The sequence below is a fragment of the Micromonospora sp. NPDC050686 genome (genome assembly GCF_040654475.1).
In the GTDB taxonomy this organism is placed as follows: Bacteria; Actinomycetota; Actinomycetes; order Mycobacteriales; family Micromonosporaceae; genus Micromonospora.
Genome location: NZ_JBFAID010000002.1, coordinates 1 through 56,493 on the forward strand (window position 1 = coordinate 1; position 56,493 = coordinate 56,493).

Below are 56,493 nucleotides of genomic sequence, written 5' to 3' on the forward strand. Positions count from 1 at the left end.
CCGGTGCCGTTACGGGCGTCGAAGCTGCCGGCCAGCCGGGCGGCCCGGGCGGCCAGCTGGGCGCCGAGCGCCGTCGTCCGGTCAGCCCTCGGGGCGGTTGAGCAGGGCGACGGCCACGTTGTGCACCGCCTCCAGCGCGGCGGGGTCGGCCAGCGGCACCCGGCCGCCGGTCACCACGTACCACTCGTCGGCGTCCTTGTACTGGACGTGAAGGGTGAGCTGGCCATCGGCGTAGTCGGTCCGCAGGGTCAGCTCGCCGGTGACCACACCGGCCTCGTCGGTCATCACCCCGCCCGGGCCGGCCACGATGTCGGTGCTGCGGCTCTGCGGGGTGCTCCTCCCGGCCTTCGCCGCCGGCTCGCCGCCGGGCGGTGCGCCCGGTGCCTCGCCCACCGCCGCCGCCGCGGCGGCGTCACCGCTGCCGGTGGCGGTGGCGTCCGCGCTGCCGGTCGCCGGGGCGGCGGCGTCCCCGCCCGCGTCCGGCGTCTGCTCCGGGGCGGGCGTCGCCCCGGGGTCGGTCACCGCTTGTTCGCCCATGTGCAGTCCTCCAACATGTCGGCCAGGGCGGCCTTCTCGGCGGTGGTCACCGTGAGCCGCCAGTAGTGTTTGACGGTCACCCAGCTCTCGGCGTACGTGCACCAGTAGGAGCGGTTCGGCGGCTTCCACCGGGACGGGTCCTGATCACCCTTTGCCCGGTTGGACGTGCGGGAAACCGCGATGAGCTGCGGCCGGGTCAGGTCGTTGGCGAAGTTGCCGCGCTTGGCGTCGTCCCAGTCGGCGGCGCCGCTGCGCCACGCCGCCGCCAGCGGGACGGTGTGGTCGATGTCCACCTCGATCGGATCGCTGAGGACCTTGCCGTCGTACGCGCTCTCCCAACGGCCGCCCACCACGTTGCAGCCGGAGAGGCGGATGCCCTCGCCGTCACGCTTCAGGACGCTGTCCCGGACGTCGCAATTCTTGCCGGTGTCCCGCCAGTGCGGGAAGCGGCTCCGGCTGTAGCCGCGCATCGGCCCTTCCTTGGCGACCGTCAGCTGGTCGAGCTGCTGGCGGACGTTGCCGTTGACCGTCGGGGTGGCCTCCGGCTGGTCGGGGTCGACCGGGACGCAGCCGGCCCCACCGAACGCGAGCGCCGCGGCCAGTGCCGCCGCCGCGGCCACCCGTGCTGCTGATCTGGTACGCACGAACACTCCTCCAGCTTGCGCCTTCCCGACGAGCCAGCACAGTACCCCGCCGCGCCTTCGGCGATTCGTGGCACAAAGGAGAACCCACACCGGCAGATTGGCAGAGTTCGATCACGACCGTTGGTATCGCGGACGAGTCGAGTGGTCAGCTTGTGCAGGTGGTCGCGTCGCCGGTCGGCGGCCCGGGCGCGGGTCCGGGCGTCGAGCGCCCGGTTGTAGACCAACCGGACGCACCCGACGGTACGGTTCAACTGATCGGCCTGCTCAGACGACGGATAGCAGCGGTACCCGTGAGCCCGCCTCACCACCTCACCCACGTCTCACGTCCTACCAACAGCCCATGTAAGAACATCACCCGAGGGGAGGGAGCGGCGTCACCCCCCCCACCTGAACCGGGGGTGTCCACGCCGCGCACCCGATGACGGAATCCGAACCCGCGCTCCGGATCGGCACTCCCGCGGGGCGGGGCACCCTGCTCGCCGCGATCCTCGCCTCCGGCGCGGTGTTTCTGGACAGTACGGTCATCAACGTGGCCCTGCCCCGGCTCGGCGCCGAACTGGGCGCCACCGTGGCGGATCTGCAGTGGACCGTCAACGGATACCTGCTCATGTTGGCGGCGTTCGTACTGCTCGGCGGGGCGCTCGGCGACCGGTTCGGCCGGCGACGCGTCTTCCTGCTCGGGGTGGTCTGGTTCGCCGTCGCCTCCGTCCTCTGCGGACTGGCCCAGGGCACCGGTGAGCTGATCGCCGCGCGGGTCCTCCAGGGCGCCGGCGGCGCGCTGCTCACCCCCGGCTCGCTCTCCGTGCTCCAGGCCAGCTTCCATCCCGACGACCGGGGGCGGGCCATCGGCGTCTGGGCCGGACTGTCCGGGGTCTCCACCGCGCTCGGCCCGTTCCTGGGCGGCTGGCTGATCGACGCGCTCTCCTGGCGGTGGATCTTCTTCATCAACCTGCCGCTGGCCGTGGCGGTGGTGTTCGCGGCGCTGCGCTGGGTGCCGGAGAGCCGGGACGTCGACGTCGCGCGTACCGGCCGGCGCCGGTTCGACATGACCGGCGCGGCCCTCGGCGCGCTGGGACTGGGCGGCATCACGTACGCCTTGATCGACGCCCCGGCCCGCGGCGTCCGCTCGCTGCCGGTGCTGCTGTCGGTGCTGGTCGGGGTGGTCGCGGCGGCCGGCTTCGTCTGGCTGGAGCGGCGTCGCGGCGAGGCCGCGATGCTGCCCACCGGCCTCTTCTCCAGCCGGCTCTTCTCGGCGCTGAACGTCTTCACCGTGGTGGTGTACGCCGCGCTCGGCGGCTTCACCTTCTTCCTCGCCGTCTACCTGCAGAACGTCGTGGGCTGGTCGGCCCTGCGCACCGGCCTGGCCACGGTGCCGATGACGGTGCTGCTGCTGATCGGATCGTCCCGCGCCGGCGCGCTTTCCGCCCGGATCGGGCCCCGGCTGCCGCTCACCGTCGGGCCGGTGATCGCCGCGGTCGGGTTGCTGCTGCTGCGGGGCGTGCGGCCCGGCGCCTCGTACTGGACGGATGTGCTGCCCGGGGTGGTGCTCTTCGGCATCGGGCTGACCCTGGTGGTGGCGCCGCTGACCGCGTCCGTGCTGGCCGCCGTGTCGGACCGGTTCGCCGGGGTGGCGAGCGGCTTCAACAACGCCGCCTCCCGGGCCGGCGGCCTGCTGGCGGTGGCCGCCCTGCCACTGCTGGTCGGGCTCTCCGGCACCGGGTACGAGCAGAAGGCGGACCTGACCCACGCCTACCGGGGAGCGCTGGCCTGGTGCGCGGGGCTGCTGCTGGGCGGCGCGCTGCTGGCCGCCGTGTTGGTGCGCCGCCCGACCAGGGAGGCTCCCGGCGCGCAACCCTGCCCCTCGCTGCCCGCCGCCACACCCCCGGACAGGTGAAAGGAAGGGGCCCCGCTTAACGCTTTTGTATAGGCGGGGGCCCCTTCTTGCACCTCAGCGGTGGGCGCGGTTGACGGCGCTGGTTACTGCGCGGATGGAGGCGGTGACGATGTTGGCGTCGGTGCCGACGCCCCAGACCGTACGGCCGTTGACCTCGCACTCGACGTAGGCGGCGGCCTGCGCGTCGCCACCGGAGGAGAGCGCGTGCTCGTGGTAGTCGAGCACGCGTACCGCCACGCCGAGGGACTGCAGCGCGTTGACGTACGCGTCGATCGGGCCGTTGCCCACCGCGGCCAGCACCCGCTGCTCGCCGCCGGTGCCGACGCTGGCCTCGATCTCCACCTTGCCGTCGGCGGTGCCGAGGCTGTAGGTGGTCAGCGTGATCGCCGGGTCGACCTGGTGGTCGAGCAGGTAGTTGCGGGCGAAGATCTCCCACATGCTGCCCGGGTCGACCTCGCCGCCGTCGTGGTCGGTGACCTGCTGCACCACGCCGGAGAACTCGATCTGGAGCCGGCGGGGCAGGTCGAGCTGGTGCTCGGTCTTCATGATGTACGCGACGCCGCCCTTGCCGGACTGCGAGTTGACCCGGATGACCGCCTCGTAGGTGCGGCCCAGGTCCTTCGGGTCGATCGGCAGGTAGGGCACCGCCCAGGTGTGCTCGTCGACCGGCACCCCGGCGGCCCGCGCGTCCAGGGCCAGGGCGTCGAAGCCCTTGTTGATCGCGTCCTGGTGCGAGCCGGAGAAGGCGGTGTAGACCAGGTCGCCGGCGTACGGGTGGCGCTCGTGCACCGGCAGTTGGTTGCAGTATTCGACCGCGCGCTTGATCTCGTCGACGTTCGAGAAGTCGATCATCGGGTCGATGCCCTGGGAGAACAGGTTCAGCCCCAGGGTGACCAGGTCGACGTTGCCGGTGCGCTCGCCGTTGCCGAACAGGCAGCCCTCGATCCGGTCGGCGCCGGCCAGCAGGCCCAGCTCGGCGGCGGCCACCCCGGTGCCCCGGTCGTTGTGCGGGTGCAGGCTCAGCACCAGGCTGTCCCGCCGGGGCAGGTGCCGGTGCATCCACTCGATCGAGTCGGCGTACACGTTCGGCATGGCCATCTCGACGGTCGCCGGCAGGTTGACGATCAGCTTGCGGCCCGGGGTCGGGTCGACGACCTCGATGACCGCCGAGCAGACCTCCAGCGCGTACTCCAGCTCGGTGCCGGTGTACGACTCCGGCGAGTACTCGTAGTGGATGTCGGTGTCCGGGGTGTGGATCTCCGCGTACTTCTGGCAGAGCCGGGCGCCGGAGGTGGCGACGTCGGTGATGCCGTCCCGGTCCAGGCCGAAGACCACCCGGCGCTGCAACGTCGAGGTGGAGTTGTAGAAGTGCACGATGGCCCGGCGGGCACCGCGCAGCGACTCGAAGGTCCGGTCGATCAGGTGCTCCCGGCACTGGGTCAGCACCTGGATGGTGACGTCCTCGGGGATCAGGTCCTGCTCGATCAGCTGTCGGACGAAGTCGTAGTCGGTCTGGCTGGCCGAGGGGAAGCCGACCTCGATCTCCTTGTAGCCCAGCTGCACCAGCAGTTGGAACATCCGGCGCTTGCGCTCCGGGGACATCGGGTCGATCAGCGCCTGGTTGCCGTCGCGCAGGTCGACCGCGCACCAGCGCGGGGCGGCCTCGACGCGGCGGGTCGGCCAGGTGCGGTCCGGCAGGTCGAGCCGGAACTGCTGGTGGTACGGCAGGTAGCGGTGGATCGGCATCCGGCTGGGACGCTGCCGGGCGATCGGATCGGTCTCAGCGTCGACGGCGGGTTGAGCCATGGCGGAGTGCTCCCTGGAACATGTGGCGTCAGCAATCGGAAGGTGTCGGCTGGTGCGGAGCGACGATGCTCCGGCGGTGCCGAGGAAGAATTCGGATGTGCTGGACGGCGCGGTTCAACTCCGCGACGAGGTGCCGGCCGTCAGGCCTCGTCGCGGCGGCGAAGGAGAAGCTGCGCCTGCCACATGACAGGGTGACCCTACGTGATCGGGTCGGCCTTGGTAAGGCGCGTCCGAACTATGGGACCGGGGTCACCCTCTCGAACTCCGGGCTCGCCGCGCCCAGGCGGCGGGTCCGCCCGGTCCACGCCACCGCCGGCACGATCGCCAGCCCGACCAACGCGAAGATCGCCGCCATCGGGTACCAGCCCCAGCCGCCGGTCGTCACGCCCAGCGCGGTCAGCCCCGCCGGGGCGATCAGGTACTGCACCTGCTCGCCGAGCCGCAGCGCCCCCACGTACGCGCCGCGCTGGTCGTCCGGCGGAAGGGTGGCGGTGAGCCCCCAGGTGCCCGCAGACTCGATCAGCTCGGCCAGGATCAGCACCGTCGCGGCGGCCACCAGCACCACCACGGTGAGCGGGCCCCGGGTGACTCCGGAGATCGGCAGGACCAGACAGGCCAGGGCGATCAGCAGACCGCCACGGCGGGAGGCCCGCGCTGCGCCCGCGGCAGTGTCGGCGCCTCGGCTGACGCGTACCTGGAGCAGCACGATCAGGACCGTGTTGAGCAGCACCAGGGCGGCGATCACCGTCTTCGGGGCGTCGGTGTGGGTGAGGATCCAGAGCGGCATGACCGTCAGGTAGAGCACCCCGTGCGCGGTGAGCAGCCCGGACAGCAGGGACACCACCATGAACGGCCGGTCCCGCAGGACGGCGAGCCGACCCATCGGCTCCACCGGCCGGGTCACCTGCGGCAGTCGGGGCAGTCGTCGTACGAACAGGGCCGTCACCAGGATCACCGCCGCGATGAACCAGACCATTCCCCGGTACGCCTCGATCGTGTCCACCGTCAGCACCAGGCCGCTGATCACCGCGCCCAGCCCGAAGCCGACGTTCAACGACGATCGCTGGTACGCCATCGCCGTGACCCGTTCGGCCGGGGGGAGCGCGTTGATCGAGTAGACCTGACGGGCCACACCGGTCGACGCGTCCACCGCCGCCAGCGCCACCACCACGGCGAGGAAGCTTGCGAAGCCGCCCACGAACGGGTACGACGCGAAGAGCGCCGCGTCCAGCACCAGCCCGACGATCCAGACCCGCTGCGGCCCGTACCGGTCGGTGAGCCCGCCCAGCGGCACCGTGCCGAGCAGCGATACCCCTGCCGCGATGGACAGGCCCAGCCCGACCTGGGCGGCGCTGAGCCCCAGCGCCCGGGTGAAGAAGACGGCGCTGCCGGCGTGGAACAGGCCGCTGCCGACGGCGTAGACCATGGCCTGCACGGCCAGCGCGCGGGTCAACCCGGCTGGCGGTACAACGTTTCGGACGGCGGTGCGGATGGTGTCTCTGGCCCCCATGGGCGGTGAGTGAATCCTGTCCCCATGGTTCCGGTCGAACCTTTTAGGCTGGACCGAATCCTGGGTTCGGGGGGTCGTGTGTCCGAGTTGCGGTTCAGCCTGGCTGACGTGGCGGGTGTGCGGCTCGCCGTGTCGCCGGTCAACGAGACGGTCATGAGTATGTGGGCGCTCGCCGACCCGGTCCGCTACCCGGTGCACCTGCCCTGGATCGAGCGCGCCCGGGTGATCCTGCGCCGTCCGGAGGTCGCTGCCCGGGTCCGACCGCTGGTGGAGCTGACCTGGCGGGGTTGCCCGCTGCCCGATTTCCTCACCCCGGCGGCCCGTCCGAACGTGGAGTTGGCCGAGCAGCTCGGCCAGATCGCGGCGACGCCGCCGGCCGTGGTGGTCCAGGACCTGCTGGCGACCACCCCGCGCCGGCCGCTGAGTCCGTACGGGCAGGCGCTGCTCACCGACCCCCGTGGGCTGCTGCCGCAGCTCGTCGACGCGGTGCGGGTCTGGTACGACGAGGCGATCGCCCCGGACTGGCCGCGGATACGCGCGCTACTCGACGCCGACGTGGCGTACCGGGCCGCCCAGCTCGCCGAGAACGGGGCCGGTCGGTTCTTCGAGCAGCTCCACCCGGGCCTGCGCTGGCTCGGCGACCGGGTGGTCAGCGACGATCCGTTCGAACGGGACTTTGACCTGCGCGGTCGCGGGTTGGCGCTGAACCCGACGGTGTTCACCGACCGGCGGGTGCTGTGGAACCTGCTGGAGGACTCACCACCGGCCGGGGCGTACCCGGTCCGGGCGGTCGGGACGCTCTGGGAGGTGACCACGCCGCCGCCCGGCGACCCGTTGGCGCGGGTGATCGGCCCCGGGCGGGCCACGCTGCTGCACCTGCTCGACACGGCGACCACCACCACCGACCTGGCCCGACTCGCCGGGATGTCCGCCGGAAACGTCTCGCAGCACCTGGCCGCGTTGCACGCCGCTGGCCTGGTCAGTCGGTCTCGACAGGGTCGGCACGTCCTCTATCGCAACACCGACGCGGCGGGGGTGCTGCTGCGGGCCAGCGGGGTGGCTGACCCGGTCGGGTGATCAGGCGAGCAGGAGGGTGGGCAGGGGACGGCGGCGGCGCAGGGCGGTCTCCCGGGTGAGCAGGTCGGGCGGCAGGGCGTGCGGATCACCGAGCCGGCCGACGGCGGCCACCACCATCGGCCGTACGTCGGCGGGCAGGTCGAGGTCGGCGGCGAGCCCGTGGTGGTCGAAGCGGGTCAGCTGGTGCACGTACAGGCCGAGCGCGGTGGCCTGGACGGTCAGGTGGGCGACGGCCTGCCCCAGGTCGTACGCGCGCCGCTCGGCGTCCCCGCCCGGCCCGTCGGCGTGGCCGCCGACCAGCAGCGCCGAGGCGTGCCGCGCCCAGCGCTGGTCCTCCGCCGGCAGGTTCACCAGGATCCGCTTGCCGGTCTCGTCGTCCCGGTGCCCGAGCAGGAACCGCCAGGGCTGGCGGTTGCCCGCCGACGGTGCCCAGCGGGCGGCCTCCAGCAGGCAGGCCACGTCGGCGTCGGCCAGCCGGGCCGTCGGGTCGAAGGCGTGGGGGCTCCAGCGGAAGGCGAGCAGCGGGTGGAGATCGGACATGGGAGGAGCGTCCCGTATGGGCGTTTCAGTCGGCGGGGTGGGCCCGGCAAATGTGGTCAAGGGCACCCGTAACGCTTCACCGGTCAGGGCGTTGGCGTGGGCTCCGCCGTCCCCGACGGGGCCGTCGTCCCCGGCGCGGCTGGCGGGGCCGCCGTCTCCCACGGCGGGCGGTCCACCACCGGCCCGGCCAGCGTGACGGTGTCCGGCGCCGGCCCGGGGGGCCGGGCGAGCCGCAGCGTGCCCAGCGCCGACCGGAGGGCGGTCAGCGTCCCGTCCGGCTGGTAGCAGTAGACGCCGACGTCCAGCGGGGCGTCCAGCGAGGCCGACGTGGAGTCGACCGAGAAGCAGGCGCCGGCGACCCCCTTCGGCGGCGGGGCGGTGGAGACCGCCAACGGGGCCCGCTGGTCGTTGAGCACCACCGGCCAGTCGGTGAACGGGTGCTGGACCCGGGGGTCGTACGGTCCCGGCACTCGGTCGTCCGGGTCCCCGAGCCGCACGCAGCCGGCCGCCTCCGGGTGGCCGCTGGAGGGCAGGGCGCACTGGAACAGTCCGTCGGCGGTGGCGGCGAGCGAGACGTCGATCGTCCCGCCGCCCGCGCCGCCCGGGACGTCCACCCGCCAGCTGCCGTCGTTCGCGGTGGTCACCTCGATCGTCCGCTCGGCGCGGTCCCCGCCCGTCAGCGTGTAGCGGGCGGTGAGGTGCCGGTCCCGGGCCGCCGTGGCCAGGGCGGTCAACTGGTCCCGAGCGGTGTCGATCGAGGCGGGGACGGGGTCCACGCTCGCCGTCGGGGCGTCCGCCGGGGGGTCCGCGGCGCAGGCGGCGAGCATCGCCGGGAGGAGGAGCGCGAGCGGACCGGCCAACCGGCGCACCGCGCGGTGATGGGCATGCACCCGGCCATTCTGCGGTGCCGGCCACCCGCCGTGGGGAGCCGTCCCGGCCGGCGTGTCGCGGTTCGCCGGCGCTGCCTGCGTACCCCCTCGCGGCCCAGGTGGGGCGGCCTGGTCGGCCGGGCGGAGCCGGCCTGGGCAGGCCGGATGGTGGGATCACCCGACCCGGCGGCGCGCGGCGCCCGATACCCTGAGGTGGTCTGACCCGCGCCGCCGGACCCGATGCCGGCGGCGTCGGCACGCTCAGGGACGCTGGGAGGGAGTGCGCCGTCGTGGCACTCGTGGTGCAGAAGTACGGCGGGTCCTCCGTCGCCAACGCCGAGCGGATCAAGCGGGTGGCCGAGCGCATCGTCGCCGCCCGAAAGGCCGGCGACGACGTGGTGGTGGTGGTCTCCGCGATGGGGGACACCACCGACGAGCTGCTCGACCTGGCCAACCAGGTGAGCCCGCTGCCGCCGGGCCGCGAGCTGGACATGCTGCTCACCGCCGGGGAGCGGATCTCCATGGCGCTGCTCGCCATGGCCATCCACAACCTCGGGTACGAGGCCCGTTCGTTCACCGGCTCGCAGGCCGGGGTGATCACCACCTCGGTGCACGGCCGGGCCCGGATCATCGACGTCACCCCGGGGCGGCTCAAGGGCGCGCTGGACGAGGGCGCGGTGGTCATCGTGGCCGGCTTCCAGGGCGTCTCGCAGGACACCAAGGACGTGACCACGCTCGGCCGGGGCGGCTCGGACACCACCGCCGTGGCGCTCGCCGCCGCGCTGCACGCCGACGTCTGCGAGATCTACACCGACGTGGACGGCATCTTCAGCGCCGACCCGCGGATCGTGCCGAACGCCCGGCACATCAAGAAGATCACCTACGAGGAGACGCTGGAGCTGGCCGCCTGCGGCGCCAAGGTGCTGCACCTGCGCAGCGTGGAGTACGCGCGGCGCGCGGGCTTGCCGATCCACGTCCGTTCGTCATACTCGACCAACACCGGAACCATGGTCAGCGGATCGATGGAGGACCTTCCTGTGGAACAGGCACTGATCACCGGCGTCGCCCACGACCGCAGCGAAGCGAAGATCACCATCGTCGGGGTGCCCGACGAGCCGGGCGCGGCCGCGAAGATCTTCGACACCGTCGCGGCTGCCGAGATCAACATCGACATGATCGTGCAGAACGTCTCCACCGAGGGCACCGGCCGCACCGACATCTCGTTCACCCTGCCCAAGACCGACGGGCCGACCGCGATGGCCGCGCTGAACAAGATCCAGGACGCGGTCAAGTTCAAGGGCCTGCTCTACGACGACCACGTCGGCAAGGTGTCGCTGATCGGCGCCGGCATGCGGTCGCACCCGGGCGTGGCGGCCGGCTTCTTCGCCGCCCTCGGCGCCGCCGGGGTCAACATCGAGATGATCTCCACCTCGGAGATCCGGGTCTCGGTGGTCTGCCGCGACACCGACCTGGACAAGGCGGTCCGCGCCATCCACGACCAGTTCGACCTGGGCGGCGAGACCGAGGCCGTGGTCTACGCGGGCACCGGGCGGTAGCCGGATGACCCGGCTGCCCACCCTCGCCGTGATCGGGGCGACCGGTGCCGTCGGCACCGTGATGTGCCAGCTGCTCTCCTCCCGGCGCAACGTCTGGGGCGAGATCCGGCTGCTCGCCTCGGCGCGGTCGGCCGGCCGCACGGTGCTCTGCCGGGGCGAGGAGCTGACCGTCCGGGAGCTCACCCCCGAGGCGCTCGACGGCGTCGACGTGGCCATGTTCGACGTCCCCGACGAGGTGTCGGCGCGGTGGGCGCCGATCGCGGTGGACCGCGGCGCGATCGTCGTGGACAACTCGGGCGCGTTCCGGATGGACCGCGACGTCCCGCTGGTGGTGCCGGAGATCAACCCGGAGCAGGTGCGCAACCGGCCCAAGGGCATCATCGCCAACGCCAACTGCACCACCCTCGCGATGATCGTCGCGATCGCCCCGCTGCACCGCGAGTACGGCCTGCGCGAGCTGGTGCTCGCCTCGTACCAGGCGGTCTCCGGGGCGGGGCAGGCCGGGGTGGACGCCCTGCACGCCCAGCTCGGCAAGATCGCCGGGGACCGGGTGCTCGGCTCCCGCGCGGGCGACGTCCGGCAGGCGGTCGGCGACGAGCTGGGCCCGTTCCCGGCCCCGCTGGCGCTCAACGTGGTGCCCTGGGCCGGCTCGCTGGCCGACGGTGGGTGGTCGTCCGAGGAGATGAAGATGCGCAACGAGTCGCGCAAGATCCTCGGCCTGCCCGACCTGAAGGTCTCCGCCACCTGCGTACGGGTGCCGGTGGTGACCGGCCACTCGGTCGCCGTGCATGCGGTCTTCGGCACCGAGGTCGACGCCGAGGGCGCCCGGGAGGCGCTGCGCAACGCGCCGGGGGTGATCCTGGTCGACGACCCCGCCGCGGGCGAGTTCCCGATGCCCATCGACGCGGTCGGCACCGACCCGTCCTGGGTCGGCCGCATCCGCCGGGCGATCGACGACCCGCGCGCCCTCGACCTCTTCGTCACCGGCGACAATCTCCGCAAGGGCGCCGCCCTGAACACCGCCCAGATCGCCGAGCTGCTGGCCAGGGAACTCACCCGCCCCTGACCGCCGCCCGCGACGGCCGTCTCGGGCGCTCGTCGGGACTGGGCTCTGCGGATGCCGCGCCTTCCCGTGCCGGCTACAGCGCGACATGCCGCAAGCCGGCGCCCGCACCGTGGCCCGGGGGGCGGGCCGGGCGGGGGTGTCAGGCGGCGGAGAGGTGGACGCCGTCGCGGCCCTGCCGCTTGACCGCGTAGAGCGCCTGGTCGGCGCGGCGCATGGCGAGTTCCGGGCGCTCGCCGGGCTGGGCGACCGCCACGCCCACGCTGATCGTCCGGCCCACGCCACGGGCCGCCTCGGCGAGGCGCTCGGCGATCCGGACCGCCTCGTCCGGGCGGCTCACCTCGAGCACCGCGACGAACTCGTCGCCGCCGATCCGGTACAGCTCGTCGCCGTGGCGCAGCGCCCCCTCCAGGGCCCGGGCCAGCCCCACCAGCAGCCGGTCGCCGGCCTGGTGGCCGTACGTGTCGTTGACGTCCTTGAAACCGTCCACGTCGATGGCGAGCAGGGCGGTACGCCCCGGGGTGGCCGCCGCGATCCGCTGGCCGAACGGCCCGGTGTGCCGCAGCCCGGTGAGCGGGTCCGAACTCGCCTGTTCGCGGAGCCGGGCCAGGGTGCGCAGCCGGTCGAGGCAGGTCCACGCCTGCCCGGCGAGCAGCTCCATCAGGTTGACGGTGGTCGGGTCGGGGCGCAGCAGCCGGTCGTCGGCGACCAGCAGCACCCCACCCGCGTCCGGCGTACCGACCGGGACCGCGATCAGGGTGCGCACGCCGGCCCGGGCGATCGGCTCGTACTCGTCGGTGGGGCGGTGCCCGGCCTCGCCCAGGGTGTAGCCGGAGCCGTACCGGTGGGCCCGGGTGATCATCCGCCGCAGCGCCTCCGGGCCGGCCTCGGCCAGTTCGGCCCGTACCCGGCTCTCCAACTCGCCCGGCGCGTCGGTCGGCCCGCCGAGGCGGGGCCCGTCCCCGCCGGCGAGGACCAGCATCGCGGCGGCGAGGCCGGAGACGTCCCGGGCGGCGCCGATCGCCTCGGTCAGCAGCTCCCACTGGGTGGGGGCGGCGGTCAGCGTGGCGGCGTGCCGGAGCAGTTTCTCGCTGCGGCTCTCGGCGGGCGGCCCGCCCAGCGCGGTGATCCGCGCGCCCAGCCCGCCGGCCAGCCGCTCAGCGGTGGCGCGCCACCGGTCCAGCTCCTCCGGCGCGCTCCACTGCAGGTCGAGCACGCCGACCGGCCGGCCGGTCGAGTCGCACAACGGCACGCAGATCTCGGCGGTCACGTCGGGGCGTACCGGGAGGTAGGCCGGGTCGGCGGCGACGTCCGCCACGGTGACGGCGTGCCCGGTGGCGTAGACCCGGCCGGCGATGCCGCTGCCCGGCGCGACGGTGGAGAAGACCTGCCAGGAGCCGGTCGCCGCGACGCAGCGGAGCCGGCCCTGGACGTGCAGCAGCACGGCGATGGCGGCCGGCGTGTAGCGGGCGAGGGCGGCCACGGTCCACTGGCACGCCTCGACGGCGGTCGACGCCATGGGCAGTCGGACCGTGACGTCTCGGATGACCCGGTTGTGATCCACGCGGCACGTCGTTCCAGGTAAGGGGGCGCGGCGGGCGGCGCCCGGGGGCGGATCAAGGGTAGTCCGCCGCCCGCCGCTCCGCCCAGCAGCAAGATCAGCGCTGGCTTCGTACACATGTTTCATCCACAGGCTGTGGACGGCGCGGGCCCCGGCCGGCGGTGCCGGCCGGTAGCGTGGGAGGCCCGAACCGCTGGGAGGTTCCGGTGCTCATCGCCCAACTCAGCGACCCGCACGTGACCACCGGCCCGCTCGCCGCCGAGCCGGCGACCGGCCTGCACCGGGCGCTCGGCCGGGTGCTGGCGCTGCGCCCCCGGCCGGACTGCGTGGTGATCACCGGTGACCTGGTCGCCAACGGGCGCACCGACGAGTACGTCGCGCTCCGCGAGATCGTCGGGCGGTTCCCGTTGCCGGTCCACCTCGCGACCGGCAACCACGACGACCGCGAGGCGCTGCTGGACACCTTCGGCGGCACGCCGTACGTCGGGGGCGGCTTCTCGGCGCACTACCACCTGGACCATCCGGACGCCACGCTCGTGGTGCTCGACTCGCTGGCACCCGGCGACACCGGCGGCCGGCTCGGCGAGGAGCAACTCGGCTGGCTCGACGGGGTGCTCGCCGGCCGACCCGAGGTGCCCGCCGTGGTGTGCCTGCACCATCCGCCGGTCGCGGTCGGCGTGCCCACCGCCGACGCCGTCCGGCTCGCCGACGCGGACGCGCTGGCCGAGGTGATCGGCCGGCACCCGCACGTCGTTCGCGTCGCCGCCGGGCACCTGCACCGGCCGGTGACCAGTGCCTTCGCCGGCACGGTGTTGACCACCGCACCGAGCACCTGGGTGCAGGCCGCCCTCGCGATGAGCGCCGAGGAGGAGGCCGGGCTGGTCGCCGAGCCGACCGCCTTCCTGCTGCACCGGGTGGTCGGCGGCGGCTGCGTCACGCACACCGTGCAGGTCAGCCACGCCGCCGGGCGGGCCGGTTGGTACTGAGCCGCCGACGGCAGGCTGAGCGCGTGGACCCGCTCTGGTACGTCGCCTACGGCTCGAACATGTCCGCCGCCCGGCTCGGGTGTTACCTGTCGGGCGGGCGTCCGCCGGGCGGGCTGCGGTCGTACCCGGGCTGCCGGGACGGCCGGCCACCGCGCCGCTCCGCGCCGGTGCTGGTGCCCGGCGGCGTGTACTTCGCCGGCGAGTCGCGGGCCTGGACCGGCGGGATGGCCTTCTACGACCCGCGACTGCCCGGGGTGGCGGCGGCCCGCGGCTGGCTGCTGACCGGCGAGCAGTTCGCGGACCTGGCCGCCCAGGAGATGTACCGGCCGCCGGGCGCCGACCTGGCCGGGATCGAGGCGGCGGTGGCCACCGGCCGGGCGACGCTCGGCCCCGGCCGGTACGAGACCCTGATCCGGGTCGGCACCCGGGACGGCCTGCCCATGCTCACCTTCACCGCGCCCTGGCGGGCGGAGGACGTGTCGTGGAACGCACCGGCGCCGGCCTACCTCGGGATGCTGGCCGGTGGGCTGCGGGAGGCGCACCGCTGGCCGGCGGCCCGGATCACCGATCACCTGGCCGGCCTGCGTGGGGTGGCCGGCCGCTGGGAGCGGGCGGCGGTCGAGGAGCTGGTGACCGGCGGACCGCCGCCGGCCGGCTGAGACGGGCGGCGGGGGCGGCCCGTGGGCCGCACCCGCCGTCAGGATGCCCTTACAGGGCGTTCAGGATCCGGTTGAGCAGGGCGACGATGCCGTTGAGCACGCCACCCAGACCACCGCTCGGCTCGCGGCGATCGGCCGTGCGGTCGGCGCCGGGATCGTCCGATCGGGCCTACCCCGGTGTACGCCGAACGCGGGGCGGAATTCACCTGCCCGTCATGTCGGAAACGTCGGGAGGACCGGAGCGGGTTCCCTGGCCCTGCTGTCCTTCCCGTGTCGACCGATCGCGGTACGGATGAGAGGCTGTCCCGGGCAGCGTCGTGACCCCCACCGCTGCCAGCCCGTGATCGACCCCTGTCACCGGCGTCCCCCACCCGGCGCGGCAACCGCCCGGGCACGTGCGCCGAAACTCACGAGGAGTTCCATGTCCATCCCCGGGATGCGTCGGGCCACCATCGGCCTGACCGCGCTCGCCGTGACCGCGCTCGGCGCCGTCACCGCCGCCCCCGACCAGGCGGAGGCCGGCCCGAAGCCGGTCGACGTCAAGCTGCTCGCCATCAACGACCTGCACGGCAACCTGGAGCCCCCGTCGGGTAGCAGCGGCACCATCGCCGGCCAGAACGCCGGTGGCGTCGAGTACCTCGCCACCCAGCTCGCCAAGCTGCGCGGCGACTCCAAGAAGAAGCAGGAGCACACCATCACGGTCGCCGCGGGCGACCTGATCGGCGCCTCGCCGCTGCTCTCCGCCGCCTTCCACGACGAGCCCACCATCGAGGCGCTCAACCTGGCCGGTCTGGACTTCGCCAGCGTCGGCAACCACGAGTTCGACGAGGGCGCGAGCGAGCTGCTCCGGATCCAGAACGGCGGCTGCCACCCGGTCGACGGCTGCGCCGACGGCACCCCGTACAAGGGCGCCGAGTTCCAGTACCTCTCCGCGAACGCCTTCAAGACCGCGACCGGCAAGCCGCTGCTGCCGCCGTACGCGGTCAAGAAGGTCGACGGCGTCAAGGTCGGCTTCATCGGGATGACCCTGGAGGGCACCCCGGAGATCGTCAGCCAGCAGGGCGTCGCCGGCCTCACCTTCGCCGACGAGGCGGACACCGCCAACCGGTACGCCCGCATCCTGCAGGCCCAGGGCGTGCAGAGCATCGTCGTGCTGCTGCACGAGGGTGGCGTGCAGACCACCGGTTCCGACATCAACGGCTGCGCCGGCTTCTCCGGCCCGATCGTGGACATCGTCAACCGGATGGACCCGGCCATCGACGCGGTGGTCAGCGGGCACACCCACCAGGCGTACAACTGCGAGGTCAACGGCAAGCTGGTGACCAGCGCCAGCTCGTTCGGCCGCCTGGTCACCGACATCGACCTGTCCATCGATCGCCAGACCGGCGACGTGCGCACCGCCAAGGCGAACAACGTCGTCGTCACCCGGGACGTGGCCAAGGACCCGGCGCAGACCACGCTGATCAACCACTACAAGACGGCGCTCGGCCCGGTCGCCACGAAGGTGGTCGGCCAGACCAGCGCGGCGATCACCAAGACCCCCGAGGTCCTGATCGGCAGCGCGCCCTGCGACTACAAGGTGATCAAGGGGTCCTGCGGTGAGTCCGCGCTGGGCAACGTGATCGCCGACGCGCAGCTCGCCGCCACCGACGACGAGCAGGGCGCGGTCGCCGCCTTCATGAACCCGGGCGGCGTCCGGGCCGACCTCGACGCCGGCCCGGTCACCTACGAGGAGGCCTTCACCGTCCAGCCGTTCGCCAACAACCTGGTGACGCTGGACCTGACCGGGGCGCAGCTCTACTGCATGCTGGAGCAGCAGTTCGTCGCCGGCCCGGTGCTGCTGCCGTCGTCGACCGTCCGCTACGTGGTGGACCTCAACGGCACCACCGGGACCACCGCCGACCCGTGCTCCGGCACCCGGATCGTCCGCGGCAGCCTCACCATCGGCGGCACCGCGGTGACCGCCGACGCCACCTACCGGATCACGGTGAACAACTTCCTCGCCGGCGGCGGCGACGGCTTCAGCGTCCTCACCGGCGGGAAGAACATGGTCACCGGGCCGATCGACCTGGACGCCTTCGTGGCGTACCTGACCGAGAAGTCCCCGGTCTCGGCGCCGGCCCTCGACCGGATCCGCACCACGGCCGAGGTCCCGGCCGCCTGATCCAGCGCAACGCCCGAACGGGCCCCGGAGCGATTCTGGCTCCGGGGCCCGTTCCGCGTCCGGTCCCTCGCCGGGCGGGGGAGGCCGCGGGCTGCGGCATGTCGGCCTGCTCGGGGCGGGGGTGGCCTCGGTCTGTCCCGGTAACAGGTCAGGCGGGCGCTGGTTCCTCGGCACGGGTGGCGGCGGAACGGCCGTCCTGCGCCGCGGAGAGCATCGGGCGCAGCGACAGGGCCAGCAGCGAGGCGACCAGGCAGCCACCGACCACCACGGCCACCCAGATCTTGCCGTCCGCCGCGCCGATCAGCGGGCCGGCGGTCACCGGGCCGATCACGCCGCTGATGCCGAAGATCATCGAGCTCATCGCGTTGTACCGGCCGCGCAGCTCGTCGGTGGCGAGCGCGTTGGTCAGCGCCGGCATCACCGGCGACAGCATCGTCTCGCCGAAGCCGAAGATCACCGCGCAGGCCACCACCCCGAGGGCCGCGAGCAGCGCATGCCCCGGGCCGACCAGGCCGGCCCCGCCGAGCACCAGCCAGGCGGCGGCGAAGAACCCGCCGACGACGGCCAGCGCCCCGGTGCGGCTGCGCCCCTCGAGGTGCCGGAGCACCAGCAACTGGGCCAGCACGATCATCACGGTGTTGCCGGCCAGCGCCCAGGCCACCACCCGGGGACTGACCTCGGCCACCCGGATCGCGAACGCGGTGAAGCCCACCTCGACCTGCGCGTACCCGCAGGTGGTCAGGACCAGGCCGAAGATCACCAGCCGCCGGAACGGGCGGTCCCGCAGCACGGTCAGGTAGCCGCCGGCGGAACCCTTCCCGTCGGTCGCCCCGCCGACCACCAGCCGGTGACCGACCCCGCGCAGGCTCAGCAGGATCAGCGCCGGCACCAGGTAGGTCACCGCGTCCAGCAGGTAGATCAGCTGGAAGGTGGCCGGCCGGGCGATGTCCACGATCGCCCCGGAGGTCAGCCCGCCGATGCCGATGCCGAGGTTGAGCAGGGCGAAGTTCAACCCGTACACCCGCTGCCGCTCGCCGACGTCGGTGAGCGAGGCGAGGATGGTGTTCTGGCCCGACCAGATCGCCGAGCCGCCCACCGCGATCACCGTCGCCACCGCGAAGGCCGACGCCGTCGAGTCGACCAGCGCCAGCGCGCCGGTGCCCGCCGCCTCGATCAGCAGGCAGGGCAGCACCACCCGGCGGGCGCCGAACCGGTCGATCAGCGTGCCGCCCAGCGGCGACAGGGCCAGGGTGACCGCGCCGTACCAGCCGATGACCAGGCCGGCCCGCGGGTCGGAGAGGCCGCGCACGTCGGTCAGGTAGATGAAGAGGAACGGCAGGGTCAGGCCCCGGCCGATCGCCGAGAGCAGGGTGCCGACCAGGATCCGGCGGGCTTCCGGACGGCGGGGCAGGGCGCGACGCAGCATGGCTGGGATTCTCTTCGTACGGTGTGACAGGCCGCGACCCCATTACCGCCGGGCGCCGCTGCCGCCGCCCCGCGGCGTGACCGAGCACACCCGCCGGGGCCGACGCGCGTCCGGAACGTCGGCGGGGTCTGGAATGCTGGGCCGGTGACCGCGACCTGGCGCCACCTGCCCGCCCCGGCCCGCGAGATCGCGGTGTCCGCCGAGGAGGCCGTGGCCGCCGCGCGAGCCCGGGACTCCGATGCGTACGCACCGGCCACCGCCCGGCTCGCCGCCGCCGACCGGTCCGGGCTGGTCCTCGGCGCGGTGGTACGCCTGCTGCTGGAGGAGACCAACCCCGACGGGCTGGACGGCGACGACGTGCGGCGGGTGCTGGAACGCTGCGTCCGGGGCGCGGCGCAGTGGCGGGCGGACGTCGACCCGCACGTGGTGCTGGTGCTGCTCGCCTCCGCCCTCGGCGTGTACGACCCGGGCGACGATGACACCCCGCCCGACCCGGCCGCGATCGCCCGGCACGCGCCGCTGCTGGTGACCGACCTGCTCGCCGCGTCGGGCCGTCCGCTGGCCGGCTGCCTGGACGCGGCCTTCGCCGAGGTCGCCCGCACCGAACTGCACGACTGAACCCGGCCCGGCCGGCGCCGTCACGGCGTGCCCGGCTCCGCTGCGCCGGCCAGCAGGTTCTCGACCAGGTCGCGCGCAGCTCGGCGGCGAGCGCCGATGGCGGCGAGGGGACCGGCGGTCACGGGCTGGCGGCGAGGAACACGAAGGCGGCCAGCAGTACCAGGTGCACCCCGCCCTGGAGCAGGGTCGCCCGGCCCGGGACCACGGTCAGCACGCCGGCCACCACGGTCAGCGCGAGCAGCGCCATCTGCGTACCGCCCAGGCCGAGCAGCAGCGGCCCCTCCAGCCATATCGACAGCAGCGCGATCGCCGGAATGGTCAGGCCGATGCTGGCCATCGCCGAGCCGAGGGCGAGGTTGAGGCTGATCTGCACCCGGTTGCGGCGGGCCGCGCGGGCGGCGGCCAGCGTCTCCGGCAGCAGCACCAGCAGGGCGATGATCACGCCGACGAAGGACTGGGGCAGGTTGGCCGCCTGGACGCCCGCCTCGATCGCCGGGGAGACCGTCTTCGCGTCACCCACCACTGCCACCAGTGCCACCAGCAGCAGGACCAGGCTGAACAGGGCGGCCCGGTTGGTCGGCGGGTCGGCGTGCCCGTCGCCGTCGGCGTCGACCGGACCGCCGTCGGCGTTGACGGGCAGGAAGTAGTCGCGGTGCCGTCCGGTCTGCACCAGCACGAACAACCCGTACAGCGCCAGCGACGCGACGGCGGCGAAGCCGAGCTGGGCGGGGGAGAACTCCGGGCCGGTCCGGCTGGTGGTGAAGCTCGGCACCACCAGGCTCAGCGTCGCCAGGGTGGCCACTGTGGCCAGCGCCCCACCGGTGCCCTCCGAGTTGAACACCGCGACCCGTTGCCGCAGCGCCCCGAGCAGCAACGACAGGCCGAGAATGCCGTTGCAGGTGATCATCACCGCGGCGAACACGGTGTCCCGCGCCAACGACTGGGTCTTCTCACCGCCGCTGAGCATCAGGGTGACGATCAGGGCCACCTCGATGACCGTCACGGCGACCGCGAGCACCAGCGACCCGAACGGCTCGCCCACCTTGTGCGCGACCACCTCCGCGTGGTGCACGGCCGCGAGCACCGCGCCGGCGAGCAGCGCGGCGACCAGCGGAACCAGATAACCGGGGAGTTCCCGACCCCAGGTGAGGGCGAGGATCAGCACCGCGAGCACGGGCACGACCGTGGTCCAGTCGGCAAGGCGGGGGCGGGTCGGGGCGGGCATGCCGCCAAGCCTGCCAGGAAAAGACGACCAACCGCCCGTGACCTTTCTCCTTCCGACCGCTACGGGGGTGCCCCAGGGCTTGGGAAAGCCCGGCGCGCGGCGGCCGTTTTCCGGGCCGGGCAGGTGCAATTCCCAGCCTCGCCCGGCCGCCCGGAGCCGCTGAAGGTCCGATCGTGCCGACCCGACCCCTACCGCAGGCCCATTGCCGGGCCCGACCGTGCGCCAGCAAACTCGACGGACAGCAATCGACTCACGTCAGCGAGTTCCGGAGGGCGAGCGTGGAAGACTTCGCCGAGCGCGTGCGTCAGAGCAGGGTCGCCGCCGAGGAGGAGGAACGACGCCGGCAGGAGGAATGGGAACGGACCCGGCAACTGGCCGTGCGGCGCCGGGCGGAACTGCTGGAGATATCCCGAAAGGTCGCGTCCGCGCTCGTGGCCGCCGATCGCCGGCACAACCTGCACATCGTGCGGTCGGTGCGGCGGGAACGCCAGCGGCTGCTCCGGACCGAACACGTCTGGGTCGACGAGCCGGTCGTCAGCGGGTGGATGGTCCTGACCCGCAAGCACGTCTTCCGGGACACCGACCGCTGGCCCATCCGGGAGGAACTGAGCCTGGACGGCACCCTGCTGGACCCCGCCGGCGGGCTGCACCGGTTCCGCCTGAGGGACTGCGCCACCCTCACCGACGAGCCACCGACGTACCAGGCCCGGTTCGACGGGGAATGGACGGAGGACGCCCTGTCCGGCCCATTGTCGACGCTCGACTACCTGCGCGACTTCGAGACGCTGGTGGGCGGGCTGGTGGACCTCGCCAACGAACACCGGCTCGACCTGGCGACCCTGCGCTGAGGCGTGCGCCGGTCGGCCGTTGGCACGCCCCTGCTACGCAGGGGGCATGGAGACCGTCGTCCTGCTGCCGTCCCTCTGCGCCACGAGCCGGGTGTGGCACCGCCAGGTCGAGGCGCTCGGCGAGCGGTACGCGGTGCTGACGCCCGACCTGCCGGGGCACGGCGGCAACCCCGGCCCGTTCAGCTTCGACCGGGCCGTCGCCGACCTCGGCGACCTGCTGGACCGTACGCCCGGGCCGGTGCACCTGGTCGGCCTGTCGCTCTCCGCGACGGTGGCGGTGCTCACCTGCCTCGCCCGACCGCAGCGGGTCCGGAGCCTGCTGCTCTCCGGCGGTGTGCCCGGGCCGGTGGCCGCGCTGGCGGTGCAACGGGCGGTCGCCGCGCTCACCCCCGAGCGGGTCATCGTGCGCTCGGCCGTACGCCTGCTCGCCCCGACCATCACCTGGATGCCGCCGCCGCAGCGGCAACGGACCCTCGCCGAGACCGCCGAGGACTTCCGGACCACCGGCCGGCGCACCTACCTGGACGCGCTGCGCGAGCTGGCCGGTACCGACCTGCGGCCCCGACTGCCCGAGGTGGCGGTGCCGACGCTGGTGCTGTGCGGCTCGCGGGACCGGGTGAACCTGCCCGGTGCGCGGGAACTGGCCGCCGGCATCCCACGGGCGCGGCTGGAGGTGGTGCCGGACGTGGGACACCTCTGGCAGCTGGAACGACCGGACCTGTTCTCCCGTACGGTCGCCGGTTTCGTCGACGAGGTCGCCGGCGGCCGGGCCCCCTGACCCCGGGCCTTCCGGCGCCGTCAGCCGTTGTCCGGCAGCCAGAAGACGGAGACGGCGAGGAGCTCGTCGGGTCCGTCGTTCCGGATCTGGTGCGGCACCCCGCTGTCGAACGCCACGATGTCACCGGCGCGCAGCACGGTGGTCCGGTCGGCCCAGGTCAGGGCGCCGACTCCGGCGACCACGATCCACAGTTCACGGGACCGGTGGACGTCCAGGTCGTTGGCGGTTCCCGGGGCCACCGACCAGCGAGCGACCTCGAACGGGGCGGGATCCGCCGGTGGGAACGGCAGCAGCCCTCGGTGCACCGGTCCGCCCTCGGCGAAGGCGTACCAGTGGTCGAAGGTCACCGGGCCGCTGGTGGGCGCGGGGTTCGTGGTCGACATGCCGTCGAGCCTGCCGGGTGCCGGTCGACGAGTCCGGCGGTAATCGGACGCGGCGGTCCGGGACCGGCGCGGAGGCGGCAACCGGGTTGCGGCGACCCGGGGAAATGCCAGCGGGCACATCCAGTGGCTGATGTGCCCTCTACGACGACGTCGACCGTGATAAGTGATTCGGGCATCTTCGGTGTGGCCGGCTGCCACACTCGGTCGTGTGGTGAGTGAGGACGCCGGGGCCTTCGGTGGCAAGTCAGCGCGAGCGCCGCGCGGCATTCGACCGCTACGCGAGGGCGTCGGCGTAACCAGCGTGGAGCTCTTCTTCGATCTGGTGTTCGTCCTTGCGTTCATCCAGGTCGTTGCGTTGATGGACGACGACTTCACCAGTCACGGCGTGTTGAACGGGATGCTTGCGCTAGCCCTTTTGTGGTCGACGTGGTCCATCTATGCCTGGTTGGGCAACAGCCTTCAAGCCCGGGTCGGGCTGATCCGGATTGCGCTGCTCTTCGTGACGGTGGTCACCCTTGTGATGGCGGTGGCGGTCCGGCAGGCATTCACCGACCTCCCGGGCGCGACCATCTCCGGCCCGGTGGTGTTCGTCGCGTGCTTCGTGGTCGTTCGGCTGGTGCATCTGGCGCTGCGCTGGTACGCCATTCCAGACACGGGGCCGCGCATCGTCCTGCTGATCGCCGCTCCACTGTTTGTCGCCTCCGTCCTGCTGTTCTCCGCCGCCGTCGTGCCGCAGCGACTGTTCCACGACCCGTGGCTGGTCAAGGCGAGCCAGAGCGGGCTCTGGATGCTCGCCGTCCTCGTCGACTATGGCCGCGCCCTGCTGCTGCGGTCGTGGGGGTTGCACATCATCTCGGCCCGGCACTGGGCGGAGCGGCACGGCCTCATCGTGCTCGTCGCCCTTGGCGAGTCGCTGATAGCGGTTGGCCTGACCAGCAGCGGCGTGCCGATGACTGGATCGCTCATCGCGGCAATCGCCTTCGCCATCGTCACCGCCGCCGCATTGGGCTGGACCTATTTCGACGTCGTCGCGATCGCCGCCGAGCGGACGCTGAGCCAGAATCCCGTCCAGCGCCGGGTCGCCTACGCCCGCGACGCCTACAGCTATCTCCACCTGCCGATGATCGCCGGCATCATGCTGCTCGCCCTCGGACTGCACAAAGTGGTGACGATCATCAAAGACAACGAACTGCACCATTCGACTGCGCAACTGGAAAGCATGGGCCGCTACGCCCTCTACGGCGGGGCAGCCCTGTTCCTGCTCTCCCACGCCGGCTTCCAACTACGGATCACGCGCCTGCTCGGACGGGTCATCTGGCCGCGATTGATTACCATAGCGCTGCTGGTGGCGCTCATCCCGGCCGCCAGCCAACTTTCGGCGGTGGTAGCGCTCGGCCTGCTGGCGGCTGTCTGTGCCGGCCTGGTCATCACGGAGGTCCTCGTCGGCGGCGGGCGGCGTAAGGAACTGCGCGAGGCCGCGCTAGCCGGGGGTCTTCGACCAGAAGACCCCTGATCGGGCCGGCGCCGCCCTGGCCGGTACGCCTCGTCACCGGACGATCGCCAGCGGCTGCCGACAGCTCTGGAAACGAATCAAGACCCCTCCGTGGAGGGGTCTTGACCTGCTCTTACCTCTGGTCGGGGTGGCCGGATTCGAACCGACGACCTCTTCGTCCCGAACGAAGCGCGCTACCAAGCTGCGCCACACCCCGAGGCGTGCCGACAAATAGTAGCCCACCCGTCCCGACGGTCAAACTCGGTACCCCCTCGCCGGCCGGCGCGCCCGAGCCGCCCCGCCGCCCGGCGCGAGGCGGGATCGAGGGAGGCCGCCCGGGAGCTGTTCAGCGCGGGATCAGGGTGAGCACGCTCGCCTCCGGCGGGCAGGCGAACCGGATCGGCGCGGTCGGGTGGGTGCCGAGGCCGGCCGAGACGTGCAGCCAGGCGTCCGAGCCGGGCCAGCGGTGCAGCCCCTTGGCCATCGAGCGGGGCAGCCCGCAGTTGGTCACCAGCGCTCCGTAGCCCGGCACGCAGACCTGCCCGCCGTGGGTGTGCCCGGCCAGCAGCAGCCCGAAGCCGTCGGCGGCCATCCGGTCCAGCACAGCCGGCTCCGGGGAGTGGCTCAGCGCGATGGTGACGTCCGCCTCGGCCGACACCGGCCCGGCCACCGCGTCGTAGTCGTCCCGTTCGACGTGCGGGTCGTCGACGCCGGCCACCTCGACGGCCCGCCCGCCCGCTTTGACGGTGGTGCGCGCGTTGTTCAGGTCCGCCCAGCCGGCGCCGGTGAGGACCGCGCGCAGCTCTTCGTAGGGCAGCTCCACGCCCTCGGTGTACTCCCGGTCCGGCAGGAAGTAGGTGAACGGGTTCTTCCACACCGGCCCGGTGTAGTCGTTGGAGCCGAAGACGAAGGCACCGGGGAAGTCGAGCAGCGGGTGCAGCGCGCGCAGCACGCCGGGCACCGCGCCGGGGTGCGCCATGTTGTCCCCGGTGACCACCACCAGGTCCGGGTCCAGGGCGGCCAGCGAGGCCACCCAGTCCTGCTTGCGCCGCTGGTCGGGCATCATGTGCAGGTCCGACAGGTGGAGGATGCGCAGGGGCTCGGCGTCGGCGGGCAGCACCGGGACGTCGTACCGGCGCAGGGTGAACATGTTGCGCTCGATCAGGGCCGCGTACGCCAGCGTGGCGGCGCCCAGCGCCGCGGCGGAGGTCGCGAGGCGGAATAGTGTGCGCTTTCGCATGCCGATCAGGGTAGTTTGACCGTCCATGAGCACGCTGAAGGACCGCCTCACCGCCGACATGCGCGCCGCCCTGAAGGCGCGCGACGCGCTGACCACCTCCACGCTGCGGATGGCGCTCGCCGCGGTGGGCAACGCCGAGGTCGCCGGGAAGGAGAAGCGCGAGCTCAGCGACGACGAGGTGCTCGCGGTGCTGACCAAGGAGGCGAAGAAGCGGCGCGAGGCCGCGACCGCCTTCGCCGACGCCGGTCGGGCCGAGCAGGCCGGCAAGGAGACCGCGGAGGGCGAGGTGCTGGAGCGCTACCTGCCGAAGCAGCTCTCCGACGACGAGCTGACCGAACTGGTCGCGGGGGCGCTCTCCGCGGGCGGCTTCACCGGCAAGGCGCAGATGGGCCCGGCCATGAAGGCGGCCCAGGCAGCGGTGGCCGGCCGGGCCGAGGGTGGTCGCGTCGCCGCCGAGGTACGCCGGCAGCTCGGCCTCTAGACCGCCCGTACGCGCAACGGGCGGGCACCCCCGAAAGGGTGCCCGCCCGTTGTCGTCGTCGGACCGCCTCAGCCGCGCGGCCGGCCGGGCTTGGTCGGCAGCACCGGCGGTGGCCCCGTTTGGGTGGGGCCGGTGGTCGGCGTCGGCGCGACCGGTGCCCCGGCGCTGACCTCGATGCTGACCACGCCGCCCTTGATGGTCTTGCCCGACGGGGTGGTGCCCGCCGCGGTGTTCTTCGGGCAGTCGGATGAGACCGGGGTGCCGGAGACCACCGGGTCGAAGCCGGCGTCGCGGAGCTTGGACTTCGCCGCGTCGATGGACAGGCAGCTCACCCCGGGGATGGACTTCTGGTCACCGTTGATGATCTTCCCGCCGGGCGGGGTGAAGTCGATCCGTGGCTTGCCCTTCATGGCGTCCCGGAGGGTCTCCATGACCGGCGGGTTGATGCCCCAGGGCTCCTTGTGGCCCATCTTGGCGTTGGTCTGCGGGTAGTCCGGGTCGGCCATGATGCCGGCGACCGCGTACTGCTTGGTCATCGCGACCAGGGCGGCGGTCTTGTCCGAGTCGGTGGTGCCGGACTTGCCGGCCACCGGCGCGTTGACGATGCCCTTGGTCTCCCGGGCGGTGCCACCGTTGCACCTCGACGTCGAGGACTTGTCGCCCACCGGGCAGCGGGCCGCGTCGACGGCGGCCCGGGCCACCTGCGGGCTGAACCGCTGCTCGCAGTTCGGGTTGGCGATGTCGAGCTTCTTGCCGTCCGGGCCCTTGATCTCCTGCACCGGGATCGGCGCGCAGTACTTGCCGTCGGCGGCCAGGGTGGCGTACGCGTTGGCCAGCTCCAGCGGGGTGGTCTGCGAGACGCCCAGGGTGAACGCGCCCCACTGGTTGACGCCGCCCTCCTTGGTCGCCCGCTCGGCGTCGTCGCTGTCCCGGAAGGTGATGCCGAGCCGCTGCGCCACCTTGACCACGTTCTCGGCGCCGACCCGCTGCTCGAGGTCGACGAAGAAGGTGTTCACCGACTTGCCGAAGCCGCTCCACATGGTCTGGATGCCGGTCATGCTGGGGCTGGAGTTCTTGGGGCAGTAGAAGTGCGTGCCCGGGCAGGCGGCCTTGCTGCCCTTCTTGATGATGTAGTTCGACTTGAACTGGTGCTGCGCGTTGATGGTGTAGCTGAGCGGGTAGCCCTTCTCCAGCGCGGCGACCAGGGTGAAGATCTTGAAGGTCGAGCCGGCCTGGTAGCCCTTGATGTCGCCGCCGCCGCTTAGCAGGGGCACCACCGTGTTGGGGTAGTTGCCCTTGATCCCCTTCTTGCGCTTCACCGGGTCGCTGTTCGGCTTGTTCTGCGGGCGCTTCGGGTCGTCGATCTTGAAGACCCGGTTCACCGCCAGCGCGCGGACCCGGCCGGTGCCCGGCTCCACCACGGCCACCATCGCGGCCTCCTTGGCGTTGATGCCCTTGGCTCGGCGCACCGCCTTGTCGGCGCCGTCCTGCGCCTGCGGGTCGAGCGTGGTGGTGATGGTGTAGCCGCCGCTCTTCAGCCGCCGCTCACGGTCGTACGAGGTGGAGCCGAAAGTCTCCTGCTGCATCCACCAGCGGTAGAAGTAGTCGCAGAAGAAGCCCCAGCCCTTCTTGTTGGTGGAGACGCAGCCGTTGGGGGTGCGCTTGTCCTTCACCACCATCTTGGTGGCCATCGCCTTGTCCCGCTCGGCCTCCGTGATCGCCTTGATGTCGGCCATGTTCTTGATGACGTAGTTGCGCCGGTCCAGGGCGAGCGGGTAGCCGGCCTTGGTGGTCGGGTCGTTGGTGGTCGGCGCCTTCACCATGCCGGCCAGCATGGCCGCTTCCTCGATCTTGAGCTTGCTCGGCGGCTTGCCGAAGTAGACCTGGCTGGCGGCGTAGATGCCGTACGCGCCGTTGCCGAACGAGGCGATGTTGAGGTAGCGCTCCAGGATCTCGTCCTTGGAGAGCTCCTTGTCGATCTGAAGGGCGTAGCGCATCTCGCGCAGCTTCCGGCCGCCGGTGTCCTCGGTGGCCGCGACCACGTCCGCCGGGTGGGTCGCCGAGTACGCGATGGCCAGCCGGACGTACTGCATGGTCAGCGTGGAGGCGCCCTGCCGGCCGTTGGTGCCGGACTGGTTGTTGACGAACGCCCGGGCGACGCCGTTCAGGTCGACGCCGTTGTGCTTGTAGAAGTCGTGGTCCTCGGCCGCGATGATCGCGTTGCGCATGTGCGGCGAGATGTCGGCCAGCTTCACGTTGCGCCGGTTCTCGTCGTACATCGTCGCCAGCGGCGTCTTGCCGTCCTTGGCCAGCAGGTAGCTGATCTGTGGCGCCTGGGCCACGGTGAGCTCGCGCGGTAGCGCGGCGAACGTCTCGGCGCCGGCCTTGGCGGCCAGCCCGGACATCGCCACCGCGGGGAAGGCGGCCGCCGCGACCACCACGCCGGCCAGTAGGCCACAGATGATCAGCGATGCGGCGTTGGCAAAGATGTTGTGGTCACGTTTCCGCATCCAGGTCACCTCGACAGGGTACGCGAACAGGTAACGAGGGGCGCGCGGGCGTACTTTCCCCATTTCCTGCGCGCGCCGGCCTCGTTGTGTTAAACGCACGACCCCCGGTGCGTGGTTGCGTGGGACCTGGCGCCGAGTCTCCTCCCGACCGAGGAGTCCCGCAGCGTTTTCACCGACTCCGGCGGGGTATGCGGCCGGCGAAAGCCCGGGAAGCCGGGACTGTCCGGAATGATGGATTTCGCCGACAACGTTGCGTAATCGGGCGACTACAGAGCATGATGATGGCGGCGACAGAGCCACATGTCGTCCGGGTGCCCTCCTTGGGGAAGGACGGGCCGGACGGCCGGGGGATTCGACGGCTGGTCGCGCGCGAAGTCGGTAGGTACTGCAAGGGGGGACGTGTACAAATGGGCATGATCGCTGACTGGCCGTCACTGGCGGCGTGTCAGAACGGGGACCCGGACGCGTTGTTCGTACAGGGCGCCGAACAGAACGTGGCGAAGAGGATCTGCCGCAGTTGCCCAGTTCGGTACGAGTGCCTGGCCGACGCGCTGGACAACCGCATCGAGTTCGGCGTGTGGGGTGGCATGACCGAACGGGAGCGGCGGGCGCTGCTGCGCCGGCACCCGCAGGTTGCCAGCTGGCGGAAGATGTTCGAGGCCGCCATGAAGAAGAACGCCAAGGACAAGACCGGCAAGGACAAGGTCCTGGTCACCGCCGGCTGACGCCGGTCAGCGGTCGCTGACGGCCGCGCCGATCGTCCGCAGCCCGTCGACGTCGTGCACGTCGGCGGGCTGCGCCGTCACCGACACCGCCGGCACCCCGGGGAACTCCGCGGTGAACCGGGCCGCCACCCGCCGTTCCCGCTCGGCCTGCTGGGCCAGCGCGGCGTGCGCCCGCAGCACCTCGGCCGTGCCGGCGTGCCCGCCGGCCCGCTCCAGCCGGTCCGCCGCGGCCAGGCTGTCGTCCGCGCCCAGCGCCGGCACCGCCGGCCGGTGCACCCGGTTGAGCACCAGGCCGGCCAGCGGCATCCGCTCGGAGCGCAGCCGGCCGGCGAAGTACGCCGCCTCCCGGACCGCGTCTGGCTCCGGCGCCGCGACCAGCAGGAAGGCCGTCTCCCGCGCCTGCAGGATGCGGTACGTCTGCTCGGCCCGCTGCCGGAACCCGCCGAACATCGAGTCCAGCGCGGCGACGAACCCGGACAGGTCGGTGAGCAGCTGCGCGCCGATCACCTTCTGCACCACCTTCGAGAACATCCCGAACGAGGCGGTCACGAAGCTGAACATGCTCCGCCCGCCGGAGCGGGCCGGGGCGAGCAGCAGCCGCAGCATCCGGCCGTCCAGGAACCGGGAGAGCCGGGCCGGCGCGTCCAGGAAGTCCAGCGCCGAGCGGGACGGCGGGGTGTCCACCACGATCAGGTCCCACTCGCCCCGGGCGTGCAGCTGGCCGAGCTTCTCCATCGCCATGTATTCCTGGGTGCCCGCGAAGGTGGAGCTCATGGCCTGGTAGAAGGGGTTGGCGAAGATCTCCGCCGCCTTCGCCGGGTCGGTGTGCTGGAGCACCACGTCGTCGAAGGTGCGCTTCATGTCCAGCATCATGGCGTGCAGCTCGCCGCCGCTGTCCTCGACGTCGATCCCCTTGACCTGGCGTGGGGTGTTGTCCAGCTCGCTCAGGCCCAGCGACTGGGCCAGCCGGCGGGCCGGGTCGATGGTCAGCACGACCGTACGCCGGCCGTGCCGCTCGGCCGCGCGCAACGCCAGGGCCGCCGCGGTGGTGGTCTTGCCCACCCCGCCCGCGCCGCAGCAGACGACTATCCGCACGCCGGGGTCGGCGAGGATCTGGTCGACGTCCAGCCGCGGCGCCGCGTCTTCGGAAGGCACCAATCGAGCGTATCGGGCCGCCTGCCGCCGCGTGCCCGTGCCGACCGCAGGTGTGAGTCAATCCGCCCGGACGAGCCCCTCCGCCAGCCGCGTCAGCCCGGCCCGGTCCACCCCGTCGGGCAGCAGCGGCAGCTCGGTCAGCGGGCGGCCCAGCTCCACCAGCTCGGCCCGGAGCGTCTCCTCCAGCTCCCGGCGGACGGCCTGGTCCGCTGCCTCCTGGTGCAGTCCCCGCACGGTGGCCCGGTCCGCCGGCAGGCCGGCGGCGAGCAGCCCCTGGCGCAGCTCCTCGGCGGTCACCGCCCGGCCGGCGGGCAGCGCGGGCCGGGCCCCGTTGACGATCACCCGGCCGACCGGGAAGCCGAGCGAGGTCAGCTCGGCGATCGCGTCCACGGTCTCCTGGACCGGCATCTCCTCCAGCAGCGTCACCACGTGCACCGCCGTCATCGGGGACCGCAGCAGCGCGGAGACCCCCTCGCTCTGGCTCTTGATCGGGCCGACCTTCGCCAGCCGGGCCGTCTCCGCGGTGACGTTGAGGAACCGGCCGATCCGCCCGGTCGGCGGGGCGTCCAGCACCACGGCGTCGTACACCCGGCGCTGGCCGGCGGTGCGGGTGGTCGCCTCCTTGACCTTGCCGGTGAGCAGGACGTCGCGCAGGCCCGGGGCGATGGTGGTGGCGAAGTCGATGGCACCGAACCGGCGTAACGCCCGCCCGGCCGCGCCCAGCTTGTAGAACATGTCGAGGTATTCCAGGAGGGCCTCCTCGGCGTCCACCGCCAGGGCCCGCACCTCGCCGCCGCCGGCGGCGTCGGTGAGGTGGCGCTCCTCGTACGGCAGCGGATCGACGCCGAACAGCTGGGCGATGCCCTGCCGCCCCTCCACCTCGACCAGCAGGGTGCGCCGGCCACCGGCGGCCAGCGCCACGGCCAGGGCCGCGGCGACGCTGGTCTTGCCGGTCCCGCCCTTGCCGGTCACCACGTGCAGCCGCGCCGGCCATTTCGTACCGGCCGGATCGGCCGGCCGCTCCCCTGCTCGCACCCGTCGAGCCTATCCACCCGGGCGGGTCAGGAGACCTCGCAGACCCACCAACCGGTCCGGCGGACCACGGTGAACCGCAGGTCCTGCTCGGCCACCCGCTCGTCGGCGGTGCTCACGCTCACCTTGGTGGTGACCGTGGCCCGGTCGCCGGTCTCGTTCTCCACCGTCGGCATGGTCCATCGGAAGCGGGGCTCGCGGTACGTCTCGACGTACCGCTCCACCTCGGCGATCTTGGCGGCGATCTTCCGCTCGTCCCGGCTCGACGAGCAGACCAGGGCGCTCGCCTTGCTGACGCTGCGCTGCTGGTAGACGGCGGTGAGGAAGTCGTCGACGGCGACCGCCGGCTCGCTGGTGCCGGTGCCGTCCTCGGTGTCGCGCAGGGCCAGGAACGCGGCCGTGCCGCCGCCCCCGCAGAGCAGCAGGGCGCCGACCAGCGCGAGCGAGGCGATCAGCAGGTTGCGCGGTCGCCGGCGCCGCGGCGGCTGGCCCGTCGCCGCGTGCTGCGGCGACCCGCCGGCGTCCGACGGTCCGTCGGCGCCACCGATGGGTGGGTGGGTCATCGTGTTTCCCCCGGGGTCCGGCGTCACCGCCACACCCCTGAGGCGGCGACGCGTGGTCGACCGTGCCGGGCGCGCCCTCGACGCCCGTCGCTCGGAAGAGTAATCGGTCGATGGACGTCCCGGCGGGCCACGGCTGATCCGGCGGATGGGGTCGCCTTCCGGACCACCGATGTGTCGCATATATGACTCGAAGTAACCATTCGTGCGAGTCCCGTTGCCGCTGTCGGGATTCGGACCTAGGTTCTTGGCCGGCGCGGGGGTCGGCCGGACGGCGAGTCCGAGCCGAAAGCCACTCGACCAGGTACGACGGCCGGAGGCAGCGTATGCGCGACGCGGACAACATCCCTCGAGCCCAGTTCCCGGCGGGCGGCCGGACCCGCCGGGGTGTGACGGTGGAGGGGGTGGCGATTCCGGTCAACGAGCGGTCGTACCGCCGGTGGGCGGAGCCGGCCGCCGAGGTGCTGCGCTTCCCGTCCCGGCCGGCCGGGCGCAGCCGGGACGAGGAGGAGCCCGGGTACGTCATCCACCTGCCGATCCGGGTCGCCGACCTGGCGACCGCGGCCGCGCTGGCCGGCACGGTGGCGGTGTCGCTCGGCTTCCTGCCCGAGCTGGACGCCGGCGAGACCACCGTCTCGACCGCGGACGACCAGAACAACCGGCACCGGGTCTTCTGCGACCTGCTGCTGCCGGACCGCACCCGCTGCCCCCAGCGGTACGGTCACGAGGGGCCCTGCGGCGAGCTGCCGGCGGCTCCCGAGCAGCGTCCCGCGCCCCGACCGTCCGCCGGACCGTAGGCTGTTGCCCTAACAGTCCACGTCAGGCAAGGGAGCCTTCCACCGATGCAGAAGTGGGAATACGCCACCGTCCCGCTGCTGGTCCACGCGACCAAGCAGATCCTCGACAACTGGGGTGAGGACGGCTGGGAGCTGGTCTCCGTGGTGCCCGGGCCGAACCCGGAGCAGCTCGTCGCGTACCTGAAGCGCCCGAAGGGCTGACGAGCATGAGCAAGCGCAGCGAGGTGGCGGCATGAGCAACGGACCGCACGCGAAGCTCGCGGAACTCGGCCTGGCCCTGCCCGACGTGGTGCCCCCGGTGGCCAGCTACGTGCCGGCCGTGCAGTCGGGGCAGCACGTCTACGTCTCCGGCCAGCTGCCGATGGCCGAGGGCAAGCTGCTCGCCACCGGCAAGGTCGGCGCGGGTGTCTCCGCCGACCAGGCGAAGGACCTGGCGCAGCGGTGCGCCCTGAACGCCCTGGCCGCGATCGACTCGCTGGTCGGCCTCGAGAACGTGGTCAAGGTGGTGAAGCTGACCGGCTTCGTGGCGAGCGCGGCCGGGTTCACCGGCCAGCCCGGCGTGATCAACGGCGCCTCCGACCTGTTCGGGGCGGTCTTCGGTGAGGCCGGCCGGCACGCCCGCAGCGCCGTGGGCGTCGCCGAGCTGCCGCTCGACGCCCCGGTCGAGGTCGAGGTCATCGTCGAGGTCGGCTGACTCCGGTCCCGCCCCGCCCACCCCGCGATCTTGCGGTTCCCGCCCGGCCGAAAGCCGTGAACGGCCACAAAACCGGGGCCGAATCTGCAAGATCGCGGGGAGTGGCGGCGGGGGTCGTACGATCGCAGCCATGGGCGGGCATGTGACGGGCGCGGTGGGTGCGCTCGCCGACGAGTTGCCGGCATGGGTGACGCTGCTGCGCGCGCCGAATCCCGGGCCGATGACGCTCGACGGCACCAACACCTGGGTGCTGCGCGCCCCCGGCGCGGAGCGCGGGGTCGTCGTTGATCCCGGCCCAGCCGACGAGGCGCACCTGGCGGCGGTCGCGGCGCACGGGCCGGTCGGGTTCGTGCTGATCACCCACGGGCACGCCGACCACACCGAGGGCGCTCCCCGGCTGAGCGAGCTGCTCGGCGGGGCGCCCGTGCTCGCGGCCGACCCGGCGCACGCCAGTGGCGCCGAGCCGCTGACCCCGGACGCCGTGCCGGACGCCGGCCTCACCATCCGCCTGCTCAACACCCCCGGGCACACCGCCGACTCGGTCTGCTTCCTGGTCGAGCACGGCGACGAGCGGGTGGTGCTCACCGGCGACACCATCCTGGGCCGGGGCACCACCGTGGTCGCCCACCCCGACGGGCACCTCGGGGACTACCTGTCGAGCCTGGAGCTGCTCTCCACGTACACCGGGATCCCGGCGCTGCCCGGGCACGGCCCGGCGCTGGCCGACTGCGCCGCGGCGGCCGACTACTACCTGGCCCACCGGCGGGCCCGGCTGGACCAGGTCCGGGCCGCGGTCGCCGCCGGGGCGACCACCGCGCCCGAGGTGGTCGCGGCGGTCTACGCCGACGTCGACCGCTCCCTGTGGTGGGCGGCCGAGTGGTCGGTCCGGGCCCAGCTCGAATACCTCGGGGTGGAGCAGCCGTGACCTGCCCGGTGTGCGGCACCGTCGCCGTTCCCGGCGCCCGGTTCTGCCACAACTGCGGGGCCGCGCTGCCGGCCGCCGCGACGCTGCCCGCCGCCGAGCGGCGGGTGGTCACCGTGCTCTTCGGCGACCTCTCCGACTTCACCTCCTGGTCGGAGGACCTCGACCCGGAACGGGTCGGCGCGGTCACCGACCGGGTGCTCGCCGCCCTGGCCGGCGCGGTCAAGACCTTCGGCGGGCACGTCGACAAGCTCACCGGCGACGGGATCATGGCGGTCTTCGGCGCGCCGGTGGCCCACGAGGACGACGCCGAGCGCGCCGTGCGGGCCGCGCTGTCCATGCAGCGGGCGGTCCGCCGGGTGCTCGACGACGAGCGCGGCGGCGGCGCGCCACTGGGCCTGCGGGTCGGGCTGAACACCGGCGACGTGATCGCCGGCATCCAGGCCGCCATCGAATACACCGTCATCGGCGACACGGTGAACACCGCCGCCCGGCTGGCCGACGCCGCCGCCGTCGGCGCGGTCTACGCCGGCGCGCGCACCTCCGCCGCCACCCGGCACGTCGCCTCCTGGCGGGCGCTGCGCCCGCTGCGACTCAAGGGCAAACGCGAGCCGGTCGAGGCGTACGAACTGCTCGGCCTCCTGGACGCCCCGGGCACCCGGTCCGGCCTCGGCGACGAGGCGCCCTACGTCGGCCGGGAGACCGAGATCGGCCGGGTCGCCGGCCGGCTCGCCGAGGTGATCGACCGGAGCGAGCCCCGGGTGCTGCTGATGACCGCCGAGGCGGGGATCGGCAAGTCCCGGTTCGCCGCCGAGGTGGAACGCCTCGCCGCCGGGTACGACGTGGGCGCCGGCCGGTTCGCCGCGCACACCGGCGCCCGGGTGCTCTCGGTACGCTGTGCCGCCTTCGGCGAACGGCGCCGGCTCGCCCCCCTCGCCGACCTGGTCCGGGCCGCGACCGGCCTGCCCAACGACCCGGCCACCGCGCTCACCCGGCCGGCCGTGGAGGAGCGGCTGCGCCGCCTCGCCCAGCGGCTCGCCCGGCTGCGCGCCGAACCGGTCCCGCTCGCCACCGACCAGCTGCTCGCCCTGCTCGGGTACGCCGAGCTGCCCGCCGCGCACGGCACCGACAACGGCGAGTGGAGCGCCACCGCCCCGCCACCGGACGCCGAGGCCGTGCCGAACGCGGTCGCCGAACTGCTCAACGCGCTCGCCACCGAGGCCCCCCTGGTGGTCGTGGTGGACGACCTGCACGACGCCACCGCGGAGACCATCGACGCGCTCGGGGTGACCCTGTCCCGGCTCACCGGGCCGGTCCTGGTGCTGCTGCTCGGCCGGCCCGAGCTGGTGCGCACCGCCGGCGCGCTGACCCGGGTCGCCGACGCCGAGGTGCACGCGCTGCCGCCGCTGCGGGGCGCGGACGCGGCCCGGCTGCTGACCAGCTACCTGGGCGGCGGGAAGCTGCCGCAGCCCGACACGGACCGGCTGCTCGCCACCGCCCAGGGCAACCCGTTCTACCTGGCCGAGCTGGTCACCCTGCTGATGGAGCGCGGCGCGCTGACCGTCGGGCCGGGCCGGGGCACCTCCGGCGGCTGGCGGCTGGCCCCCGGCTCGCTCGGCAGCCGGCTGCTCTCCCGGGACCTGGCGGCGGTGCTCGCCGCCCGGATCGACGCGCTGCCGCCGGACGCCCGCTCGGTGCTGCGCGACGCCGCGGTGGTCGGCGACACGGTGCCGAACGGCGCGCTGGAGGCGCTGCGCGAGCAGCGGACCGGGCGGGACGGCCGGCCGGCGGCGGTGGCCGCCGTCGAGGCGGACCGGGCCCTGGAGGAGCTGCTGCAACGCCGCATGCTGCACCGCACCCGGTCCGGGTTCGCGTTCGCCACCCCGCTGATGCGGGAGGCCGCCTACGCCGGGGTGAGCAAGGCCGAGCTGGCCGAGCGGCACGCCGCGCTGGCCCGCTGGGCGGTCGGCCCGGGCGGCGCCGGCGAGGCGGCCACGCCCGGGCCGGGTGGCCTCACCGAAGCGGCCCGCGACGACTTCGTCGCCGAGCACGTGGAACGGGCGGCGGCGCTGGCCGACGCGGTGAAGCTGCGACCGGACGCGCCGGCCCGTACGGTCACCCCGCTGGGCGTGACCGCGCTCGGCCGGTCGGCCCGACGGTCGCTGCAGGCCGGGGAGCCGGCCCTCGCCGTCGAGTACGCCGAACGCGCCGCCGAGCTGGCCCGCGACGGCGTGCCGCCGGCCGACCGGGTGGTGCACGCCCGGGCCCTGCTCCAGATCGGCCGCCCCGCCGACGCGCTCGCCTTCGCCGAGAAGATCGCCGCCAACACCGGTGACCCGGGCACCCGGGCCAGCGCGTTGCTGCTCGCCGGGCAGGCCCAGCAGACCCTCGGCGACCAGGGCCGGGCGGTCTCCTGCTGGCAGGAGGCGTTGCAGGTGGCCACCGACGGCGAGCTGCCCAACCTGCGTGCCTCGGCGATGCGCCGGCTCGGGATGGCCGACTTCATCGCCGGCCGGCTCGGCCAGGCGAGCAGCCGGCTGGCGGCGTCGTACCAGGTCAGCCTGGCGCACCAGGATCCGCGCGGGCAGGCCTGGTCGTTGCAGAACCTGGCCTGGGTGACCACCACCCGGGGCGACTTCGCCGGCACCGACGCGGTGCTCGGCCGGGCGGCCCGGCTCTTCGCCGAGCTGAAGGACCCGTACGGGCGGGCGTGGCTGCGCGGCACCACGGCGTTCGCCCGGCTGCTCGCCGGCCGGCTGCAGGAGGCGTGCCGGATGGCGCAGGTGTTCCTGCCCTTCGGTGAGCGGGTCGGCGAGGCGTGGGCGGTCGGCACGCTGCGCGCGGTGAAGGCGTTCGCCACCGCCGAGCTGGGCGAGCTGGGCGACGCGGACCAGGAGGCGCGCCGGGCGTACCGGGAGTTCGCCGCGGTCTCCGACGACTGGGGGCGCGGCTTCGCGCTGGTGGTGCGCGGGGTGGTGGCGCGCGGCCTCGGGGAGCCGGAACACGCGGCGGACCTGCTCACCGACGCCATGTCGTACGCCCAGCGCACCTCCCACCCGCTGCTGACCGGGATGGCCGGCACGCTGCGCGGCTTCGTGGCGCTGGAGAGCGGCGACCACGAGGCCGCCGAGCGGGACGCCCGGGCCGTGCTGACCGCCGTCGAGCCGCACAACCCGCAGGCGCCGGCCCAGGTGGGCCCCCGGGTGCTGCTGGCCACCGCCCGGCTGGCCGCCGGCGACCCGGCGACCGCCGTCGGGCTGCTCGCCCCGGTGGCCACCGCCGCCGCACACGCGCCCTCGCTGCTCTTCTCCCGGCGCCAGACGATGGCCCGGTACGCCTCCGCGCTGCTCGCGCACGGCCAGCGGGAGCAGGCGCTGGACTGGGCCCGCCGGGCGGTCGAGGCGCCGGCCGAGGACGTCCGCAGCCAGGTGATCGCAGCCAGCGTACTGGCGGAGGCGCTCGCCGCCTGCGGTCGGCCGGCGGAGGCGCTGGCCAGCGCCGAGGAGGCGGTCCGGCTGGCGTACGCCACCGAGCAGGCCGGCGAGCGGCGCGCCGCCGACGCCCTACGCACCCGCCTGACCCCCGCCCCCGTCTGACCCCCGCCTCCCCGCCGCTGCCTCCTCGCGGCTTGCCTCCTCGCGGCGTGCCTCCTCGCCGCGCCGCGAGGGGGCAACTTCCTGGAAGGTGTCGCCTCGCCCGGGTGAGGAGGGACGACTTCCCTGAAGTTGTCGCCGCACCGCACCGCGCGGTGGGGTGGGGAGGTCTGGCGGTTGAGGGGATGTGGGCGTCGGGGGTGGCGGCTAGCGTGTCCGGGGTCGACAGCGGCCGTCCATGGTGGCGGCCAAGGGCCGGGGGAGGACGAATGAGGCTGCCGCGATCCGGCGCGGGGTGGACGATCGCGGTTTTCGGCGTGCTGGCCGTGCTGCTCGGCGCGCTCGGTCTGATCTGGCCGGAGACCCAGCTGCGGATGCTCGGCTTCGCGGTGCCGGCCGAGCGCGGGCCCGGCGACTACACGGGCACCTTCCTGGTGGCGTCCTCGATGGCCTCGTTCAACATGGGGGTCTACTACCTGTTGGCGACGGCCACCGAGTGGCGGGCCTTCTTCCGGTTCACCGTGGTCTTCCGGCTGGTCACGTTCACCGTGTTCAGCATCGCGGTGCTGGCGGACGTGGCGCCGGACCGGTTCTTCGCGGTGGCCGCCTGGGAGGGCCTTGGGGCGGTGGCGACCGGGGTCGGGCTGTGGTGGGACGCGCGGCGGCCGGCGTCCGGGGCGGTGTCCGGATCGACCAGCACCGGGGCGGGTCACGTCCCGGCGGCGGACGCGGCCCACTGAGCGGGCCGGATCATTGGGTATTTTCGAAGCTGTGACCGACACCCCGTCCAGCGGCCTCCGGGCGCCCAACGTGCCCGGTCTGACCGATCTGGAGATTTTCGCCCGGGGCGGCTACGCGACCGTCTACCGGGCCACCCAGATCTCGGTGGGGCGCGAGGTCGCGGTCAAGGTGGAAAACCGCACCCTGGACAGCGACCGTGACCAGGCCCGCTTCCTGCGCGAGGCGCGCGCGGCCGGCCGGATGTCCTCCCACCCGCACGTGGTCGACCTCTTCGACGTTGGGGTCACCGTCGACCAGCACCCCTATCTGATCATGGAGCTCTGCGACGGCTCGTACGCCGAGCGGATGCGCACCTCGCCGCTGGATGCCGTGGAGGCCCGCGACCTCGGGGTGAAGATCGCCGACGCGCTCGCCCACTCGCACGCGGCGGGGGTGCTGCACCGCGACGTCAAACCGGCCAACATCCTCTACTCGCATTTCAACTCGGCGGTGCTCGCCGACTTCGGGCTGGCGGTGCTCGCCGAGGTGCGCGACGCCTCGGTGACCCTGGAGGTGCTCACCCCCGCGTACGCCCCGCCGGAGATGTTCAGCCACAGTCCGCCGTCGCCGGCCGTCGACGTGTACGCGCTCTGCGCGACGCTCTACGCGGTGATGCACGGCCGGCCGCCGCGCTGGCAGTCCGAGCGCAACCCCAGCCTGGTCACCGTGCTGGAGATGTTCCACCAGCCGATCCCGGGGCTGCCCGGCGTGCCGGACGAACTCATCGACGTGCTCCGGGCCGGGATGGCCAACGAGCCCGGCGACCGGCCGTCCGCAGTGGAGTTGCGCGACCGGCTGGCCGCCCTGTCGCTCGGCGGCCCGGCCACCCCGGTCAGCGGCGGCCCGATCAGTGGCGGCTCGGTCAGCGGCGGCCCGGCCCGGCCCGGCCCGGTCGGTTCCGGGGGAGCCGGCTCCAGCCGCGACGGCGCTCCGGCGACACCCGACGCCGACCATCCCACCGTGTCGACCACCGGCCGCCGCTGGCGGCGGCGCTGGTTCCTCGGCTCGGTCGGGGTCCTCGCGCTGGCCGCGTCCGCCAGCGCCGGCGCCTGGGTGGCGGGCGGCGCGCCGCCGGCCCCGGCCGGCACCGGGGCGACCAGCCCGGCGGCGGCCCGGTGGGCGCTGCCCGGCTGCGGGCCGTCCGGGGCCGAACTACCCACCGGCGCCGTCTGCGCCCCGAGCCTGGAGTGCTTCGGTCCGGTGCGGGTGCGCGGCAGCCGGGCGGAGGCGACCCGGGTGCCCTGCGACGGCCGGCACACCTGGGAGACGTACGCCGAGGGTGAGCTGCCCGCCGCGCTGGTCGGCGCGGCCCACGCCACCATCAGCGCCGACCCCCGGGTACGCCGAGTGTGCGGCCCGGACACCTTCCGGCTGACCAGCGGCATCCGCTACCCGACGGGATGGCACCTGGAGGTGTTGCCGCCCGACGACACGGGTGCCGACCGGACCTTCCGCTGCCTGGCCGGGCGGGGCGTGGACGCGCTCGGCTCGCCGACGCTCACCGGTCGCTGAGGCCGTCGAGCCGGCGGTACCGCTCGCGCAGCGCGCGTACCGCCTCCGGGTCGGCGAGGGTCTCCAGGGTGTCGGCGTCCCCCCGGTACGGCCCGCTGCCCGGTTGCCGGGGCGGCTCCGGGGTGACCGGTTCGCGGTCGTCGCCCTGCCGGGCGGCCACCACCGAGACGCCCGCCACCGTGGCGCAGAGCAGCGCCAACAGTGCCAGTGCCACCGCCAGGACGCCGCGTGGACGCCCGACGACGAGGGCGACCAGCAGGGCCGCCGCCGCCAGCGTCGCGGCGACCGCTCGGGTCCGCGCGTCGTTCCTCGGGAATCGCCTCACCGGTCAAGCATCGCGGGGCGGCGCAAGGTGTCGATCCGCGCATCGGCGGGGTGCGGCGGGTGACCCGTACGGCCGACGGGCACGATCGCCATGGAAATGGACGTGAGCGGTTCCCCTCGGTGTCCCGATCGGCCGTGCCCTTGAGCGAGGTAACCCGATGAGTGACGTCACCTCCCATCACCGCCTCCGGTCGGTCGCCACCACGTTGGCGGTGGCGCTGACGCTCACCCTGGCGGCGGCGGCCGGCTGCGACAACAGCCAGGATCCGTCGCTGCCGTCGGTGTTGGACAAGCTCAGCACACCGGTGCTGCCGCTGACCGTCACCACGGTGGAGTCCTCGCCGGGCGTCACCGAGGACATCCGTGGGCACGTGGTGACCACGGACGACGTGAGCATGGTGCTGCTCCAGGAACGCGGCGGCGTCCGGTACGTCCCGACCGATCAGGTCCGCGCGCAGGTGCTCTGCCCGAGCGAGGAGGAACTGCCCCGGCACCGGCTGCGCATCCACGACTTCCACGTGGAGGACTCGCTGCTGGAGGGGCTGGGCCGGCGGGTGCGCCCGGTGCACCGGATCGACGCCGCCTGCCGAACGGTCGGCGGCTGAGGCCGGCGAGACCCCGCCGGCCCTCGGCCTCCCGATCAGTACGACTTGTCCTGGCCGAGGACGTGCTGGGCGACGAAACTGAGGATCATCTCCCGGCTGACCGGGGCGATCCGGCCGGCCCGTACCGCCCCCAGCAGCGTCGCCACCCCGTACTCGGTGGTCATGCCGGCCCCGCCGAGCGCCTGCACGGCGGTGTCCACGGCGAGCGCCGCGGCCTCGCCGGCGGCGTACTTGGCCATGTTGCCGGCGACGCCGGCCTCCAGGTCCCGTCCGGCGTCGTAGAGCGTGGCAGCCTTGTGGATCATCAGGCGGGCCAGCTCCACCTGCACGGCGGCGTGCGCCAGCGGGTGGGCGACGCCCTGGTGCGAACCGATCGAACGTCCGGCCCAGACCTTGCGGGTGGCGGTGTACTCCGACGCCCGCTCGATGGCGTACCGGCCGGTGCCGGCGCCCATCGCGGCGACCGTGATCCGCTCCGGGTTCAGCCCGGAGAAGAGCGCCGGCAGGCCGGCGTCCAGTGACTCACCGACCAGCGCGTCGGCGGGCAGCCGCACGTCGTCCAGGTAGAGCAGGAACTGGTTCTCCGGGGAGACGATCTCCATGTCCAGCTTGGACATCGCCAGCCCGGGCGCGTCGGTGGGCACGATGAACAGCGCCGGCCTGAGCTTCTGCGGAGATGAGTCCGCTGAGCCGCTCTGGCCGTCCCCGACGGCAACGCGCGCCACCACCAGCACGTGGCCGGCCTCGTCGACGCCGGAGATGTAGCACTTGCGGCCCGACAGCAGCCAGTCGTCGCCGTCCCGGCGGGCCACCGTGCCGAGCCGGTGGAAGTTCGAGCCGGCCTCCGGCTCGGTGATCGCGAAGACGATCTTCTGTGAGCCGTCGGCCAGGCCGGGCAGGTGCCGCTTGCGCTGCTCCTCGGTGCCGTGCTTGTTGATCACGGTGGCGGCGATGGCGGGGGAGACCACCAGCAGCAGCAGCGGGCAGCCGGCGGCGGCCAGCTCCTCGCAGACGATGGCCAGCTCGGTGATGCCGCCGCCCCCGCCGCCGTACTCGGTGGGGATGTTGACCCCCAGGTAGCCGAGCCGGCCGGCCTCGTGCCACAGCTCGGTGGTGTGTTCCGCCGACTTCGCCTTCTCGACGAAGTAGGAGTGGCCGTACTTGCGGCCCAGCGCGCGGACGGCGTCGCGGAGCTGGTCCTGCTCGGGGGTGAGGTCGAAGTTCACTGCGGGTCCTCCTCGGGGTCGACCACGGCCAGGACGGCGCCCGTCTCCACCTGGCCGCCGGCCGGCACGGGCAACTCGGCGACCACGCCGTCGGCGGGGGCGAGCACGGGATGTTCGAGCTTCATCGCTTCCAGCGTCAGCAGCAGGTCACCGGCGGCGACCCGCTGGCCGACCTCGACGTGCACCCGGGCGACCGCGCCGGGCAGCGGCGCGAGCAGCGACCCGGCCGCCAGCTCCGCGGTGGGCAGCGGCAGCCGCGGCGACTCGGTGAGGCTCGCCGCCCCGTCCGGGCCGTCCACGAAGACCGCCGACCCCACCCGGTGTACGCGGAACGTGGACCGCACACCGTCGACGTCGAGCACGACCCGGTCCGGGGCGGCCGTCACCAGCCGTACCGCCGGCCCGACGTCCCCGCCCGCCGCCGGATCGCTGTTAGCCGGGGGCCCCGCCTCTGCCGGAAACGTCAAGCGGGGCCCCCGCCTTTCACCGGAGCCCGGCGTGGTGGACCATTCGGCGAGCGCCCCCGCGCGGTCCAGCCGGTAGCGCACCTCGATCTCGCCGCCGTCCGCCCCGGCGAAGCGGACGACCTGCGGGAACGCGGGCACGTTGCGCCAGCCCGAGGGGAGCCCGCCGAGCACCGGGGCGGTCATCCGGCGCGCGGCGGCCGAGGCCAGCGCGGCGGCCAGCGCCGTCACCGGCAGCAGCTCGGCGGGGAGCAGCGGTGCGAAGACCTCCGGGTGCCGCTCCAGGAAACCGGTGTCGACCTCCGCCGCGCCGAATTCCCGACTGCGCAGCACCCGGACCAGCAGGTCCCGGTTGGTGGTCACGCCGTGCAGTTCCGCCCGGGCCAGCGCGCCGGCCAGGACCCGGGCCGCCTCGGCTCGGGTGGGTGCCCAGGCGACCAGCTTGGCGAGCATCGAGTCGTAGTGCACGCTCACCGTCGAGCCGTCCACCACACCGGAGTCCAGGCGCAGCCCGCGCGTCGGCCCGAACTCGGCGCCGACCCCGGGGATCGCGAACCGGTGCAGGGTGCCGGTGGCCGGGCGGAAGCCCTGGGCCGGGTCCTCCGCGCAGAGGCGTACCTCGATGGCGTGGCCGTCGGCCGGCGGGGTCGCCGGCAGCGGCAGCGGCTCGCCCTCGGCGACCAGCAGTTGCAGCCGGACCAGGTCCAGCCCGGTGGTCAGATCGGTGACCGGGTGCTCGACCTGGAGGCGGGTGTTCATCTCCAGGAAGAAGAACTGGCCGTCGGGCGCGAGCAGGAACTCGACAGTGCCCGCGCCGACGTACTCGACGGCCCGGCCGGCGGCCACCGCCGCCGCGTGCAGCCGCCTCCGCAGGCCCGGGTCGAGGACCGCCGGGGCCTCCTCGACGATCTTCTGGTGCCGGCGCTGGATCGAGCAGTCCCGCTCGCCCAGGGCCAGCACCGTGCCGTGGGTGTCGCCGAAGATCTGCACCTCGACGTGCCGGCCCCGCTCGACGTACCGCTCGATGAAGACCGTGCCGTCGCCGAACGCCGCCGCCGCCTCGCGGCGCGCGCCCGCGACGGCCGCCGCGAGCCCGGCCGCGTCGCGGACCACCCGCATGCCCCGGCCGCCACCGCCCGCAGCGGCCTTGACCAGCACCGGAAAGTCGGCGACCTGGTCCGGATCGGTCCAGGTGGGCAGCATCGGCACGCCCGCGTCGGCGAGCAGCGCCTTGGCGGCCATCTTGTCGCCCATCGCGGCGATCGCCTTGGCCGTCGGCCCGACCCAGGTCAGGCCGGCGTCGGTCACCGCCGCCGCGAACTCGGCGTTCTCGGCGAGGAAGCCGTAGCCGGGGTGCACGGCGTCCGCGCCCGCCCTGCGGGCCGCGTCCAGCAGCAGGTCGATCCGCAGGTACGTCTCAGCCGGCGTGTTCCCGGGCAGCCGGACCGACTGGTCGGCCTCGGCGACGAAGGGCGCGTCGGCGTCCGCGTCGGAGTGCACGGCCACGGTCGCCACGCCGAGCGCCCGGCAGGTGGCGAAGACCCGCCGCGCGATCTCCCCCCGATTGGCCACGAGAAGGTTGCGGATCATGGCTCGCTCCCTACATTCGGAAGACGCCGAAGCCGTCGGCGCCCTTCACCGGTCCGTTGTGGATCGCCGACAGGCAGAGCCCCAGGACGGTACGGGTGTCCCGCGGGTCGATCACCCCGTCGTCGTAGAGCCGGCCGGAGAGGAAGAGCGCCCCGGACTGCGACTCGATCTGCTGCTCGACCATCATCCGCATGGCGGCGTCGGAGTCCTCGTCGTACTCGCGTCCCCGGGCGGCGGCGGCCTGCCGGGCGACGATCGACAGCACGCCCGCGAGCTGCGCCGGCCCCATCACCGCCGACCTGGCGTTCGGCCAGGTGAACAGGAACCTCGGCTCGTACGCCCGGCCGCACATGCCGTAGTTGCCGGCCCCGTACGAGGCGCCCAGGTTGACCGTCAGGTGCGGGACCTTCGAGTTGGACACCGCGTTGATCATCAGGGCGCCGTGCTTGATGATGCCGCGCTGCTCGTACTCGGTGCCGACCATGTAGCCGGTGGTGTTCTGCAGGAAGACCAGCGGGGTGTCGGCGGCGTTGGCGAGCTGGATGAACTGGGCCGCCTTCTGTGCCTCCTCGCTGAACAGCACGCCCCGGGCGTTGGCCAGCACACCGACCGGCCACCCGTGCAGCTCGCCCCAGCCGGTGACCAGCGCGGTGCCGTACGCCGGCTTGAACTCGTCGAACTCGCTGCCGTCCAGCACCCGGGCCAGCACCTCGCGCGGGTCGAACGGCACCTTGAGGTCGGCGCTGGCGATGCCGAGCAGCTCCTCGGGGTCGTACTTCGGGGGTTGCGGGACCGGGTTGCGCGGCGGTGGGCCCTGCTTGCGCCAGTTGAGCCGGCGTACGCACTGCCGGGCCAGCCGGATGCCGTCCCGCTCGTCGGAGGCCAGGAAGTCGGCCAGGCCGGACGTGCCGGCGTGCATGGCCGCGCCGCCCAGCGACTCGTCGTCGGTGATCTCGCCGGTGGCCATCTTCACCAGCGGCGGCCCGGCCAGGTACACCTGCGACCGGTCCCGGATCATGATCGTGTAGTCGGACATCCCCGGCACGTACGCGCCCCCGGCGGTGGCGTTGCCGAAGACCACGCTGACCGTGGGGATCCGCTCGGCCGAGAGCCGGGTCAGGTCGCGGAACACCCGGCCGCCCGGGATGAAGATCTCCGCCTGGGTGGGCAGGTCCGCGCCGGCCGACTCGACCAGGTTCACCATCGGCAGCCGGTTGGCCAGCGCGATCTCGCCGGCCCGCCGGGTCTTCGCCAGCGACCACGGGTTGATCGCGCCGCCGCGTACCGTCGGGTCGTTGGCGATGACCACGCACTCCACGCCCTCGACCACGCCGATGCCGGTCACCGTGCTGGCCCCGACCGGGAAGTCCGTGCCGTACGCGGCCACCGGGGACAGCTCCAGGAACGGGCTGTCCGGGTCCAGCAGCAGTTCGATCCGTTCGCGGGGGAGCAGCTTGCCGCGCCGGTGGTGCCGGGTCACGTACTTCTCGCCGCCGCCGGCGCGGGCCTGGTCGAGCGCGGCCGCCAGCTCGGCGAGGCGCTCCAGCAGCGCCTCCCGGTTGGCGGCGAAGCCCGGCGAGGACGGGTCGATCGCGCTGTGCAGGATGGTCATAGGCCGATGCCCTTCGCGATGATCTCGTTCATGATCTCGGTGGTGCCGCCGCCGATGCCGAGGATCCGGGCGTCCCGGTAGTGCCGCTCCACCTCGGCGTCGCGCAGGTAGCCGAAGCCGCCGTGCAGTTGCAGCGCCTGGTCGACGACCCAGTCGCAGGCGGCCACGGCGACGTTCTTCGCCATCGCCACCTCGGTCACCACCGGCTGACCCGCGGCGACCCGTTCCGCCACGTCGTGCACGTACGCCCGGGCGGCCTCGGCGCGGGTGTGCATCTCGGCCAGCCGGTGCCGGATCACCTGCCGGCCGGCCAGCGGACGGCCGAACGTGGACCGGTCCCGGCACCAGCGGGTGGCCAGGTCGACGCAGCGCTGCGCGGTCGCGTACGCCTGCGTGGCCAGGGAGAGGCGTTCGGTGGCGAACTGCTGCATGATGGCGAGGAAGCCGGTGTCCTCCGGGCCGATCCGGTTCGCCACCGGCACCCGTACGTCGACGAAGGACAGCTCGGCGGTGTCCGAGCAGTGCCAGCCCAGCTTCTCCAGCCGCCGCCCCACGGTGAAGCCGGGCGTACCCTTGTCGATCACCAGCAGGCTGAGCGCGCCGCTGCCCGGCTGCACCGTGCAGACCGCCGTGGTCACGAAGTCGGCCCGGTGCCCGCTGGTGATGTACGTCTTCGACCCGTTCACCACGTAGTGGTCGCCGTCCCGCCGGGCGAAGGTGCGGATGCCGGCCACGTCGGAGCCGCCGTCCGGCTCGGTGATCGCCAGCGCGCCGATCATCGTCCCGGCCAGGGTGGGCCGGACGTACCTGTCGATCAGATGCTGCGGACCGGCGGCGTCCGATTCCGCCAGATGCTGCGGACCGGCGGCGTCTGATTCCGCCAGATGCTGCGGACCGGCGGCGTCTGAATCCGCCCTGTCGCCTGCGGCGACGATGTGCGGCAGCGCGATGCCGTGCGTGAACAGCGCGGCGACCAGCCCGGACGAGCCGCCCGAGCGGATGATCTCCTCGGTGACCACGATCGAGTCGAGCAGGTCGCCGCCGCTGCCGCCGACCCGCTCCGGGAAGCCGATGCCGAGCAGCCCGATCTTGGCGGCGGTCTGGTGCAGCGCGCGGGGCACCTCGCCGGCCCGCTCCCAGTCGTCCAGGTGCGGCAGCACCTCCCCGGTGACGAAGGCGCGGGTCAGTTCGCGCAACTGCCGGCGCTCCGGAGTGTCCACGATGGTCACGTCGACACCTCCGCCGGCAGGTCGACCACCCGCGAGCGCAGCAGCTCGCCCAGCGCCTTGGCCTGCGGGTCGAACCGGGTGGAGGCGGCCACCCCCTGACCGAGCAGCCCCCGGACGACGAAGTTGACCGCCCGCAGGTTCGGCAGCTCGTACCGCTCGACGGTCAGCGGGGCGGTCTCCGGTAGCAGCTCGGCCAGGCGCTCGACGGTCAACCAGCCGCGCAGCCAGGCCCAGGTCTCGTCGGTGCGGGCCCAGACGCCGAGGTTGGCGTCCCCGCCCTTGTCCCCCGATCGCGCCCCCACCAGCTCACCCAGCGCCCCACGCCGGGTGGGGTGTGAGGCGGGGCCCTCGCTTAACGGATTCTGTTGTACAGGGGGCCCCGCCAAACACCTCACCGGCGGCGGGGGGATCGTCATCCGCTCGCCGCTGGGCAGGACGGCCACCTGCTCCACCTCGTCCTGCGACACCGTGTCGGCGGTGAACACCCCGTACGGGGTGGCATCGCCCGGCAGCGTGGTGAGCGTGCAGCCCGGGTAGGACGCCAGCGCCAGCTCCACCGCCGCCGCCGAGAACGCCCGCCCGGCCCGCGCCTTGTCCCCGTCGCGCAGGTGTACGTGCAGCAGGGCGCTGGCCGCCTCGGTGTCGGCCGCGTCCGGGTGGTCGGTGCGGGCCAGCGTGAACTCCAGCCCTTCCGTGCCGACCGCCTCCTCGAGCTGGCCGCGGACCAGCGCCGCCTTGGCCGGGATGTCCAGTCCGCACAGCACGAAGGTCATCGAGTTGCGGAAGCCACCCAGGTTGTTCACCCCGACCTTGAGGGTGTCCGGCGGCGGGGTGCCCCGCACGCCGCTCACCCGGACCCGGTCCGGCCCGTCGGCGTTCAGCTCGACGGTGTCCAGCCGGGCGACGACGTCCGGGCCGAGGTAGTCGGGGCCGCCCACCTCGTACAGCAGCTGGGCGGTGACCGTCTCGACGGTCACCGCGCCGCCGGTGCCCGGGTGCTTGGTGAGCACCGACGAGCCGTCCGGGTGGATCTCGGCGATCGGGAAGCCGGGCCGGCGGCCGCCGTCGGGCAGCTCGGTGAAGAAGCTGAAGTTGCCGCCGGTGACCTGCGCGCCGCACTCGATCAGGTGTCCGGCCACGGTCGCGCCGGCCAGCGCGTCCAGGTCGCCCCGGCCCCAGCCGAACCGGGCGATGGCCGGCCCGACCGCCAGCGAGGCGTCGGTGACCCGGCCGGTCACCACCACGTCCGCGCCCGCTTCCAGGCAGGCCGCGATGCCGAACGCCCCGAGGTACGCGTTCGCGGTCAACGCGTCCGGCCGGTCGAGCGCGTCGCCCTCGACGTACCCGATCCGGGCGGCCAGGCCGAGCCGGCCGGCCAGAGCCTCGATCGCGGCGGCCAGGCCGGCCGGGTTGAGGCCGCCCGCGTTCGTCACCAGCTTGACCCCGCGGTCCAGCGCGGTGCCGAGGCAGTCCTCGACCTGGCGGAGGAACGTCTTCGCGTACCCGAGGGCGGGGTCGCGCAGCCGGTCCCGGCCGAGGATCAGCATGGTCAGCTCGGCCAGGTAGTCGCCGGTGAGGACGTCCAGCTCGCCGCCGTCGAGCATCTCCCGCCAGGCGGCGAACCGGTCACCGTAGAAGCCGGAGGCGTTCCCGACCCGCAGCACGCCCGGCCCGCCACCCGCCGTCACCGGCTGCGCGGCTCCGGGGGCCGCCCCGCTCATACAGTCACCCCGCCGCCCGCCGACTCCCGCTTGGCGCCGGGTGGGCCGGCGAACGCCTGGGCCACGTCCAGCCACTCGTCGGCGACCGGGCCGGTGGCGACCAGGGCCAGGTCGGCGCGGTGCCGGCGCTGGGTGACCAGCAGGCAGAAGTCCAGCGCCGGGCCGGTGACCCGGTCGGCGGCGTCGGCCGGCCCGAACGTCCAGGTCCCACCGTCGGGCGCGGCCAGTTCGACCCGCACCGGCGCCGCCGGCACGGCCCGGCCGTGGGCGGCGAAGCTGTGCCCGAGGGTACGGAAGCCGAGGTGCGCCACGTGCCGCAACCGGTCGGTCGGGGTACGCCGGACGCCGAGCGCGTCGGCGACGTCCTCGCCGTGCGCCCAGGTCTCCATGAGCCGGGCGGTGGCCAGCGAGGCGGGCGACATCCGGGTGCCGTACCAGGGCAGCTTCTCCCCGGGCGGCGCGCAGGCGAGGGCGGCGGCGAGCGCGGCCCGGCCGTCCCGCCAGCGGGCCAGCAGCTCGGCGGGCGGGGCGAGGAACGACTCGGCGCCGTGGTCGACCAGCCGGGCCGGGTCGGGTGCCGAGGTGACCGAGGCGTAGAAGGCGTCGGCGTCGGTGGCCGCCAGGTGGGCCACGTGGTCGGTCCAGGCCAGGTGGGCGATCTGGTGGGCGATGGTCCAGCCGGGGGCCGGTGTCGGGCGCTTCCACTCCGGTGGGGGCAGTGGCGAGACGAGAGCGTCGAGCTGCTCCGACTCAGCGGCCAGATCCGCGAGCAGTGTTGTCAGGTCGACCATGGTGCCTCCGCAGGATGGGCCGGTCAGGGGATCAGTGGCGCTCGCTCCCCGGGCCTGGCGGGCCGTCGTCGGGGGTGAGCAGGCTGGCGAGCTGGCGTTTCCAGGTGGCGAGCAGAGCGGTCCGGCGGGCCGAGTCGTCGCTGAGCAGGTTGGCCACGCCCAGTCCGCGCAGCAGGTCGAGGGTGGCCTGGACGGCCTCGCGTACGCCCGGCCGGCGCTCGTCCACGCCGAGCAGCTCGACGGTGAGCCGGTGCATCTCCCGGCCGACCCGCGCCTCCAGCGGCACCAGGGCGTCGCGCAGCTCGGTGTCGGTGCGGGCGGCGACCCAGAGTTCGATCGCGGCGACGAAGAGCGGCCCGGTGAAGGCCGCGGCGAGCAGGTCGACCACCCCGTCGAGTCGCCGGGGGCCGGCGGGCAGCGCGTCGGCCTCGGTGCGCAGCTCCACCGCCCGGCGCTCGGCCAGGTGGTCGACGGCGGCGGTGACCAGGGCGGCCTTGGTGGGGTAGTGGTGCAGCTGCGCGCCGCGGGACACGCCGGCCCGGGCGGCCACCACGGTAGTGGTGGTGCCGGACCAGCCGTGCTCGATCAGGCAGTCGACGGTCGCCTCCAGCAGCCGGGCCTGGGTGGCGCGGCTGCGCTGCTGCTGCGGGACGCGGGTCGATGCGGCGGGCACGGGCACAGCCTGCCGCCCCCGAAACAAACAGTCAAGACTGACTTTTTCCATCTCGGTAGCGCCCCTGGTTACCGCGCAGGTAATCGACGGGGCTGTGGTCGGTGACGGAGGCTGGGCGCGGCGAGCGAACCGGAACCGATGGGGGAACACATGAACACTTCGCGCCGGAGCGGAGGTCGTACCGGGCCCACTTCGCGCTGCACCTGACCGTGACCGAGGGCCTGGTCACCCGCCACCACGTCTACGAGGACAGCCTCTCGGTCGCCCGAGCCTGGACGGAGTGACGGCGTGGCGGGCTCGCCGGTGGTCTCAGCGGCCGTCGCGCGGGCCGAAGGCGGCCAGCGCGTCGAGGTCGCTGTGCCGGGAGCGGAGGTACTCGTCGGCCCACGCGGCGGCACCCGGGAAGCGCGACTCCGCCGCCACCCGGGCGCAGGCGGCGTCCACGTCGAACACGGTCCGGCGCAGCTGCACCCCCGGGCCGAGCAGTGCCCACCACGCCCCGGCCCCGCCGTACGGCATGCCGACGCTGCCCGGGTTGATCACCAGGCGGCGGTCGACGAGCCGGGTGTACGGCATGTGGGTGTGCCCGCAGACGACGGTGCCGACCTCGGGCGGGAGCCCGGTGAAGACCTCCGCCCAGCGGGCCGGCCGGGAGTCGACGAGGACCATCTCCTCGTCGTCGCGGGGTGTGGCGTGGCAGAAGAGCACCGCGCCGAGCCCGGCCACGGGAAGCGTGACGGTCGGCGGCAGCCCGGCCAGCCGGGCCACCTGGTCGTCCCGGAGCTGGGCCGCCGCCCAGTCGGAGACGTCATACGACGCCGGCCGGCCGGCCCGGGCCTGGACCAGCTCCCGCTCGCCGTTGCCACCCACCCAGCGGGCCCGGTCGCCGAGCGAGGCGAGCAGGTCCAGCACCTCGACCGGCTGCGGACCGTCGGCGATGTCCCCGGTGAGCACGATCAGGTCGGCGGCGGCCACGTCCGGCTCGGCCAGCACGGCCTCCAGCGCCGGCAGCGCACCGTGGATGTCGGAGAGGACGGCGACGCGTTCGAACATCGCCACAGCCTGCGCGGCCGGTGGCGGCCAGGTCCAGCGATTCTGCGCCGGGCAGAGACGGCGCCGGCCCGGACCGCGCGGGGCGGGGCGGGCCGGGTGGCTCGTACGAAAGGGGTCAGACGCGGGCGCGGCGGGCGAGGCGCTCCGGGTCGAGGATGATGATGCTCTTGCCGTCCAGGCGCAGCCAGCCGCGCGACGCGAAGTCGGCGAGGGCCTTGTTGACGGTCTCCCGGGAGGCGCCGACCAGCTGGGCGATCTCCTCCTGGGTCAGGTCGTGGGTCACCCGCAGCACGCCGCCGTCCCGGGTGCCGAACCGGCCGGCCATCTGGAGCAGGTTCTTGGCGACCCGGCCGGGCACGTCGGTGAAGATCAGGTCGGCCAGCGAGTCGTTGGTCCGGCGCAGCCGGCGGGCCAGCACCCGGAGCAGCTGCTCGGCGATCTCCGGCCGGTTGTTGAGCCAGGGGCGCAGCGCCTGCTTGCGCAGCCGGACCAGCCGGGTGTCGGTCACCGCGGTCGCGGTTGCCGTCCGCGGGCCGGGGTCGAAGAGCGACAGCTCGCCGACCATGTCCGACGGCCCCATCACGGCGATCAGGTTCTGCCGGCCGTCCGCTGCCCGGCGACCGACCTTGATCTTGCCGGACAGGAGGATGTACAGACTGTCGCCGGGCTCGCCCTCGTTGAAGACGACCTCGCCCTTGCGGACCTCGATCGTCTCCATCTCCTTGGCGAGCGCCTCGGCAGCCTCCGGGTCGACGCCCTGGAAGATCCCGCTGCGGGCCAGTACCTCGTCCATCGCGCACCTCCGCCTGCGCGTGCCGTCCGTCGGCCCGGGTCCGCCGTCCGCTGATCCCTCGCGCGCCGCCAAGTCTAGGCGCACGTGAGCTGGAATCAGAGGCGCACCCCTGGAAACTTGATCGTTGGGCGTAACCTCGTCGACTTGAACCAGCAGTACGATCGACACCCGATCGGGTGACCCGGCCCCGCCGCGGCCGGCGGCCGTAAGGTCTCCCCGTGCTCGACGACCCCGTGCTGACCACCCGTGCCGAGGACGGCCGGGACGTCCCCCTGCTCGTCTGGCGGGCCGCCCGTCCGCTGCTGACGGTCAGCAGCGCACCGCTGGGCGGTGGCCTCGGCCTGCGGCGCTGGGTGGTCAACGCGACCGTGCCCATGTCGTACGCCCGGGACGATCCGGCCGACCACCTGGCCGAGTTGGCCGGCGGGCTCGGCCTGGACGGACCCGGGGTGGGCCTGCTGACCGGGGTGGACGTCGCCGAGGTGGTGGCCCGCGCCGACGGCGGCGTCCGGATCTGGGCGACCGTGGGGCTGGGCACCCCGGTCCCGGCCGCCGCGCCCACGCCGGCGGCGCCCGGGCAGCGGGTCGGCACGGTCAACATCATCGGGTACGTCCCGGCGCGGCTCGGCGAGGCGGCGCTGGTGAACGCAGTGGCCACGGTGACCGAGGCGAAGGTCCAGGCGATCGCCGACCTCGGCCTGCCCGGCACCGGCACCCCGACCGACGCGGTCACCGTCTGCTGCCCCGCCGACGGGCCGGCCGCCCCGTACGGCGGGCCCCGCTCGGCCTGGGGCGCCCGGCTGGCCCGGGCCGTGCACGCGGCCGTGCGCGACGGCGGTGCCGGCACCGTGGTGCCCTGGTCGGACCGGGTGGCGCGGTGAACTTCCGGCCGTTCGGTCGTCGTCACCGCCCGGCCGGCCCGGTAGGGTCGCGGGCGATGTCCGCACCCGCCCGCCTCCGCTCCCGCCCGCGCCGCCGGCTGACCTCCGCGCTGGCCGTGCTCGTCGTCGCGTTGCTCGCCGCCGGCTGCGGCGACGACCCGACGCCCGAATCGGTCTGGCAGTCCGGCCCCGGGGCCACCCGGCCGGCCGGCTCCGCCGCGCCGACGAAGTCCCCCGCCGAGCCGGCCGCCCAGGAACCCGAAAAGGCGATCTCCCTCGCCGCGACCGGCGACATCATCATGGGCAACGCGCCCTCCCGGCTGCCGGCCAACGGCGGGAAGGGCTTCTTCGACGACATCGCGAAGGCCCTCAAGGCCGACCTGGTGATGGGCAACCTGGAGGAACCGCTCACCGAGGACACCGGCACCGGCAAGTGCGGGGCCAACACCACCAGCTGCTTCCAGTTCCGGGCGCCCCCCAGCTACGCCGCGCACCTGCGCGACGCCGGCTTCCAACTGCTCAACCAGGCCAACAACCACGGGTACGACTACGGGGAACGCGGCTACGCGAACACCCAGCGCGCGCTGGAGGAGCACGGGCTCGAACACACCGGCGCACCCGACCAGATCACCGTGGTGGATGTGCAGGGGGTCAAGGTCGCGGTGGCCGGCTTCTCGTCGTACGTCTGGTCGAACAGCCTGGTCGACATCGACGCCGCGCGGCAGGTGATCAAGAAGGCCGCCGGCATGGCCGACCTGGTCGTGGTGCAGGTGCACATGGGCGCGGAGGGGTCGGACAAGACCCGGGTCAAGCCGGGCACCGAGATGTTCCTCGGCGAGAACCGGGGCGACCCGGTGCGGTTCTCGCACGCCATGATCGACGCCGGCGCCGACCTGGTCGTCGGGCACGGGCCGCACGTGCTGCGCGGGATGGAGTTCTACCGGGGCCGGCTGATCGCGTACAGCCTCGGCAACTTCGCCGGCGGCGGGAAGTCGCTCAGCAGCACCGGCCGGCTGGGCTGGGGCGGGGTGCTCAAGGTGTCGCTGCGGCCGGACGGCAGCTTCGCCGGCGGCTCCTTCGCCTCCACCCGGATGAACTCCACCGGCAGACCGGTGATGGACGACGCCGAGCAGGGGCTCGGGCTGGTCAAGGAGCTCAGCGGGAAGGACTTCCCGGGCACCGGCGCCCGGTTCACCTCGGCCGGGAAGATCAGCCCGCCGGCGGCCGGCTGACCGCGCCGCACGGGCGTGGGGCCCGGGCTGGTGGTCGTACCGGCGACGTAGGCTGGCCGGCGTGACCATCAGCTCCGAGACGGCCCTCGGCCGTACCCGCCGCGCCCGGCGGATCGGCCGGGCACTGACCGAGGCGCACCCCGACGCGCACTGCGAGCTCGACCACTCCAGCCCGCTGGAGCTGGCCGTCGCGACCATCCTCTCCGCCCAGTGCACCGACAAGAAGGTCAACGAGGTCACCCCCAAGCTTTTCGTCCGCTACCCGAGCGCCGCCGACTACGCCGGGGCGGACCGGACCGAGCTGGAGGAGCTGATCCGGCCGACCGGCTTCTACCGGAACAAGACCGACTCACTGATCAAGCTCGGTCAGGCCCTCGTCGAGCGGTACGACGGGCAGGTGCCCGGCAAGCTCGCCGACCTGGTCACGCTGCCCGGCATCGGCCGCAAGACCGCCAACGTCATCCTCGGCAACGCGTTCGGGGTCCCCGGCATCACCGTCGACACCCACTTCCAGCGGCTCGTCGGGCGCTGGGGACTGACCACGCAGACCGACCCCGTCAAGATCGAGCACGAGATCGGCGCGCTCTTTCCCAAGCGGGAGTGGACCATGCTCTCGCACCGGATCATCTTCCACGGCCGCCGGGTCTGCCACGCCCGCAAGCCCGCCTGCGGTGCCTGCACGCTGGCCAGGCTCTGCCCGTCGTACGGCACCGGCCCGACCGAGCCGGCGCTGGCCGCGAAGCTGCTTAAGGGCCCCCGGGCCCGGGACCTGGCGGCCGCCGCCGGCGTCGACCCGGCCCTGGTGCCGCAGCAGGCGGTCGTGGCGGAGGTGCCGTGAACCGCCGGCTCGTCGCCCTGCTCGTCCCGGTGCTGCTGGCCGGCTGCACCGCAACCGAGCCGGATCAGCCGGCCGGGCCGTCCGCCCGGGCCGAGCGGCCCTCACCGTTCGCCGACTGCGCCGCGCTGACCGCCCCGCTGGGCGGGGCGTCGTCCGCCTCGGTCGGCCCCGCCGAACCGACCGGCCCCGCCGAACCGACCGGGACCGCGCGCCCGGCGGCCGGGGCCGGGGTGGGTGAGCCGCTGCCCGACCTGAGCTTCCCCTGTTTCACCGGCGGCGCGCCGACCGCGCTGCGGGAGGTGACCGGGCCCGCCGTGATCAACGTCTGGGCCTCCTGGTGCCCGCCCTGCCGGGCCGAGCTGCCCGCCTTCCAGCGGCTCAGCGAACGCACCGCCGGCCGGCTGCACGTGCTCGGCGTGAACAGCCGGGACCGTCGGGCGGGCGCCCAGTCCATCGGCGAGGACTTCGGCGTGCGGTTCCCGATGCTGGTCGACCAGGGCGACGCGGTGCAGCGGGAGCTGCGGCGCAACGCCATACCGCTGACCGTGTTCGTCGGCGCCGACGGCCGGGTCCGGCACGTCGACGCCTCCGGCGCGCTCGACGACACCCGCCTCGCCGAGTTGGTGGCGCGCCACCTCGGGGTACGGGTGGCCGCGTGACCCGTACCCCACCAGCCTGGACCGAGCCGCTGCTGCACCGGCTCGGCACCGCCCGCGCCGAGGACTTCACCCAGCTGACCACGCCCGAGCAGGGCGGCCGGGAGAGCGCGGTGCTGGTGCTGCTCGGCGAGCAGCCGGCGGCCGGCCCGGACCTGCTGGTCCTCCAGCGCGCCGCCACCCTGCGCAACCACGCCGGCCAGCCGGCCTTCCCCGGTGGTGCGGCCGATCCGGCGGACACCGACGCCCCGGCCACCGCGCTGCGCGAGGCGAACGAGGAGGTCGACCTCGACCCGTCCAGTGTCACCGTCCTGGCCGAGCTGCCCAGGCTCTGGATCCCGGTCAGCGACTTCGTGGTCACCCCGGTGCTCGCCTGGTGGCACGCGCCGCACCCGGTGCACCCCCGGGAGCCGGCCGAGGTGGCGCACGTCGCCCGGCTGCCGATCGCCGAACTGGTCGACCCGGAGAACCGGCTGCGGGTCCGGCATCCCAGCGGCTGGATCGGTCCCGCCTTCTCGGCGCGCGGGATGCTGGTCTGGGGCTTCACGGCCGGGGTGATCGCCACCCTGCTCGAGATGGGCGGCTGGGCCCGCCCGTGGCCCCGGGACCGGGTGATCGACCTGCCGCCGGTCGGGGCCGCCCCGGCGCCGTCGGCCGGCACCGACGAGGTCGACGAGATGGCCGGCCCGTTGACCTGACGGTCACGTTCGGCAAGCGGTGGGCGCGGCCCGGGCGGGCTGCCCGTACCCTTGATCCGTGTCCGCCGTGGATCTCGTCCTGCTGCTGCTCATGCTCGTGTTCGCGATCAGCGGATACCGGCAGGGCTTCGTCATCGGAGCGCTGTCGTTCTCGGGTTTCTTCCTCGGGGCCCTGCTCGGCCTCCAGATCGGCCCGCTGATCGCCCGGCAGTTCGCGGACACCGGCACCCGGGTGCTGGTCTCCCTGGTGGCCGTCTTCGGCCTGGCCGTGATCGGCCAGGCGTTGGCCGGCTGGCTCGGTTCCAACCTGCGCGCCGCGATCACCGGCTCCACCGGCAAGACCATCGACGACATCGGTGGGGCGTTCGTCTCGCTCTTCGCGGTCATGATCGTGGCGTGGCTGGTGGCGGTGCCGCTCGGCTCGTCGTCGGTGCCCTGGCTGGCCGCCTCGGTCAAGAACAGCGCACTGC

General features: G+C 73.7%; 54 protein-coding genes and 1 tRNA gene (1 of these 55 only partly in view). 28 read left to right on the forward strand and 27 right to left on the reverse strand.

The genetic code is table 11. The features are described 5' to 3' along the window. Positions 1-81: 81 nt before the first annotated feature. From AB0H57_RS02160 to AB0H57_RS02170, 3 genes are read right to left on the reverse strand one after another with little or no spacing between them, the layout of a single operon-like run. Positions 82-537 (reverse strand): hypothetical protein, encoded by a 456-nt coding sequence (locus AB0H57_RS02160; RefSeq protein WP_357501739.1) that lies wholly within the window; start codon positions 535-537, stop codon positions 82-84. After that, positions 519-1,139: an HNH endonuclease family protein gene (locus AB0H57_RS02165; RefSeq protein ID WP_357502295.1), complete on the reverse strand. Its 621-nt coding sequence runs from the start codon at positions 1,137-1,139 to the stop codon at positions 519-521. The genes AB0H57_RS02160 and AB0H57_RS02165 overlap by 19 nt, the downstream gene beginning before the upstream one ends. Next, positions 1,028-1,498 carry a helix-turn-helix domain-containing protein gene (locus tag AB0H57_RS02170; RefSeq protein ID WP_357501741.1) on the reverse strand — a complete coding sequence of 157 codons (471 nt, stop codon included), beginning with the start codon at positions 1,496-1,498 and terminating at the stop codon, positions 1,028-1,030. The genes AB0H57_RS02165 and AB0H57_RS02170 overlap by 112 nt, the downstream gene beginning before the upstream one ends. Positions 1,499-1,599: 101 nt before the next feature. On the opposite strand from AB0H57_RS02170, the gene AB0H57_RS02175 reads away from it, so the two are divergent. Next, on the forward strand, positions 1,600-3,075 hold the full coding sequence (locus AB0H57_RS02175; RefSeq protein ID WP_357501743.1) for an MFS transporter: 1,476 nt from the start codon (positions 1,600-1,602) through the stop codon (positions 3,073-3,075). Positions 3,076-3,129: 54 nt separating this feature from the next. On the opposite strand, the gene leuA is transcribed toward AB0H57_RS02175, so the two are convergent. Both leuA and AB0H57_RS02185 read right to left on the reverse strand, forming a co-directional pair. Further along, a complete protein-coding gene (gene leuA / locus AB0H57_RS02180) occupies positions 3,130-4,881 on the reverse strand; it encodes a 2-isopropylmalate synthase (RefSeq protein WP_357501745.1) in 1,752 nt (583 codons plus the stop codon). A gap of 235 nt (positions 4,882-5,116) precedes the next feature. Beyond that, a complete protein-coding gene (locus AB0H57_RS02185) occupies positions 5,117-6,334 on the reverse strand; it encodes an MFS transporter (RefSeq protein ID WP_357501747.1) in 1,218 nt (405 codons plus the stop codon). Positions 6,335-6,499: 165 nt separating this feature from the next. On the opposite strand from AB0H57_RS02185, the gene AB0H57_RS02190 reads away from it, so the two are divergent. Further along, positions 6,500-7,468, forward strand: coding sequence for an ArsR family transcriptional regulator (locus AB0H57_RS02190; protein ID WP_357501749.1), 969 nt, complete (start codon positions 6,500-6,502; stop codon positions 7,466-7,468). Here AB0H57_RS02190 and AB0H57_RS02195 read toward each other — a convergent pair whose 3' ends face one another. Both AB0H57_RS02195 and AB0H57_RS02200 read right to left on the reverse strand, forming a co-directional pair. Next, complete coding sequence (locus tag AB0H57_RS02195; protein ID WP_357501751.1) at positions 7,469-8,008, reverse strand: nitroreductase family protein; 540 nt, start codon at positions 8,006-8,008, stop codon at positions 7,469-7,471. It lies immediately after the preceding gene. 83 nt (positions 8,009-8,091) lie between these two features. Next, positions 8,092-8,898, reverse strand: coding sequence for a hypothetical protein (locus AB0H57_RS02200; protein ID WP_357501753.1), 807 nt, complete (start codon positions 8,896-8,898; stop codon positions 8,092-8,094). A 269-nt stretch (positions 8,899-9,167) separates the two neighbouring features. On the opposite strand from AB0H57_RS02200, the gene AB0H57_RS02205 reads away from it, so the two are divergent. Both AB0H57_RS02205 and AB0H57_RS02210 read left to right on the forward strand, forming a co-directional pair. Continuing rightward, a complete protein-coding gene (locus AB0H57_RS02205; RefSeq protein ID WP_357501755.1) occupies positions 9,168-10,433 on the forward strand; it encodes an aspartate kinase in 1,266 nt (421 codons plus the stop codon). Positions 10,434-10,437: 4 nt separating this feature from the next. Next, entirely contained in the window at positions 10,438-11,499 is a 1,062-nt protein-coding gene (locus AB0H57_RS02210) for an aspartate-semialdehyde dehydrogenase (RefSeq protein WP_357501757.1), read from the forward strand. A 139-nt stretch (positions 11,500-11,638) separates the two neighbouring features. Here the strand turns inward: AB0H57_RS02210 and AB0H57_RS02215 are convergent, their stop codons facing one another. Then, positions 11,639-13,060, reverse strand: coding sequence for a diguanylate cyclase (locus AB0H57_RS02215; protein ID WP_357501759.1), 1,422 nt, complete (start codon positions 13,058-13,060; stop codon positions 11,639-11,641). Between the two features lie 203 nt (positions 13,061-13,263). On the opposite strand from AB0H57_RS02215, the gene AB0H57_RS02220 reads away from it, so the two are divergent. The 3 genes from AB0H57_RS02220 (at position 13,264) to AB0H57_RS02230 (ending at position 16,866) form a co-directional block, all read left to right on the forward strand. Next, positions 13,264-14,043 carry a phosphodiesterase gene (locus AB0H57_RS02220; protein WP_357501761.1) on the forward strand — a complete coding sequence of 260 codons (780 nt, stop codon included), beginning with the start codon at positions 13,264-13,266 and terminating at the stop codon, positions 14,041-14,043. Positions 14,044-14,066: 23 nt separating this feature from the next. Further along, positions 14,067-14,702 carry a histone deacetylase gene (locus tag AB0H57_RS02225; protein ID WP_357501763.1) on the forward strand — a complete coding sequence of 212 codons (636 nt, stop codon included), beginning with the start codon at positions 14,067-14,069 and terminating at the stop codon, positions 14,700-14,702. A gap of 421 nt (positions 14,703-15,123) precedes the next feature. Next, on the forward strand, positions 15,124-16,866 hold the full coding sequence (locus tag AB0H57_RS02230; protein WP_357501765.1) for a bifunctional metallophosphatase/5'-nucleotidase: 1,743 nt from the start codon (positions 15,124-15,126) through the stop codon (positions 16,864-16,866). Positions 16,867-17,014: 148 nt separating this feature from the next. On the opposite strand, the gene AB0H57_RS02235 is transcribed toward AB0H57_RS02230, so the two are convergent. Further along, positions 17,015-18,292, reverse strand: a complete 1,278-nt coding sequence (locus tag AB0H57_RS02235) for an MFS transporter (protein WP_357501767.1) — start codon at positions 18,290-18,292, stop codon at positions 17,015-17,017. A 144-nt stretch (positions 18,293-18,436) separates the two neighbouring features. On the opposite strand from AB0H57_RS02235, the gene AB0H57_RS02240 reads away from it, so the two are divergent. Then, positions 18,437-18,910, forward strand: a complete 474-nt coding sequence (locus tag AB0H57_RS02240) for a hypothetical protein (protein WP_357501769.1) — start codon at positions 18,437-18,439, stop codon at positions 18,908-18,910. 118 nt (positions 18,911-19,028) lie between these two features. On the opposite strand, the gene AB0H57_RS02245 is transcribed toward AB0H57_RS02240, so the two are convergent. After that, on the reverse strand, positions 19,029-20,135 hold the full coding sequence (locus AB0H57_RS02245; RefSeq protein ID WP_357501771.1) for an ionic transporter y4hA: 1,107 nt from the start codon (positions 20,133-20,135) through the stop codon (positions 19,029-19,031). A 299-nt stretch (positions 20,136-20,434) separates the two neighbouring features. On the opposite strand from AB0H57_RS02245, the gene AB0H57_RS02250 reads away from it, so the two are divergent. Then, positions 20,435-20,983, forward strand: coding sequence for a hypothetical protein (locus AB0H57_RS02250; RefSeq protein WP_357501773.1), 549 nt, complete (start codon positions 20,435-20,437; stop codon positions 20,981-20,983). Positions 20,984-21,029: 46 nt separating this feature from the next. Then, positions 21,030-21,761: an alpha/beta fold hydrolase gene (locus AB0H57_RS02255; RefSeq protein ID WP_357501775.1), complete on the forward strand. Its 732-nt coding sequence runs from the start codon at positions 21,030-21,032 to the stop codon at positions 21,759-21,761. Between the two features lie 20 nt (positions 21,762-21,781). Here AB0H57_RS02255 and AB0H57_RS02260 read toward each other — a convergent pair whose 3' ends face one another. Next, positions 21,782-22,144: a cupin domain-containing protein gene (locus AB0H57_RS02260; protein WP_357501777.1), complete on the reverse strand. Its 363-nt coding sequence runs from the start codon at positions 22,142-22,144 to the stop codon at positions 21,782-21,784. A gap of 211 nt (positions 22,145-22,355) precedes the next feature. Between AB0H57_RS02260 and AB0H57_RS02265 the strand changes: the two genes are divergently transcribed. Then, positions 22,356-23,657: a low temperature requirement protein A gene (locus AB0H57_RS02265; protein WP_357501779.1), complete on the forward strand. Its 1,302-nt coding sequence runs from the start codon at positions 22,356-22,358 to the stop codon at positions 23,655-23,657. 119 nt (positions 23,658-23,776) lie between these two features. Here the strand turns inward: AB0H57_RS02265 and AB0H57_RS02270 are convergent. After that, positions 23,777-23,853 (reverse strand) — tRNA-Pro (locus tag AB0H57_RS02270). Positions 23,854-23,982: 129 nt separating this feature from the next. Then, the gene (locus tag AB0H57_RS02275) at positions 23,983-24,876 is read right to left on the reverse strand and encodes a metallophosphoesterase (protein WP_357501781.1); all 894 of its coding nucleotides are present in this window, start codon (positions 24,874-24,876) and stop codon (positions 23,983-23,985) included. A gap of 25 nt (positions 24,877-24,901) precedes the next feature. Here AB0H57_RS02275 and AB0H57_RS02280 point away from each other — a divergent pair, with 25 nt between their 5' ends. After that, positions 24,902-25,357, forward strand: coding sequence for a GatB/YqeY domain-containing protein (locus AB0H57_RS02280; protein ID WP_357501783.1), 456 nt, complete (start codon positions 24,902-24,904; stop codon positions 25,355-25,357). Positions 25,358-25,425: 68 nt separating this feature from the next. On the opposite strand, the gene AB0H57_RS02285 is transcribed toward AB0H57_RS02280, so the two are convergent. Further along, positions 25,426-27,867 carry a penicillin-binding protein gene (locus AB0H57_RS02285; protein WP_357501785.1) on the reverse strand — a complete coding sequence of 814 codons (2,442 nt, stop codon included), beginning with the start codon at positions 27,865-27,867 and terminating at the stop codon, positions 25,426-25,428. Positions 27,868-28,274: 407 nt separating this feature from the next. Between AB0H57_RS02285 and AB0H57_RS02290 the strand changes: the two genes are divergently transcribed. Next, positions 28,275-28,592, forward strand: coding sequence for a WhiB family transcriptional regulator (locus AB0H57_RS02290; RefSeq protein ID WP_357501787.1), 318 nt, complete (start codon positions 28,275-28,277; stop codon positions 28,590-28,592). 6 nt (positions 28,593-28,598) lie between these two features. Here AB0H57_RS02290 and AB0H57_RS02295 read toward each other — a convergent pair whose 3' ends face one another. The 3 genes from AB0H57_RS02295 to AB0H57_RS02305 are packed head-to-tail and all read right to left on the reverse strand — an operon-like array spanning position 28,599 to position 31,342. After that, positions 28,599-29,750: an ArsA-related P-loop ATPase gene (locus tag AB0H57_RS02295; RefSeq protein ID WP_357501789.1), complete on the reverse strand. Its 1,152-nt coding sequence runs from the start codon at positions 29,748-29,750 to the stop codon at positions 28,599-28,601. A 54-nt stretch (positions 29,751-29,804) separates the two neighbouring features. Then, complete coding sequence (locus AB0H57_RS02300; RefSeq protein ID WP_357501791.1) at positions 29,805-30,782, reverse strand: ArsA-related P-loop ATPase; 978 nt, start codon at positions 30,780-30,782, stop codon at positions 29,805-29,807. A gap of 26 nt (positions 30,783-30,808) precedes the next feature. Beyond that, positions 30,809-31,342, reverse strand: coding sequence for a hypothetical protein (locus AB0H57_RS02305; protein WP_357501793.1), 534 nt, complete (start codon positions 31,340-31,342; stop codon positions 30,809-30,811). Between the two features lie 323 nt (positions 31,343-31,665). Between AB0H57_RS02305 and AB0H57_RS02310 the strand changes: the two genes are divergently transcribed. The 7 genes from AB0H57_RS02310 to AB0H57_RS02340 all read left to right on the forward strand — a co-directional run bounded on the left by AB0H57_RS02310 (position 31,666) and on the right by AB0H57_RS02340 (position 39,637). Then, positions 31,666-32,136, forward strand: a complete 471-nt coding sequence (locus AB0H57_RS02310) for a hypothetical protein (protein WP_357501795.1) — start codon at positions 31,666-31,668, stop codon at positions 32,134-32,136. 45 nt (positions 32,137-32,181) lie between these two features. After that, positions 32,182-32,337: a DUF4177 domain-containing protein gene (locus AB0H57_RS02315; RefSeq protein ID WP_013289021.1), complete on the forward strand. Its 156-nt coding sequence runs from the start codon at positions 32,182-32,184 to the stop codon at positions 32,335-32,337. Positions 32,338-32,368: 31 nt separating this feature from the next. Further along, positions 32,369-32,830, forward strand: a complete 462-nt coding sequence (locus tag AB0H57_RS02320; protein WP_357501797.1) for a RidA family protein — start codon at positions 32,369-32,371, stop codon at positions 32,828-32,830. 130 nt (positions 32,831-32,960) lie between these two features. Continuing rightward, complete coding sequence (locus AB0H57_RS02325; protein ID WP_357501799.1) at positions 32,961-33,755, forward strand: MBL fold metallo-hydrolase; 795 nt, start codon at positions 32,961-32,963, stop codon at positions 33,753-33,755. After that, positions 33,752-37,348, forward strand: a complete 3,597-nt coding sequence (locus AB0H57_RS02330; protein WP_357501801.1) for an adenylate/guanylate cyclase domain-containing protein — start codon at positions 33,752-33,754, stop codon at positions 37,346-37,348. The genes AB0H57_RS02325 and AB0H57_RS02330 overlap by 4 nt, the downstream gene beginning before the upstream one ends. A 266-nt stretch (positions 37,349-37,614) precedes the next feature. Next, the gene (locus AB0H57_RS02335) at positions 37,615-38,085 is read left to right on the forward strand and encodes a hypothetical protein (protein ID WP_357501803.1); all 471 of its coding nucleotides are present in this window, start codon (positions 37,615-37,617) and stop codon (positions 38,083-38,085) included. A 31-nt stretch (positions 38,086-38,116) separates the two neighbouring features. Continuing rightward, entirely contained in the window at positions 38,117-39,637 is a 1,521-nt protein-coding gene (locus AB0H57_RS02340; RefSeq protein ID WP_357501805.1) for a serine/threonine-protein kinase, read from the forward strand. Here AB0H57_RS02340 and AB0H57_RS02345 read toward each other — a convergent pair. Further along, the gene (locus AB0H57_RS02345; protein ID WP_357501807.1) at positions 39,624-39,962 is read right to left on the reverse strand and encodes a hypothetical protein; all 339 of its coding nucleotides are present in this window, start codon (positions 39,960-39,962) and stop codon (positions 39,624-39,626) included. The two genes, AB0H57_RS02340 and AB0H57_RS02345, sit on opposite strands and share 14 nt — an antisense overlap. 157 nt (positions 39,963-40,119) lie before the next feature. Here AB0H57_RS02345 and AB0H57_RS02350 point away from each other — a divergent pair, with 157 nt between their 5' ends. Further along, positions 40,120-40,566, forward strand: a complete 447-nt coding sequence (locus AB0H57_RS02350) for a hypothetical protein (protein ID WP_357501808.1) — start codon at positions 40,120-40,122, stop codon at positions 40,564-40,566. 35 nt (positions 40,567-40,601) lie between these two features. Here the strand turns inward: AB0H57_RS02350 and AB0H57_RS02355 are convergent, their stop codons facing one another. Genes AB0H57_RS02355 through AB0H57_RS02385 form a run of 7 tightly spaced genes read right to left on the reverse strand, consistent with a single transcriptional unit; the run spans position 40,602 to position 49,872 of the window. Further along, positions 40,602-41,792, reverse strand: coding sequence for an acyl-CoA dehydrogenase (locus AB0H57_RS02355; protein ID WP_357501810.1), 1,191 nt, complete (start codon positions 41,790-41,792; stop codon positions 40,602-40,604). After that, positions 41,789-43,846, reverse strand: coding sequence for a biotin carboxylase N-terminal domain-containing protein (locus tag AB0H57_RS02360; RefSeq protein ID WP_357501812.1), 2,058 nt, complete (start codon positions 43,844-43,846; stop codon positions 41,789-41,791). Before AB0H57_RS02360 ends, AB0H57_RS02355 begins: the two co-directional genes overlap by 4 nt. 10 nt (positions 43,847-43,856) lie before the next feature. Continuing rightward, entirely contained in the window at positions 43,857-45,458 is a 1,602-nt protein-coding gene (locus AB0H57_RS02365) for a carboxyl transferase domain-containing protein (protein WP_357501814.1), read from the reverse strand. Then, entirely contained in the window at positions 45,455-46,687 is a 1,233-nt protein-coding gene (locus AB0H57_RS02370) for an acyl-CoA dehydrogenase family protein (protein ID WP_357501816.1), read from the reverse strand. The genes AB0H57_RS02365 and AB0H57_RS02370 overlap by 4 nt, the downstream gene beginning before the upstream one ends. Next, entirely contained in the window at positions 46,684-48,408 is a 1,725-nt protein-coding gene (locus AB0H57_RS02375) for an acyclic terpene utilization AtuA family protein (RefSeq protein ID WP_357501818.1), read from the reverse strand. The genes AB0H57_RS02370 and AB0H57_RS02375 overlap by 4 nt, the downstream gene beginning before the upstream one ends. Then, on the reverse strand, positions 48,405-49,199 hold the full coding sequence (locus AB0H57_RS02380) for a TIGR03084 family metal-binding protein (RefSeq protein ID WP_357501820.1): 795 nt from the start codon (positions 49,197-49,199) through the stop codon (positions 48,405-48,407). The genes AB0H57_RS02375 and AB0H57_RS02380 overlap by 4 nt, the downstream gene beginning before the upstream one ends. A 31-nt stretch (positions 49,200-49,230) precedes the next feature. Next, complete coding sequence (locus tag AB0H57_RS02385) at positions 49,231-49,872, reverse strand: TetR/AcrR family transcriptional regulator (protein ID WP_357501822.1); 642 nt, start codon at positions 49,870-49,872, stop codon at positions 49,231-49,233. 101 nt (positions 49,873-49,973) lie between these two features. On the opposite strand from AB0H57_RS02385, the gene AB0H57_RS02390 reads away from it, so the two are divergent. Beyond that, positions 49,974-50,156 carry a hypothetical protein gene (locus AB0H57_RS02390; protein WP_357501824.1) on the forward strand — a complete coding sequence of 61 codons (183 nt, stop codon included), beginning with the start codon at positions 49,974-49,976 and terminating at the stop codon, positions 50,154-50,156. A gap of 25 nt (positions 50,157-50,181) precedes the next feature. Here the strand turns inward: AB0H57_RS02390 and AB0H57_RS02395 are convergent, their stop codons facing one another. Together AB0H57_RS02395 and AB0H57_RS02400 are read right to left on the reverse strand one after the other, a co-directional pair. Continuing rightward, positions 50,182-50,925, reverse strand: coding sequence for a metallophosphoesterase family protein (locus AB0H57_RS02395; RefSeq protein WP_357501826.1), 744 nt, complete (start codon positions 50,923-50,925; stop codon positions 50,182-50,184). Between the two features lie 115 nt (positions 50,926-51,040). Next, entirely contained in the window at positions 51,041-51,718 is a 678-nt protein-coding gene (locus tag AB0H57_RS02400; RefSeq protein ID WP_007073398.1) for a Crp/Fnr family transcriptional regulator, read from the reverse strand. A 218-nt stretch (positions 51,719-51,936) separates the two neighbouring features. On the opposite strand from AB0H57_RS02400, the gene AB0H57_RS02405 reads away from it, so the two are divergent. The 6 genes from AB0H57_RS02405 to AB0H57_RS02430 form a co-directional block, all read left to right on the forward strand. Next, the gene (locus tag AB0H57_RS02405) at positions 51,937-52,599 is read left to right on the forward strand and encodes an adenosylcobinamide amidohydrolase (RefSeq protein WP_357501828.1); all 663 of its coding nucleotides are present in this window, start codon (positions 51,937-51,939) and stop codon (positions 52,597-52,599) included. Positions 52,600-52,655: 56 nt separating this feature from the next. Beyond that, positions 52,656-53,831 carry a CapA family protein gene (locus AB0H57_RS02410; RefSeq protein ID WP_357501830.1) on the forward strand — a complete coding sequence of 392 codons (1,176 nt, stop codon included), beginning with the start codon at positions 52,656-52,658 and terminating at the stop codon, positions 53,829-53,831. A gap of 61 nt (positions 53,832-53,892) precedes the next feature. Beyond that, positions 53,893-54,669 (forward strand): endonuclease III, encoded by a 777-nt coding sequence (nth, locus tag AB0H57_RS02415; RefSeq protein ID WP_357501832.1) that lies wholly within the window; start codon positions 53,893-53,895, stop codon positions 54,667-54,669. Next, a complete protein-coding gene (locus AB0H57_RS02420; RefSeq protein WP_357501834.1) occupies positions 54,666-55,328 on the forward strand; it encodes a redoxin domain-containing protein in 663 nt (220 codons plus the stop codon). The genes nth and AB0H57_RS02420 overlap by 4 nt, the downstream gene beginning before the upstream one ends. Continuing rightward, positions 55,325-56,023 (forward strand): CoA pyrophosphatase, encoded by a 699-nt coding sequence (locus AB0H57_RS02425; protein WP_357501836.1) that lies wholly within the window; start codon positions 55,325-55,327, stop codon positions 56,021-56,023. Before AB0H57_RS02420 ends, AB0H57_RS02425 begins: the two co-directional genes overlap by 4 nt. Positions 56,024-56,081: 58 nt before the next feature. Continuing rightward, on the forward strand, positions 56,082-56,493 hold the start of the coding sequence (locus tag AB0H57_RS02430; protein WP_357501838.1) for a MarP family serine protease. The gene runs 767 nt beyond the window's last position; 412 of the gene's 1,179 nt are visible here — the first part of the coding sequence; the start codon lies at positions 56,082-56,084; its stop codon lies off the right edge, out of view.

Coding starts and splice junctions, on each gene's coding strand:
- AB0H57_RS02335 (WP_357501803.1), top strand. CDS start 37,615: ATGAGGCTGCCGCGATCCGGCGCGGGGTGGACGATCGCGGTTTTCGGC.
- AB0H57_RS02315 (WP_013289021.1), top strand. CDS start 32,182: ATGCAGAAGTGGGAATACGCCACCGTCCCGCTGCTGGTCCACGCGACC.
- AB0H57_RS02375 (WP_357501818.1), bottom strand. CDS start 48,408: ATGAGCGGGGCGGCCCCCGGAGCCGCGCAGCCGGTGACGGCGGGTGGC.
- AB0H57_RS02275 (WP_357501781.1), bottom strand. CDS start 24,876: ATGCGAAAGCGCACACTATTCCGCCTCGCGACCTCCGCCGCGGCGCTG.
- AB0H57_RS02360 (WP_357501812.1), bottom strand. CDS start 43,846: ATGATCCGCAACCTTCTCGTGGCCAATCGGGGGGAGATCGCGCGGCGG.
- AB0H57_RS02230 (WP_357501765.1), top strand. CDS start 15,124: ATGTCCATCCCCGGGATGCGTCGGGCCACCATCGGCCTGACCGCGCTC.
- AB0H57_RS02235 (WP_357501767.1), bottom strand. CDS start 18,292: ATGCTGCGTCGCGCCCTGCCCCGCCGTCCGGAAGCCCGCCGGATCCTG.
- AB0H57_RS02325 (WP_357501799.1), top strand. CDS start 32,961: ATGGGCGGGCATGTGACGGGCGCGGTGGGTGCGCTCGCCGACGAGTTG.
- AB0H57_RS02175 (WP_357501743.1), top strand. CDS start 1,600: ATGACGGAATCCGAACCCGCGCTCCGGATCGGCACTCCCGCGGGGCGG.
- AB0H57_RS02210 (WP_357501757.1), top strand. CDS start 10,438: ATGACCCGGCTGCCCACCCTCGCCGTGATCGGGGCGACCGGTGCCGTC.
- AB0H57_RS02245 (WP_357501771.1), bottom strand. CDS start 20,135: ATGCCCGCCCCGACCCGCCCCCGCCTTGCCGACTGGACCACGGTCGTG.
- AB0H57_RS02320 (WP_357501797.1), top strand. CDS start 32,369: ATGAGCAACGGACCGCACGCGAAGCTCGCGGAACTCGGCCTGGCCCTG.
- AB0H57_RS02255 (WP_357501775.1), top strand. CDS start 21,030: ATGGAGACCGTCGTCCTGCTGCCGTCCCTCTGCGCCACGAGCCGGGTG.
- AB0H57_RS02260 (WP_357501777.1), bottom strand. CDS start 22,144: ATGTCGACCACGAACCCCGCGCCCACCAGCGGCCCGGTGACCTTCGAC.
- AB0H57_RS02310 (WP_357501795.1), top strand. CDS start 31,666: ATGCGCGACGCGGACAACATCCCTCGAGCCCAGTTCCCGGCGGGCGGC.
- AB0H57_RS02305 (WP_357501793.1), bottom strand. CDS start 31,342: ATGACCCACCCACCCATCGGTGGCGCCGACGGACCGTCGGACGCCGGC.
- AB0H57_RS02350 (WP_357501808.1), top strand. CDS start 40,120: ATGAGTGACGTCACCTCCCATCACCGCCTCCGGTCGGTCGCCACCACG.
- AB0H57_RS02280 (WP_357501783.1), top strand. CDS start 24,902: ATGAGCACGCTGAAGGACCGCCTCACCGCCGACATGCGCGCCGCCCTG.
- AB0H57_RS02195 (WP_357501751.1), bottom strand. CDS start 8,008: ATGTCCGATCTCCACCCGCTGCTCGCCTTCCGCTGGAGCCCCCACGCC.
- AB0H57_RS02285 (WP_357501785.1), bottom strand. CDS start 27,867: ATGCGGAAACGTGACCACAACATCTTTGCCAACGCCGCATCGCTGATC.
- AB0H57_RS02395 (WP_357501826.1), bottom strand. CDS start 50,925: ATGTTCGAACGCGTCGCCGTCCTCTCCGACATCCACGGTGCGCTGCCG.
- AB0H57_RS02160 (WP_357501739.1), bottom strand. CDS start 537: ATGGGCGAACAAGCGGTGACCGACCCCGGGGCGACGCCCGCCCCGGAG.
- AB0H57_RS02365 (WP_357501814.1), bottom strand. CDS start 45,458: ATGACCATCCTGCACAGCGCGATCGACCCGTCCTCGCCGGGCTTCGCC.
- AB0H57_RS02290 (WP_357501787.1), top strand. CDS start 28,275: ATGGGCATGATCGCTGACTGGCCGTCACTGGCGGCGTGTCAGAACGGG.
- AB0H57_RS02410 (WP_357501830.1), top strand. CDS start 52,656: ATGTCCGCACCCGCCCGCCTCCGCTCCCGCCCGCGCCGCCGGCTGACC.
- AB0H57_RS02400 (WP_007073398.1), bottom strand. CDS start 51,718: ATGGACGAGGTACTGGCCCGCAGCGGGATCTTCCAGGGCGTCGACCCG.
- leuA (WP_357501745.1), bottom strand. CDS start 4,881: ATGGCTCAACCCGCCGTCGACGCTGAGACCGATCCGATCGCCCGGCAG.
- AB0H57_RS02380 (WP_357501820.1), bottom strand. CDS start 49,199: ATGGTCGACCTGACAACACTGCTCGCGGATCTGGCCGCTGAGTCGGAG.